Source organism: Devosia honganensis (assembly GCF_042648785.1).
Taxonomy (GTDB): Bacteria; Pseudomonadota; Alphaproteobacteria; order Rhizobiales; family Devosiaceae; genus Devosia; species Devosia honganensis.
Window position 1 is genome coordinate 112,290 of record NZ_JBHRYD010000005.1, and the last position, 57,671, is coordinate 169,960.

At 66.7% G+C, this 57,671-nt stretch carries 48 protein-coding genes (2 of these 48 cut by a window edge); 30 read left to right on the forward strand and 18 right to left on the reverse strand.

Annotation, left to right across the window (positions count from 1 at the left end; translation table 11 throughout):
* The 8 genes from ccmI to ACFOOL_RS07540 all read left to right on the forward strand — a co-directional run.
* Positions 1-138: the final stretch of a c-type cytochrome biogenesis protein CcmI gene (ccmI, locus tag ACFOOL_RS07505; RefSeq protein WP_380096325.1), read on the forward strand. It extends 972 nt beyond the left edge of the window; 138 of the gene's 1,110 nt are visible here — the last part of the coding sequence; its start codon lies beyond the left edge, outside the window; the stop codon is at positions 136-138.
* Between the two features lie 29 nt (positions 139-167).
* Positions 168-620 (forward strand): cytochrome c maturation protein CcmE, encoded by a 453-nt coding sequence (gene ccmE, locus ACFOOL_RS07510; protein ID WP_380096594.1) that lies wholly within the window; start codon positions 168-170, stop codon positions 618-620.
* The gene (locus ACFOOL_RS07515; protein WP_380096326.1) at positions 617-2,590 is read left to right on the forward strand and encodes a heme lyase CcmF/NrfE family subunit; all 1,974 of its coding nucleotides are present in this window, start codon (positions 617-619) and stop codon (positions 2,588-2,590) included. Before ccmE ends, ACFOOL_RS07515 begins: the two co-directional genes overlap by 4 nt.
* The gene (locus ACFOOL_RS07520; RefSeq protein ID WP_380096327.1) at positions 2,590-3,051 is read left to right on the forward strand and encodes a cytochrome c-type biogenesis protein; all 462 of its coding nucleotides are present in this window, start codon (positions 2,590-2,592) and stop codon (positions 3,049-3,051) included. The genes ACFOOL_RS07515 and ACFOOL_RS07520 overlap by 1 nt, the downstream gene beginning before the upstream one ends.
* Before the next feature lie 124 nt (positions 3,052-3,175).
* The gene (locus ACFOOL_RS07525; RefSeq protein WP_380096328.1) at positions 3,176-4,705 is read left to right on the forward strand and encodes a Do family serine endopeptidase; all 1,530 of its coding nucleotides are present in this window, start codon (positions 3,176-3,178) and stop codon (positions 4,703-4,705) included.
* 58 nt (positions 4,706-4,763) lie between these two features.
* The gene (locus ACFOOL_RS07530) at positions 4,764-5,435 is read left to right on the forward strand and encodes a response regulator transcription factor (protein ID WP_380096329.1); all 672 of its coding nucleotides are present in this window, start codon (positions 4,764-4,766) and stop codon (positions 5,433-5,435) included.
* A gap of 3 nt (positions 5,436-5,438) precedes the next feature.
* A complete protein-coding gene (locus ACFOOL_RS07535; protein ID WP_380096330.1) occupies positions 5,439-6,854 on the forward strand; it encodes a sensor histidine kinase in 1,416 nt (471 codons plus the stop codon).
* Positions 6,855-7,143: 289 nt separating this feature from the next.
* Entirely contained in the window at positions 7,144-10,023 is a 2,880-nt protein-coding gene (locus ACFOOL_RS07540) for a bifunctional [glutamine synthetase] adenylyltransferase/[glutamine synthetase]-adenylyl-L-tyrosine phosphorylase (RefSeq protein WP_380096331.1), read from the forward strand.
* A 3-nt stretch (positions 10,024-10,026) separates the two neighbouring features.
* On the opposite strand, the gene ACFOOL_RS07545 is transcribed toward ACFOOL_RS07540, so the two are convergent.
* Positions 10,027-11,424 carry a sensor histidine kinase gene (locus tag ACFOOL_RS07545; RefSeq protein WP_380096332.1) on the reverse strand — a complete coding sequence of 466 codons (1,398 nt, stop codon included), beginning with the start codon at positions 11,422-11,424 and terminating at the stop codon, positions 10,027-10,029.
* A gap of 183 nt (positions 11,425-11,607) precedes the next feature.
* Complete coding sequence (gene pepN, locus ACFOOL_RS07550; RefSeq protein WP_380096333.1) at positions 11,608-14,244, reverse strand: aminopeptidase N; 2,637 nt, start codon at positions 14,242-14,244, stop codon at positions 11,608-11,610.
* A 383-nt stretch (positions 14,245-14,627) separates the two neighbouring features.
* On the opposite strand from pepN, the gene ACFOOL_RS07555 reads away from it, so the two are divergent.
* A complete protein-coding gene (locus ACFOOL_RS07555; protein ID WP_380096334.1) occupies positions 14,628-16,478 on the forward strand; it encodes an ABC transporter ATP-binding protein in 1,851 nt (616 codons plus the stop codon).
* A gap of 239 nt (positions 16,479-16,717) precedes the next feature.
* Here ACFOOL_RS07555 and ACFOOL_RS07560 read toward each other — a convergent pair whose 3' ends face one another.
* Positions 16,718-18,664: a putative bifunctional diguanylate cyclase/phosphodiesterase gene (locus ACFOOL_RS07560; protein WP_380096335.1), complete on the reverse strand. Its 1,947-nt coding sequence runs from the start codon at positions 18,662-18,664 to the stop codon at positions 16,718-16,720.
* A 229-nt stretch (positions 18,665-18,893) separates the two neighbouring features.
* On the opposite strand from ACFOOL_RS07560, the gene ACFOOL_RS07565 reads away from it, so the two are divergent.
* Positions 18,894-21,368, forward strand: coding sequence for a beta-mannosidase (locus tag ACFOOL_RS07565; RefSeq protein ID WP_380096336.1), 2,475 nt, complete (start codon positions 18,894-18,896; stop codon positions 21,366-21,368).
* Between the two features lie 99 nt (positions 21,369-21,467).
* Entirely contained in the window at positions 21,468-22,382 is a 915-nt protein-coding gene (locus ACFOOL_RS07570) for a DMT family transporter (RefSeq protein ID WP_380096337.1), read from the forward strand.
* 51 nt (positions 22,383-22,433) lie between these two features.
* Here ACFOOL_RS07570 and ACFOOL_RS07575 read toward each other — a convergent pair whose 3' ends face one another.
* From ACFOOL_RS07575 to ACFOOL_RS07590, 4 genes are all read right to left on the reverse strand, one after another.
* Positions 22,434-23,726 (reverse strand): NAD(P)/FAD-dependent oxidoreductase, encoded by a 1,293-nt coding sequence (locus ACFOOL_RS07575; protein WP_380096338.1) that lies wholly within the window; start codon positions 23,724-23,726, stop codon positions 22,434-22,436.
* A gap of 40 nt (positions 23,727-23,766) precedes the next feature.
* A complete protein-coding gene (locus ACFOOL_RS07580) occupies positions 23,767-25,131 on the reverse strand; it encodes an FGGY-family carbohydrate kinase (RefSeq protein ID WP_380096595.1) in 1,365 nt (454 codons plus the stop codon).
* 83 nt (positions 25,132-25,214) lie between these two features.
* Positions 25,215-25,664: a universal stress protein gene (locus tag ACFOOL_RS07585; RefSeq protein WP_380096339.1), complete on the reverse strand. Its 450-nt coding sequence runs from the start codon at positions 25,662-25,664 to the stop codon at positions 25,215-25,217.
* A 142-nt stretch (positions 25,665-25,806) separates the two neighbouring features.
* Positions 25,807-26,715 carry a LysR family transcriptional regulator gene (locus tag ACFOOL_RS07590; RefSeq protein ID WP_380096340.1) on the reverse strand — a complete coding sequence of 303 codons (909 nt, stop codon included), beginning with the start codon at positions 26,713-26,715 and terminating at the stop codon, positions 25,807-25,809.
* Between the two features lie 104 nt (positions 26,716-26,819).
* Between ACFOOL_RS07590 and ACFOOL_RS07595 the strand changes: the two genes are divergently transcribed.
* The 6 genes from ACFOOL_RS07595 to ACFOOL_RS07620 all read left to right on the forward strand — a co-directional run bounded on the left by ACFOOL_RS07595 (position 26,820) and on the right by ACFOOL_RS07620 (position 33,064).
* Complete coding sequence (locus tag ACFOOL_RS07595) at positions 26,820-27,881, forward strand: alkene reductase (protein ID WP_380096341.1); 1,062 nt, start codon at positions 26,820-26,822, stop codon at positions 27,879-27,881.
* Between the two features lie 169 nt (positions 27,882-28,050).
* Positions 28,051-29,127, forward strand: coding sequence for an ABC transporter substrate-binding protein (locus ACFOOL_RS07600; RefSeq protein ID WP_380096342.1), 1,077 nt, complete (start codon positions 28,051-28,053; stop codon positions 29,125-29,127).
* A gap of 67 nt (positions 29,128-29,194) precedes the next feature.
* Entirely contained in the window at positions 29,195-29,992 is a 798-nt protein-coding gene (locus ACFOOL_RS07605) for an ATP-binding cassette domain-containing protein (protein ID WP_380096343.1), read from the forward strand.
* Positions 29,982-31,232, forward strand: a complete 1,251-nt coding sequence (locus ACFOOL_RS07610) for a sugar ABC transporter permease (RefSeq protein WP_380096344.1) — start codon at positions 29,982-29,984, stop codon at positions 31,230-31,232. Before ACFOOL_RS07605 ends, ACFOOL_RS07610 begins: the two co-directional genes overlap by 11 nt.
* Positions 31,233-31,244: 12 nt before the next feature.
* Entirely contained in the window at positions 31,245-32,066 is an 822-nt protein-coding gene (locus ACFOOL_RS07615) for a TIM barrel protein (protein ID WP_380096345.1), read from the forward strand.
* A 134-nt stretch (positions 32,067-32,200) separates the two neighbouring features.
* Entirely contained in the window at positions 32,201-33,064 is an 864-nt protein-coding gene (locus ACFOOL_RS07620; protein WP_380096346.1) for a MurR/RpiR family transcriptional regulator, read from the forward strand.
* Between the two features lie 27 nt (positions 33,065-33,091).
* Here the strand turns inward: ACFOOL_RS07620 and ACFOOL_RS07625 are convergent, their stop codons facing one another.
* Genes ACFOOL_RS07625 through iolD form a run of 3 tightly spaced genes read right to left on the reverse strand, consistent with a single transcriptional unit; the run spans position 33,092 to position 36,665 of the window.
* Positions 33,092-33,907, reverse strand: coding sequence for an SDR family oxidoreductase (locus ACFOOL_RS07625; protein ID WP_380096347.1), 816 nt, complete (start codon positions 33,905-33,907; stop codon positions 33,092-33,094).
* A gap of 3 nt (positions 33,908-33,910) precedes the next feature.
* Positions 33,911-34,810, reverse strand: coding sequence for a myo-inosose-2 dehydratase (iolE, locus tag ACFOOL_RS07630; protein WP_380096348.1), 900 nt, complete (start codon positions 34,808-34,810; stop codon positions 33,911-33,913).
* 4 nt (positions 34,811-34,814) lie between these two features.
* Positions 34,815-36,665 carry a 3D-(3,5/4)-trihydroxycyclohexane-1,2-dione acylhydrolase (decyclizing) gene (gene iolD / locus ACFOOL_RS07635; RefSeq protein ID WP_380096349.1) on the reverse strand — a complete coding sequence of 617 codons (1,851 nt, stop codon included), beginning with the start codon at positions 36,663-36,665 and terminating at the stop codon, positions 34,815-34,817.
* 175 nt (positions 36,666-36,840) lie between these two features.
* On the opposite strand from iolD, the gene ACFOOL_RS07640 reads away from it, so the two are divergent.
* From ACFOOL_RS07640 to dusA, 5 genes are all read left to right on the forward strand, one after another.
* Positions 36,841-38,277 carry an NAD-dependent succinate-semialdehyde dehydrogenase gene (locus ACFOOL_RS07640; protein ID WP_380096350.1) on the forward strand — a complete coding sequence of 479 codons (1,437 nt, stop codon included), beginning with the start codon at positions 36,841-36,843 and terminating at the stop codon, positions 38,275-38,277.
* 8 nt (positions 38,278-38,285) lie between these two features.
* The gene (locus tag ACFOOL_RS07645) at positions 38,286-39,101 is read left to right on the forward strand and encodes an HpcH/HpaI aldolase family protein (protein ID WP_380096351.1); all 816 of its coding nucleotides are present in this window, start codon (positions 38,286-38,288) and stop codon (positions 39,099-39,101) included.
* The gene (locus tag ACFOOL_RS07650) at positions 39,101-40,069 is read left to right on the forward strand and encodes a hydroxyacid dehydrogenase (protein ID WP_380096352.1); all 969 of its coding nucleotides are present in this window, start codon (positions 39,101-39,103) and stop codon (positions 40,067-40,069) included. Before ACFOOL_RS07645 ends, ACFOOL_RS07650 begins: the two co-directional genes overlap by 1 nt.
* On the forward strand, positions 40,056-41,183 hold the full coding sequence (locus ACFOOL_RS07655) for a Gfo/Idh/MocA family protein (protein WP_380096353.1): 1,128 nt from the start codon (positions 40,056-40,058) through the stop codon (positions 41,181-41,183). Before ACFOOL_RS07650 ends, ACFOOL_RS07655 begins: the two co-directional genes overlap by 14 nt.
* Before the next feature lie 187 nt (positions 41,184-41,370).
* Positions 41,371-42,360 (forward strand): tRNA dihydrouridine(20/20a) synthase DusA, encoded by a 990-nt coding sequence (dusA, locus tag ACFOOL_RS07660; protein ID WP_380096354.1) that lies wholly within the window; start codon positions 41,371-41,373, stop codon positions 42,358-42,360.
* 120 nt (positions 42,361-42,480) lie between these two features.
* On the opposite strand, the gene ACFOOL_RS07665 is transcribed toward dusA, so the two are convergent.
* Positions 42,481-43,167, reverse strand: coding sequence for a retropepsin-like aspartic protease family protein (locus ACFOOL_RS07665; protein ID WP_380096355.1), 687 nt, complete (start codon positions 43,165-43,167; stop codon positions 42,481-42,483).
* 71 nt (positions 43,168-43,238) lie between these two features.
* On the reverse strand, positions 43,239-44,063 hold the full coding sequence (locus tag ACFOOL_RS07670; RefSeq protein WP_380096356.1) for an adenosylcobinamide-GDP ribazoletransferase: 825 nt from the start codon (positions 44,061-44,063) through the stop codon (positions 43,239-43,241).
* Positions 44,064-44,129: 66 nt separating this feature from the next.
* On the opposite strand from ACFOOL_RS07670, the gene cobT reads away from it, so the two are divergent.
* Positions 44,130-45,149: a nicotinate-nucleotide--dimethylbenzimidazole phosphoribosyltransferase gene (gene cobT / locus ACFOOL_RS07675; RefSeq protein WP_380096357.1), complete on the forward strand. Its 1,020-nt coding sequence runs from the start codon at positions 44,130-44,132 to the stop codon at positions 45,147-45,149.
* Between the two features lie 81 nt (positions 45,150-45,230).
* Here the strand turns inward: cobT and ACFOOL_RS07680 are convergent, their stop codons facing one another.
* Both ACFOOL_RS07680 and ACFOOL_RS07685 read right to left on the reverse strand, forming a co-directional pair.
* Positions 45,231-45,866: a DUF6683 family protein gene (locus ACFOOL_RS07680; protein WP_380096358.1), complete on the reverse strand. Its 636-nt coding sequence runs from the start codon at positions 45,864-45,866 to the stop codon at positions 45,231-45,233.
* An 80-nt stretch (positions 45,867-45,946) separates the two neighbouring features.
* Entirely contained in the window at positions 45,947-47,473 is a 1,527-nt protein-coding gene (locus ACFOOL_RS07685) for a sensor histidine kinase (protein ID WP_380096359.1), read from the reverse strand.
* A 297-nt stretch (positions 47,474-47,770) separates the two neighbouring features.
* On the opposite strand from ACFOOL_RS07685, the gene ACFOOL_RS07690 reads away from it, so the two are divergent.
* Together ACFOOL_RS07690 and ACFOOL_RS07695 are read left to right on the forward strand one after the other, a co-directional pair.
* The gene (locus ACFOOL_RS07690) at positions 47,771-48,250 is read left to right on the forward strand and encodes an Lrp/AsnC family transcriptional regulator (RefSeq protein WP_380096596.1); all 480 of its coding nucleotides are present in this window, start codon (positions 47,771-47,773) and stop codon (positions 48,248-48,250) included.
* Entirely contained in the window at positions 48,247-48,654 is a 408-nt protein-coding gene (locus ACFOOL_RS07695; protein WP_380096360.1) for a VOC family protein, read from the forward strand. The genes ACFOOL_RS07690 and ACFOOL_RS07695 overlap by 4 nt, the downstream gene beginning before the upstream one ends.
* Before the next feature lie 88 nt (positions 48,655-48,742).
* Here ACFOOL_RS07695 and ACFOOL_RS07700 read toward each other — a convergent pair whose 3' ends face one another.
* The 4 genes from ACFOOL_RS07700 to ACFOOL_RS07715 all read right to left on the reverse strand — a co-directional run bounded on the left by ACFOOL_RS07700 (position 48,743) and on the right by ACFOOL_RS07715 (position 51,212).
* A complete protein-coding gene (locus tag ACFOOL_RS07700; RefSeq protein ID WP_380096361.1) occupies positions 48,743-49,153 on the reverse strand; it encodes a DUF2442 domain-containing protein in 411 nt (136 codons plus the stop codon).
* Positions 49,146-49,364, reverse strand: a complete 219-nt coding sequence (locus ACFOOL_RS07705) for a DUF4160 domain-containing protein (protein ID WP_380096597.1) — start codon at positions 49,362-49,364, stop codon at positions 49,146-49,148. Before ACFOOL_RS07705 ends, ACFOOL_RS07700 begins: the two co-directional genes overlap by 8 nt.
* Before the next feature lie 43 nt (positions 49,365-49,407).
* Positions 49,408-50,421 (reverse strand): GTP 3',8-cyclase MoaA, encoded by a 1,014-nt coding sequence (gene moaA, locus ACFOOL_RS07710; RefSeq protein WP_380096362.1) that lies wholly within the window; start codon positions 50,419-50,421, stop codon positions 49,408-49,410.
* 200 nt (positions 50,422-50,621) lie between these two features.
* Entirely contained in the window at positions 50,622-51,212 is a 591-nt protein-coding gene (locus tag ACFOOL_RS07715; protein ID WP_380096363.1) for a L,D-transpeptidase, read from the reverse strand.
* Positions 51,213-51,465: 253 nt separating this feature from the next.
* On the opposite strand from ACFOOL_RS07715, the gene rpiA reads away from it, so the two are divergent.
* The 5 genes from rpiA to ACFOOL_RS07740 form a co-directional block, all read left to right on the forward strand.
* On the forward strand, positions 51,466-52,164 hold the full coding sequence (gene rpiA / locus ACFOOL_RS07720) for a ribose-5-phosphate isomerase RpiA (protein WP_380096364.1): 699 nt from the start codon (positions 51,466-51,468) through the stop codon (positions 52,162-52,164).
* Between the two features lie 32 nt (positions 52,165-52,196).
* Positions 52,197-52,712: a DUF2059 domain-containing protein gene (locus tag ACFOOL_RS07725; protein ID WP_380096365.1), complete on the forward strand. Its 516-nt coding sequence runs from the start codon at positions 52,197-52,199 to the stop codon at positions 52,710-52,712.
* 125 nt (positions 52,713-52,837) lie between these two features.
* Complete coding sequence (gor, locus tag ACFOOL_RS07730) at positions 52,838-54,211, forward strand: glutathione-disulfide reductase (protein ID WP_380096366.1); 1,374 nt, start codon at positions 52,838-52,840, stop codon at positions 54,209-54,211.
* Positions 54,212-54,291: 80 nt separating this feature from the next.
* A complete protein-coding gene (locus ACFOOL_RS07735; protein ID WP_380096367.1) occupies positions 54,292-55,668 on the forward strand; it encodes a class II 3-deoxy-7-phosphoheptulonate synthase in 1,377 nt (458 codons plus the stop codon).
* A 108-nt stretch (positions 55,669-55,776) separates the two neighbouring features.
* Positions 55,777-57,671, forward strand: the 5' portion of a protein-coding gene (locus tag ACFOOL_RS07740; RefSeq protein WP_380096368.1) for a PAS domain-containing sensor histidine kinase. The gene runs 34 nt beyond the window's last position; 1,895 of the gene's 1,929 nt are visible here — the first part of the coding sequence; it begins with the start codon at positions 55,777-55,779; its stop codon lies off the right edge, out of view.

Below are 57,671 nucleotides of genomic sequence, written 5' to 3' on the forward strand. Positions count from 1 at the left end.
CTGGTGCTGGGGGATCGCCAGAGCGCCCAGGCGGCTTATGATGACGCCGTCGCCGCCTATCCCGCTGCCTTCGACCGCGGCGAACTCGATACGCTCGCGCTGGGCGCGGGCCTGACGCTGAATGGAGATGCACAGTGACCATGCCGGCTTCCGCCCGCCGCAAGGGCATGACCCGCAAGCAGAAGCGCCTCGCCGTGATCGCCGGCCTGGCGGTGGTGCTGGCCATTGCGGCCGGATTGGTGCTGACGGCGCTGCGCGACCAGATCGTATTCTTCTATTCGCCCACCGACATGGTGGAGCGCGCCGTGGCGCCCGGCCATCCGGTGCGGCTCGGCGGGCTGGTCAAGGACGATAGCTGGACCCGGGAGGGCCAGGAGAACCGCTTCGTCGTCACCGATGGCGGCATGGACGTACAGGCCCGCTATATCGGCATCCTGCCGGACCTGTTCCGCGAGGGCCAGGGCGTGGTGGCCGAGGGGAGCCTGGGGCCGGACGGCATTTTCGAGGCCACCAACGTGCTGGCCAAGCATGACGAGAACTATGTGCCCCGGGAGGTGGTCGAGGCGCTCAAGGCCCAGGGCGAATGGCGTCCCGAGGGCGGAGGCGCGCCCGCCTCATGAGCATCGAGCTTGGCCATTTCGCACTGATCCTCGCCTTCGCCATCGCCGCGGTCTCGGCGGCCGGCGGGCTGGCCCTGTGGCGGCGCGGCGACCGGCTGGCGATGGTGATGAGCCAGGCGGCGGTGCTGCAATTCGTCCTCGTGGCGGTGGCGTTCCTGGCGCTGGTGCAGGCCTTCGTGGTGTCGGATTTCTCCCTGGCGCTGGCGGCCAATAACTCCCATTCGCTCAAGCCGCTGATCTTCAAGATTTCCGGCGTCTGGGGGAACCACGAGGGCTCGATGCTCCTGTGGATCTTCATCCTGGTGCTGTTCGGGGCGCTGGTGGGCGCCTTCGGCCGGCGCCTGCCCTCGGACCTGCTCAACCTGGTGCTGGGCACGCAGAGCCTGCTCACCGCCGCCTTCGCCGGCTTCACGCTCTTCACCTCCAACCCCTTCGCGCGGCTGGCCCAGCCGCCGCTGGAGGGGGCCGACCTCAACCCGGTATTGCAGGATATCGGGCTCGCCCTGCATCCGCCGCTGCTCTATGCCGGCTATGTCGGGTTTTCGATCTGCTTTTCCTTCGCCATCGCTGCGCTGGTCTCGGGGCGCATCGACCAGAGCTGGGCGCGCTGGGTGCGGCCCTGGACCATGCTGAGCTGGACCTTCCTCACCCTGGGCATCGCCATGGGCTCCTACTGGGCCTATTACGAGCTGGGCTGGGGCGGCTGGTGGTTCTGGGACCCGGTGGAAAATGCCAGCTTCATGCCCTGGCTTTCCGGCACGGCGCTGCTGCATTCGGCGCTGGTGATGGAAAAGCGCAATGCGCTCAAGATCTGGACGGTGTTCCTGTCCATCATCACCTTTTCGCTGTCGCTGCTGGGCACCTTCCTCGTCCGCTCGGGCGTGCTGACCTCGGTGCATACCTTCGCCAGCGACCCCACGCGCGGGCTGGTGATCCTCTCCATGCTCGCCGTCCTGATCGGCGGCGCTTTCCTGCTCTTCGCCATCCGCTCCCCCTCCCTGCGCCAGGGCGGGCTCTTCGCCCCGATCAGCCGCGAGGGGGCGCTGATCCTCAACAATCTCTTTCTCGCCACGGCGGTGGGCGCTATTCTGGTGGGCACGCTCTACCCGTTGCTGCTCGACGCGTTCACCGGCACCTCGATTTCGGTGGGCGCACCGTTTTTCGACTTCACCTTCGGGGCGCTGATGGCGCCGCTGCTGCTGGTGCTGCCCTTCGGTCCGCTCCTGCCCTGGAAGCGCGCGGACCTGGTCGCCGCCGGACAGCGGCTGATCGGGGTGGCGGCGCTCTCCATCTTCCTCACCATCCTCATTTCCGCCCTGGGGGGCGTCTCGATCTCGCTGGTGCCGCTGGGGCTGCTGCTCGGCTTCTGGGTCAGCTTCGGCTCCATCGCCGAACTGGTCGAACGCAGCCGGCTGGGGCGCATCCCGCTGGGGGACAGCCTGCGCCGGCTCAAAGGCCTGCCGCGCAGCATCTGGTCGACCGCCATCGGCCATCTGGGGCTGGGGCTGACGGTGCTGGGCATCGTCACCGTCACCGCCTGGGAGACCGAGCTGGTCACCACGCTCAACCCGGGCGAGACGGCGGAGCTGTCGGGCTATGTCATCGCCTTCGACAGTTTCGAGCAGGTGCCGGGGCCGAACTACCTGGCCGATACCGGCTTCTTCACCGTGACGGCGCCGGGCGGCGGCACGGCGCGCCTCGAGGCCGAGCGCCGCACCTATGTCGCGAGCGGCATGCCGACCACCGAGGCGGCGATCCGCACCTATGGCCTGTCCCAGCTCTATCTCCAGCTCGGCGAGCCGCTGGACGACACCCATGTGGTGCGCGTCTGGCACAAGCCCTATATCCTGCTGATCTGGATCGGCACGCTGGTGATGGCGGGGGCGGGGATATTGTCGCTGACCGACCGGCGGCTGCGCGTGGGCGTGCCGCAACGGGCGCGCCGGGCGGCGCTGGGGGAGGCGCGGTGATGCTGCGTACGCTGCTGGTCTGCCTGCTGCTGGCGCTGCCCGCCACGGCCGCGGCGGTGGGGCCCGACGAAATCCTCTCCGATCCGGCGCTCGAGACGCGCGCCCGCTCCATCTCGGCGGGGCTGCGCTGCCTCGTCTGCCAGAACCAGTCCATCGACGACAGCGACGCGGACCTGGCGCGCGATCTGCGCCTGCTGGTGCGCGAGCGGCTGCTGGCCGGCGACAGCGATGCCCAGGTCGAGCAATATGTCGTCGACCGCTATGGCGAATACGTGCTGCTCAATCCGCGCTTCGGCGCCCATACCCTATTGCTGTGGGTGGCGGCGCCGGCGCTGCTGGGGCTGGGGCTGATCGCCCTGCTGGTGGCACGGGGGCGGACGAAACCGGCAGGGCCGGCGGAACTGACGCCGGAGGAGGAAGCGGCGCTGGCCGAACTCGCCCGCGACACCGATCCGCAATAGTCCCGCCGCAATCCGGCCTGCTACATTGCCAAAGCTTAATGTGGACGCAACTTCATAGAAAGGCGCGCCGTTCCATATCTATGTCCACGAGCTGTTGAGAGCTTAACCAAGGAGATAGGTTCCCATGCGTTCGACTGTACTTTCGCGCACCCGTCGCTGGCTGGGCGCTTCGGCTCTCGCCCTTTTGGTCGGCGTGGGCGGCGTTTCCACCGCATTCGTCCTCACCGGACAGGCGGCCAATGCGCAGATTCACAATGCCGCACAGATCGTCGTGCCGCAAACCTCGGTCCAGCAGGGCTTTGCCGACCTGGTCGATGCCGTCAAGCCGGCGGTGGTTTCGATCCTGGTCGAGGCTGAGGCCCCCGGCCGCAACACCGTGCAGCGCGGCGGCCGCAATTTCGACTTCGAGTTCAACTTCCCCGACCTGCCCGAAGGCCATCCCTTCCGCGACTTCTTCGACCAGTTCAACGGTCCCGGAGGCCAGGGCGGCAGGGGCGGCGAGGCCCGTCCGCGCCAGTTCCTGGCGGCCGGCTCCGGCTTCATCATCTCCGAGGACGGCTATGTGGTCACCAATAACCACGTGGTCGAAGACGCCACCAAGGTGACGGTGATCTCCGAGGACGGCAGCGAGCAGGTTGCCGAGATCGTCGGCACCGACGAGCGCACCGACCTGGCCGTGCTCAAGATCGAAGGGGAGAACCTGCCCTTCGTGACCTTCGAGGACGAGCCCAGCCGCGTGGGCGACTGGGTGGTCGCGGTGGGCAATCCCTTCGGGCTGGGCGGCACCGTGACCGTGGGCGTCATCTCGGGCGCCGGCCGCGATATCGGCGGCTCCAGCTATGGCGACTTCCTGCAGATCGACGCGGCGGTGAACACCGGCAATTCCGGCGGCCCGGCCTTCAACACCAATGGCCAGGTGGTCGGCGTCAACACCGCCATCTATTCGCCCAATGGCGGCAATGTCGGCATCGCCTTCGCCATCCCGGCCCATACCGTCAAGCAGATCGTGGGCCAGCTCATCGAAAAGGGTTCGGTCACCCGGGGTTATCTGGGCGTCTCGATCCAGGATGTGAGCAAGGACATCGCCGACAGCGTCGGCCTGCCCGCGGCCCGCGGCGCCATCGTGCGCGAGCCCACCGAGGACGGCCCGGCGGGCGCCGCCGGCGTCAGGTCCGGCGACATCATCCTCAAGGTCGATGGCGACGAGATCAGCGATGCGCTCGATCTGAGCCGTACCATCGCCGGCAAGGCCCCCGATTCGACCGTCGAGCTGACCCTCTGGCGCGACGGCGCGGAAACCACCCTGTCGGTGACGCTCCAGCAGTTGTCCGAGGAAGCGGCGGCCACGCCCGATACGCCAACCCCGCCTCAGGCCCTGCCGGAAGCCGCGACCAGCCTCGGGCTGACCCTGGTGCCCAATGGCGACGGCTCGGGCGGCCTCCTGATCCAGAGCGTCGATCCCGACAGCGCTGCGGCGCAGCGGGGCCTGGCCACCGGCGACGTGATCCTCGAGGTCGACAACCAGCAGGTATCGGCCGCCGGCGATTTCGACCAGGCCATCGCCGCCGTGAAGGACCGGGGCCTCAATACCGTGCTGCTCAAGGTGGCGCGGAACGGGGAAGCCCGCTTCGTCGGCCTGCCGATCGCCGAATAGACCATGACGGTCCCGGGGAACAGCCCCGGGACCGTTCGCCAAGGCGGAGCCTGCGGATTTGAAGATTTTGCTGATCGAGGACGACCGCGAGGCGGCCAGCTATCTGATGCAGGCGCTCGATGAGGCGGGCCACGTCACCCATCACGCCGCCGATGGCGAGACCGGCTATGCCATGGCCTCGGGCATGGAGTACGACGTGCTGATCGTCGACCGCATGCTGCCGCGCCGGGACGGTCTCAGCATCGTTGAAAGCCTGCGCGCCGAGGGCAACAAGACCCCGGTGCTGATCCTGTCCGCCCTGGGCGAGGTGGACGACCGCGTGACCGGCCTTCGGGCCGGCGGCGACGATTATCTCACCAAGCCCTATGCCTTCACCGAATTGCTGGCGCGGGTGGAAGTGCTGGCCCGGCGCTCGAGCCCGGCGGAAGCGGCCACCTTCTATTCGGTGGGCGGGCTGACGCTCGACCGGCTGAGCCGCAAGGTGGAACGCGACGGCGAGACCGTGCTGTTGCAGCCGCGGGAATTCCGCCTGCTCGAATATCTGATGAAGAACGCCGGCAAGGTGGTGACCCGCACCATGCTGCTGGAAAATGTCTGGGACTATCATTTCGATCCGCAGACCAATGTGATCGACGTGCACATGTCGCGCCTCCGGTCCAAGATCGACAAGGGCCACGACGTGCCGCTGCTGCATACGGTGCGCGGGGCCGGCTACATGATCCGGGAGTAGCAGGTGAGCCGTCTCGCCCAGGTCTGGCGAACCTCCACCGTCCGCCTCACCGCGACCTTCATCGCCATCTTCGTGGTCTTCGCCATCCTGCTCATGGCCTTTATCGGCTGGCAGTCGAGCGTGCAGATCCAGCGCCAGCAGACCGACGACATCGACCGCGAAATCCGCCTGTTCCAGCGCATCGAGGCCAATCAGGGCATCCGCTCGCTGGCCTTCGCCGTGAACCGGTTCTCGAGCCAGCCGGGCCCGGGCATCTATTTCCTCGGCGACGCCGCCGGCCAATACCTGCTGGGCAACGTGCCCGACATGCCGGCCGAAGTGCTGATCGCTCCCGGCGTCTACAGCTTCGACTACGACCGCACCGACCTCAGCGAGGAAATCGGGGCGCTGCTCGATCCCGGCGCGCCCCGCCGCTCCGGGGTGGCGCTGGTCCGCTCGGTGGAACTGGGCAACGGCATGCGGCTGGTGGTCGGCCGCGACGTGGTCGAGCGGCGCGGCTATTCGGCCATCATCCTGCAAAGTTTCCTCGTCGGCGTGGTCGGCATCATCCTGTTTTCGGTGATCGCCGGCGGCATCACCGCGCGGCGGGTGCTGCGGCGCATCGACACGATCCGCGACACCTCCACCAAGATCATGTCGGGCAATCTGTCCGAACGCGTGCCGCTGACGCGGCGCAATGACGAATTCGACGGCCTCGCCACCAATCTCAACGCCATGCTCGACCGCATCGAGCAATTGCTGCAGGGGCTCAAGGAAGTCACCGACAATGTCGCGCACGACCTCAAGACGCCGCTCACCCGGCTGCGCAACCAGGCCGAGGCGGCGCTGCGCGACAATGCCAGCGAGGAAACGCGGCAGCAGGCGCTGGAAACGGTGATCGCTGAAAGCGACCGGCTGATCCGCACCTTCAACGCCCTGCTGATGATCGCCCGCGCCGAGGCCGGTGCCCCCTCCGGAACGCTTTCCGCGGTCGATGTCGGCGCCATCGTGTCGGACGTGGTCGAGCTCTACGGGCCCGTGGCCGAGGATGCCGGCATCGAGGTCGTGAGCGATATCGAGGAGAATATCCTGCTCAAGGCCAATCGCGAGCTGATCGGCCAGGCCATGGTCAATCTGCTGGAAAACGCGGTGAAATATGCCCGGCCCGAGGATGGCAGCCCCGGGCGCATCGCCATCGGCCTGCATCGCCATGGCGGCATGGCGCGCATCGAGGTCGCCGACAATGGCCCCGGCATTCCCCAGGCCGACCGCAACCGGGTGCTGGAACGCTTCGTGCGGCTGGAAAAGAGCCGCTCCGAGCCGGGTTCCGGCCTGGGCCTGGCGCTGGTCAATGCGGTGGCGCGCCTGCATGACGGCAGCTTCCGCATCGAGGATGCCGCGCCCGGCGTCCGCGCCGTGCTGGAGCTGCCGGCGGGATAGGCGGTCATCCGCTTCACCCTCCACCCCACTATGTCATTCCCGCGAACGCGGGAATCTCCATTTCCCGACCCCTCATAAACCTCCTGAGCATCCTCCCCCATCGTCACCACCGGACTTGTTCCGGTGGCTTACACGAACCGCCGCAAGCTGGATTGCCGGGATAAACCGGCAATGACGAAGGACGGAGAGGCTTGGACGAGAAGGAGGAAGTCGTGAACCCCCGCCACCCCAGCCGGCCGCGCCCGCCAAGTGCCTTGCCGCCTTTTGCGCCGCGCGTTATCCCTCGACGATGAACCCCGCCCTCTCGCCGCTGCCGCCGGTCGCCCATCCCGCATTCGACGCCCTGCTGGCCGGTTTGCCGGCGCCTGTTGCGGCGCCCTTGCGGATCGCCGCGCCGCTTTTGGGCACGCTGCTGGAATCGGCGCCCTACCTGCTCGATCTGGCGCGGGAGCATGCCGATTGGCTGGCCGGCGTGTTGGAAGGGGATGCGGAGGCTGCTTTCGCCGCCCTGCTGGCGGACGTCGCCGCCGCCGGCCGCGGCGCCGACGAAACCGAACTCGCGCGTGTGCTGCGCATGGCCAAGGGCCGCACCGCATTATTGGCCGCCATTGCCGAAACCGGAGGCGCCTGGACCACGGCGCGGGCGACCGAGGCCCTGTCGGACCTGGCCGATGCGGCGCTCGAAGCCGCGCTCGACCTGCTGATGCGGCTGGCGGCCGCAAGGGGAAAGCTGGCCATTGCGCCCGAGAAGGCATGCGCCGCCAATTCCGGACTCACCCTTTTCGCGCTGGGCAAGCATGGCGGGCGCGAGCTCAATTATTCCTCCGACATCGACATCGTCGCCTTCTTCGACCCGCGCAAGGGCGTGCTGGCCGACCCGGACGAGGCGACACGCATCTATGCGCGCATGGTGCAGAAGCTGGTGGGGCTGATGGAGGACCGGCAGGCCGGGGGCTATGTGTTCCGCACCGATCTGCGGCTGCGGCCCGATCCGGGCTCCACCCCGGTCGCCATCTCGTTCGATGCGGCGCTGGCCTATTACGAGGTGCGCGGGCAGAACTGGGAGCGCGCCGCCTGGATCAAGGCCCGGCCCTGTGCCGGCGACAAGGCGGCGGGCGAGGGCTTTCTGCGCGAGCTGGCGCCCTATATCTGGCGCAAGCATCTCGACTTCGCCACCATCGCCGATATCCAGGCGATGAAGCGGCAGATCAATATTTCCAAGAAGGTCGGGGACATCCGCGTCGAGGGGCACAATGTCAAGCTCGGGCGCGGCGGCATCCGCGAGATCGAGTTCTTCGCCCAGACCCAGCAATTGATCGCCGGCGGCCGCGACCAGAGCCTGCGCGTGCGCCCCACCGCGAAGGCCCTGGCGGCGCTGGCGGCGGCGAGCTGGATCGGTGCGGACACCGCCGCGGAACTGACCGAAACCTATTGGTATCTGCGCGCGGTCGAGAACCGGCTGCAAATGCTGAAGGACGAGCAGACCCACATCATGCCCGAGACGCCCGCCGGCGTGGCGGCGATCGGAAGGCTGATGGGGGAGGCCGATCCCGCCGCCTTCGAAAGCGCCTATCGCGCCGCCCTCGAGCGCGTCTCGCGCTACTATGCCGAGCTCTTCACCGAGGGCGAGACGCTGGGCTCGGGCGAAGGCAATCTGGTCTTCACTGGCAGTGACGACGATCCCGAAACTCTCGAAACCCTCGCCAGCATGGGCTTTGCCGATGCGCACAAGGTCGTCGAAACCGTGCGCAAATGGCATTATGGCAGCTATCCCTCGACGCGGACGGCGGCGGCGCGCGCCCATCTGACCGAATTGCTGCCCTCGCTGCTGGCCACCATCGGCCGCGCCGGCAATGCCGATGCGGCGCTGGCGCGCATGGATGATTTCCTTTCGCGCCTGCCGGCCGGGGTGCAGTTTTTCGCCCTGCTGCGCAATCACGAGCAATTGCGCACCCTGCTGGTGCAGTTCATGGCCTCGGCGCCGCGCATGGCCGAGGCGGTGATCCACCGCGCCCATGTCATGGACGGGCTGATCGATCCGGCCTTCGCCACCGAAATCACCCATCGTGCGGTGCTGGTGGCCAAGACCGATGCCTTCCTCGCCGACGCCCGCTCCTATGAGGACCTGATCGACCGCGCCCGCATCATCGGCCAGGAACAGAAATTCATGATCGCGGCGGGCCTGCTGTCGGGCACGGTCGGCGCGGCCGGGGCAGGGGAGCAGTTCACCGCGCTGGCCGAAACCCTGCTGCACCGGCTGTTCAACAAGGTGCGGGACGAATTCGCCGTCCGCCACGGCCGCATCCCCGGGGCCGAAATGGCGCTGCTCGCCTTCGGCAAGATGGCGGGGCGGGAGATGACCTTCACCTCCGATCTCGACTTCATCCTGCTCTATGAGGGGCCGGACACCGAATCCGATGGCGCCCGGCCACTGGCGAGCTCGCATTATTTCACCCGGCTGACCCAGCGGCTCGTCGCGGCCATCTCGGCGCCCACGGCGGAAGGCGTGCTCTACGAGGCCGACATGCGCCTGCGGCCCTCGGGCAATGCCGGGCCGCTGGCGACCAGCCTTGCCGGCTTTCACGCCTATCACAAGGACAATGCCTGGACCTGGGAGCACCTGGCGCTGAGCCGCGCCCGCGTCGTGGCGGCGACCGGCGATCTTGCCGGCAAGGTGGATGCGGAAATCGCCGCGATCATGCAGCGGCCCCGCGACGCCACGAAAACCGTCGAGGACGTCGTTGCCATGCGGGCGCTGATGGCGCGCGAGCGCAAGCCGCGCCACGCTTTCGACCTCAAGCTGGCCGATGGAGGCCTGGTCGATCTCGAATTCATCGCCCAGTCGGCGCAACTGGTGGCGGGAAACACCATCGGCCTGCCGCAGGCCCCGACGGCGAGGGTGCTGGCGCGGCTGGCGGAAACCGGTCTCGTCCCCGCCGGCCACCGCCTCGCCGAGATCCACGGGCTTTATTCGACTATCGTGCAGGTGATGAGCTCGGCCCTGGTGAACCCCTTCCGGGAGGAAGCATGGACGCCGGCCTTCAAGGACCTTCTGGCGCAATTGTCGAACTATCCCGATTTCGGGCGGCTCGAGCTGGATGTCGCCGACATGCAGCGCGAGGTCTCGTCGGCAGCCGCACTCTGGTACGAAAAGGCGGCGGTGCTGTAACCGTCAGGCAGCCGCCAGCTCGGCGGCGGCCGGCTCGATCGGCAGCGAGATGGCCACGGTGGTGCCCAGCGAGGGCGCGGAATCGATGGCGATATGCCCGCCGCTCAACTCGGCGATGGCGCGGGCGATGGAAATCCCCAGGCCCGGCCCGACGCCGTCGCGGGTGAAGGTGGCGTCGCCCAGCGCGAAAGGCTGGCTGAGCCCGGCCAGGCGCTCCTCGCTCATGCCGATGCCGGTGTCGCTGATCTCGACCACCACCCCGTCCTCGGCCGCATAGGTGGCGAGGGTGACGCTGCCGCCCGAACGGGTGAAGCGCACCGCATTGTCCATGATATTGCCGATCATGCGCGTCAGCCCCAGCCGGTCGCCGCGCAGCACCGCGCCCGAGGCGGGGCCCACCGTCAGCCGGACGCCGGCGCGCTGCATCTGCCCGCGAAAACGCTTGATCACCGTGTCGAGCACCTCATCGAGCAGCACGATGTCCTGGCGCAGCGCCTTCTGTCCGTTTTCGAGCTCGGCCAGGTCCAGAATGGCGGCGAAGGAGGCCAGCAGGTGCTCGCCCGAGGTCTTGATGGTCTCCACATATTCCGCATAGCGCTGGTCGCCCATGGGGCCATAGGTCTCGTGCTGCATCAGTTCGGCAAAGCCGATGATGTGGTTGAGCGGGGTGCGAATGTCGTGGCTGAGATGGGCGAGGAAATTGGTCTTGGCGCGGCTGGCGGCCTCCGCCTTCAGCTTTTCCTCGTGATAGCGGCGGGCGAGCAGGCGCTGCTCCTGGCGGATTGCCCCGAGCATGGCGTCGGCGCGCTTGCGTTCGGTGATGTCGGTCACCAGCGTCACGAAATTGCCCTCGCCCAGCGGTCGTTCCTCGATGAGCAGGCAGGTGCCGTCGGGGCGGGAGAGTTCGAGCAGGCGGCTGCGCTCGTCCTCGCATAGCAGCCGCATCTCCCCGCCCGACACCAGCCGGCCGATGGCCTCGCGATAGTCCGGGTCGGCCCCGCCGGCTCCCAGGCTGCGGCGGTAATTCTCGTTGCATACGATAAGCCGCCCGGAGCGGGTCCAGCAGGCCAGTCCCATGGGGATGGCAGAGGCAAGCTGCCGGTAGTCGTCGCGCCTGCCGGACGCGGGCGGGCGCTGGCGGGTGGCCAGCACGATCAGCGCGCAGGCCAGCACCAGCGCCGCGGCGCCGCGGCCGGCCAGCCCGAAAAAACTGTCCCATCGGGAATATTCGGAAATTTCCAGCAGCTCGAAAGTACGGCTGGCGTCGTAGGCGACGAACAGGGCCGCGCCGAGGATGGCGATGGCGGCGATGGCGAGGCCGGAGGAAAGCTGTTCCCGATATTTCCCCATGCCGACGCGGAATCCGAACGCGCCGGCGCCGGACGCCTCCGACGATCGCATGAAATTCTCCATTCTTTTGAGGGGCTTAGCGCCCAAGACCGACTTGCCCTTAACAAGGTATGAATCAGGGATTCGTGCTTGTCCAGAGCCCCTTCGGGGGCGCTTCCGGGCGGGCGGCGAAAAGCGGAGTCGATTGAATCACTTAGCGGTGAAGAAAAATTCTTCCAATTTCGGCGTGTCGTATCACCCCGCCAGCAGCCGGTCGAGAATGTCGGCGACGTTGCGGCTGAGCCCCTCCCGATCCCGGAGCGCCGCCAGCGCTTCGCGCCCCTTGTCGCGCCGCGCCGGCTCCAGAATGGGCAGGATGCGGAAGCCGGTGAGGATGCGCGAGGCCACCTGCGGGTTGACCCTGTCGATCTCCGCCACCGCCTCGGTGATGAAGCGGAAGCCGGCGCCGTCCTTGCGGGCGAACTGCACCATATTGCTCATCACGAACGGGCCCAGCAGCGAGCGCAGCCGGTTGGGATTGGTGCGGGGGAAATCCGGGGCGGCGAGAATGGCGCGCATGCGCTCGACGACCCGATCGTCCGGCGCCTGGGCCGAGGCGGTGAGCCATTTGTCGAAGACCAGCGGATCGCCGGCGTGGATGGTGCGGAAATCTCCCAGGATCGCCTGGGCGTCGCCGGTCCAGTAATGGGCGGCGATGGCCATGGCCGCGTAGCGGTCGGTCATGTTGGCGGCGCCGGTATATTGCGCCGTGGCCAGCGGCGCGCCCCGGTCCGAGCCGGCGACGAGCAGGCCGAGCAGCCCGTTGCGCAGCGAACGGCGCCCGGCCTGGCCGGCGTCGGGGCTGTAGGGCTCGCTGGAGGAGAGGGCGCGGTATTTCGCTTCCAGCCGTTCCGCTACCGGCCCCACCATGGCCGTCATCAGCCTCTTGCGGGCGGCGGCCACGGCATCGGGATCGACATCATGCCCGATATGGCGGGCCACCACGGTTGCGGCCGGGATGGCGATGGCCTGCGCCTTGAAGGCGGGGTCGAGCCCGGGATCGTCCAGCGTGTCGAGCAAGGCCTGGCGCAGTGCATCGATATCCGTTCCCGACCAGTCCTTGCCCCTTGCCGCATCGGCGATCAGCGCCGTCGAGGCGGTCTGCAGGGCATCCCAGCGGTTGAACGGATCGCTGTCGTGCCGGGCGAGGAACAGCAATTGCTCCTGGCCGAGATTGGAGGTGACCTTGACCGGGGCGGAAAAGCCCCGGAACAGCGAGGGCACCGGTCGGCTGGCGATGCCGGTGAAGGTCAGGGTCACGCTGGCGCGGTCGAACAGGATGAGATCGTCCCGAACCTCGCCGCCGCTCACCCCGGTCCAGCCCATGGGGCTGCCATTGGGGCCGATGAGGCCGAAGCGCACCGGGATCAGCAGGGGCTGCTTTTCCGCCTGGCCGGGGGTGGGATCGACCTTCTGGGCGAGGGTGAGCGTATAGGTCTGGCTGGCCGCGTCATAGCTGTCGGTGACATCGACCTGCGGCGTGCCCGCCTGGGTGTACCAGATGCCGAATTGCGCGAGGTCGACGCCGTTGGCGTCCTCGAACACCTTGAGGAAGGCCTCGATGGTGGTCGCCTCGCCGTCATGGCGCTCGAAATAGAGATCCATGCCCTTGCGGAAGCCGGCCTCGCCCAGCAGCGTCGCCAGCATGCGCACCACTTCGGCGCCCTTCTCGTACACCGTCGTCGTATAGAAGTTGTTGATCTCGCGATAATTGTCCGGGCGCGGCGGATGGGCCAGCGGGCCGCCATCCTCGGGGAACTGGTTGGTGCGCAGGTTCTGCACGTCATGGATGCGCTGCACCGGGCGGCTGCGCTCGTCCGAGGTGAATTCCTGGTCGCGATAGACCGTCAGCCCTTCCTTGAGGCAGAGCTGGAACCAGTCGCGGCAGGTGATGCGGTTGCCGGTCCAGTTGTGGAAATATTCATGGGCGATGACCCGCTCGATGCCATGATAATTGGCGTCGGTGGCGGTTTCGGGCTTCGCGAACACCAGCCGGTCGTTGAAGATGTTGAGGCCCTTGTTCTCCATGGCGCCGAAATTGAAGTCGGAAACGGCGACGATGTTGAACACGTCCAGATCGTATTCGCGGCCGAAGCGGCGCTCGTCCCAGGCCATGGAGCGCTTGAGGCTGTCCATGGCGTAGTGGCACTCGTCTTCCTTGCCATGGGCGCAATAGATGGCCAGGGCGATCTCGCGGCCGCTCATCGTGGTGAAGCTGTCGGTGATCGAGCCCAGGTCGCCGGCCACCAGCGCGAAGAGATAGGCGGGCTTGGGAAAGGGGTCCTCCCAGACGGCGTAATGCATGTCCTCGCCGGCATCGCCCTGCTCGAGCAGATTGCCATTGGCCAGCAATATCGGGGCGAGGCTGCGCGGGGCGGTCATGCGCACCTTGAAGGGGGCGAGAATGTCGGGCCGGTCGAGATAATAGGTGATGCGGCGGAAGCCTTCCGGCTCGCACTGGGTGCACCAGGTGCCGCCGGAGCGGTAGAGCCCCATCAGCCTGGTATTGGCCTCGGGCTTCAGCGTCACCTCGGTCTCGAGCACGAAACGGCGCGGCGGCGGCTCCACCAGCGTCAACCCGTTGGCGTCGCTCGTATAGGCCGACAGCACCATCGGCGCGCCGTCCATGGCGATGGAATCGAGCTTGAGCTCGTCCCCGTCCAGCACCAGCGGCGTGCCCGGCTCCGTGCCGGGGCGGGGCTCGATGGTCAGTTGCGCGCGCACGCGCGTGGCCTCCTCGCGGATCCGGAAATCGAGGTCTGCTGACACGATCCGGTATGGGGTGGGAGCATAGTCCTTGAGATAGATGGTGTGCTCGCTCTCGGTGCGCATGACCCGGTCCCGTTATTTCGTTTCGCCAACCGGCGGCCCGTTCCGGTCCGCCGCGCCTCCGCGGGAAGAAGCAGGAGGAAAAGAAGTTTCTCCGCCTGTGTCTGCCCGGTTACAGCCGATTCGTCGTACTGATGTATTCTATGCGGCTCCAGGCTGCATAGCGTGACTCTTCGCCGCCAATTGAGACGGCAATGGGGAAGGCTCGTAAAGTGGCTTTTTGCACGTGCTCCTCTGTGCCGGTTTCGGGCGACATGAGCGCGGTTCCGAAATTTTCGCGCGGGTTCCGCCGCCGGCCGTGAAACGCCATGGCCTCGACTGCAGTTGAGGCGGCATGGAAGTGGCCGCGGTGCGGGAGCCCGGCAAGGATGAAATGGTGTTGAGCAATGTTGCGCTGGTTTGAACGGCGACTGAATCCCTATCCGCTCGAAGAGCCGGTGGAGCCGCCCAAGGGGCTGTTGGCCTTCTGCCTCCACTATAGCCATGGCGCCAAGAAATGGCTGGCGCTGATGGCCGTCGCCGCCGCGGCGGTGGCCATCGGCGAAATCGTCGTCTTCGGCTTCATCGGCGACGTGGTGAACTGGCTGGCCGGCGCCGATCCCGAGACTTTCCTCGAAACCGACGGCTGGAAGCTGGCCGGCATGGCGGCGATGATCGTGGTGATCCTGCCCACCTTCATGCTGGTCTCGACGGTGACCATGCACCAGACGCTGCTGGGCAATTTCCCCCAGCGCATCCGCTGGATGAGCCATCGCTATCTCATCCGTCAGTCGATGAGCTATTTCCAGGACGAGTTCGCCGGCCGCATCGGCGCCAAGCTGATGCAGACGGCGCTGGCCGTGCGCGAAGTGGTGATGAAGCTGCTCGACATGCTGGTCTATGTCGTCGTCTATTTCACCGGCGCGGTGGTGCTGGCGGCATCGGCGGACTGGCGCCTGGCCATCCCGTTCCTGGTCTGGCTCTGCTTCTACGTGGCGATGATGGTCTATTTCATCCCGCGCCTGGGCCATATCTCCGAGGCGCAGGCCGACGCCCGCTCGTTGATGACCGGGCGGATCGTCGACAGCTATACCAATATCGCCACGGTCAAGCTGTTCAGCCATTCCAACCGCGAGGAAACCTACGCCAAGGAGGCGATGGACGAGTTCCTCGACACGGTCTATCGGCAGATGCGCCTGTTCACCGTGCTCAACCTGTTGGTGAACTGGTCCAATTCCCTGCTGCTGGCGGCGGTCGGGGCCACGGGCATTTGGCTGTGGATGCAGGGCGCCATGACGCCCGGGGCGCTGGCGGTGTCGCTGGGCCTGGTCATGCGCTTCCAGGGCATGAGCCAGTGGGTGATGTGGGAAATGTCGGCCCTGTTCGAGAATATCGGCGTGGTGCGCGACGGCATTGCCTCGATCTCGCTGCCGCGGGTCGTGGCCGACAAGCCGGGCGCCCAGCCCATCGGCAAGGTCGCGGGCGATATCCGCTTCGAGAACATCTCGTTCCACTACGGCAAGAGCAAGGGCGTCATCGAGGGGCTGAACCTGCATATCCGCCCGGGCGAGAAGATCGGCCTCGTGGGCCGCTCGGGCGCCGGTAAATCCACCATCGTCAACCTGCTGCTGCGCTTCTACGACCGGCAGGACGGGCGCATCCTGATCGACGGCCACGACATCGCCGAGGTGACCCAGGACAGCCTGCGCGCCAATATCGGCGTCGTCACCCAGGATACCTCGCTGCTGCATCGCTCGGTGCGGGAGAACATCCTTTACGGCCGGCCCGACGCCACCGAGGAGATGATGATCGCCGCCGCCGAGCGGGCCGAGGCCGCCGATTTCATCCCCAGCCTCACCGATCCCAAGGCCCGGCGGGGCTATGACGCTCATGTGGGCGAGCGCGGCGTGAAGCTCTCGGGCGGGCAGCGCCAGCGCATCGCCATTGCCCGGGTGCTGCTCAAGAATGCGCCGATCCTGGTGCTGGACGAAGCCACCTCGGCGCTGGATTCCGAGGTGGAGGCGGCCATTCAGGGGCAGTTGCAGCACCTGATGCAGGGCAAGACGGTAATCGCCATCGCCCATCGCCTCTCCACCATCGCCATGATGGACAGGCTGGTGGTGCTGGACAAGGGCCGGATCATCGAGCAGGGCACCCACGCCCAGCTCGTCGACAGCGGCGGCGTCTACAGCCAGCTCTGGCATCGCCAATCCGGCGGCTTCATCGAGGTCGACGAACCGGAGGAAGCGGCGCAGTAAGGGAGGGCCGGCCCCCTTGCCCCCGGCGGAGGGCAAGGCAATCGCATATGGATAAATCCGCGATGCGGGCCCCTTCGCCTCCCTCCCCCTCAAGGGGGAGGGATCGAGGGTGGGGGTTTGGGATTATCCGGGAGTCCGCTTGCTTCATCGAGAATATCGATGGAGCGGAACCCCCACCCCTAACCCCTCCCCTCAAGGGGGAGGGGAACGCAACAGCTTCGGCAAAGGCCGTGGACCGCCTAGCCCCTCGACACCGCGCGGGTTTCGAGCTGCCGCAGGGAGCGTTCGCGGGAGAGATATTCGCCGACCTCTTCGGGCCGCATGGGGCGGCCGAACAGATAGCCCTGCATGACGTGGCCGCCCAGCGCCACCAGTGCCTCGAGCTGCTCCTCGGTCTCGATGCCCTCGAAGACGCAGGAGATGCCCAGGTTGCGGCTCAGGTCGATCATGGTCTTGACGATGGCACGGCTGGCCGGGTCGCTGGTGACCTCGACCACGAAGCTGCGGTCGATCTTGATGCGGTGCAGCGGCAGCTTCTGCACGTGGGTGAGGCTGGAATGGCCGGTGCCGAAATCGTCGAGCGCGATGCGGGCGCCCAGCCCCAGCAGCGCCAGCAGCGACTGGTTGGCCTGCTTGAGATCGCGCATCACCGCGGTTTCGGTGATCTCGAAATCGATCCGGCAGGGCGAGCCGTGGGCGGCCACCAGGGCCACGATCTGCTCGATGGCCGTGCTCGAGCCGATATCGTGGGCCGAAAGGTTGACGGAGAGCCGCAGCGAGCGGGGCAGGTGGGCGCTGGCCGCCAGCGCCTTGCGCAGCACCGCCCTGGTGATCCTGCCGATCTGCCCGCTGCGTTCGGCCAGCGGAATGAACTGGGCCGGCGAGATTTCCCCCAGGACCGGGCTGCGCCAGCGCGCCAGGGCCTCGAAGCCTGTGGTCGCGCCCAGCGAAATATCGAATTGCGGCTGCAAAAGGACGTAGATTTCCTCATCGAGATCCGCCGTGTGCAGCAGATGCTCCATGCGGCGGGCCTGGTCGATCTCGCGCCAGTGGCGTTCGGCGAACACCACCGCCGCGCCGCGCGCCTCGCGCTTGGCGATGGAGGCGGCATTGTCGGCGCGCTCGAACAGTTCGTGCGGCGTATCGCCGGGCCGCGAGGCCGCCAATCCCACCGAAGCGGAGAGACGCACCACGCCCTCGGGCAGTTCGAACGTCTCGCGCATGGCCTCGCAGAATTTTTCCCCGTGCCGGGCGAGCGTCTCGTCATCGACCGGGCCGGGCAGAACCAGCCCAAAACTGTTGCCGCCCATGCGCGCGACGAAAATATCGGGCTGGCACAGCGCATCGAGCCGGCGGGCCACCTCGATCAGCACCCGATCGCCCGCCAGTTGCCCGAAAATCTCGTTGACCGACTTGAACCGGTCGAGGTCCAGCCGGGCGGCCGCGACCGACTGGCCCGCGTCCTCCGCCTGCCGCAGCGCCAGCGTCAGCCGCCGCTCGAAGCTGCGCCGGTTGGGCAGGTTGGTCAGGCTGTCGATATTGGCGAGGCGGTAGTTTTCGTCGAACAGGCGCTGCGTCTCCGCCTGGCGTCGTGCCATGTCGCTGCGCGAGGCCACCAGCGCGGCGAAATCCCGGTTATTGGCGAGCAGGATGACCAGGAGCCCCGCGATCACCAGCACCATGTTGACCGCGATGGCGATCAGCGTCTGCTCGCCCCAGGCGAGGAAAAACACGAAGAACGGCACCAGGGCGCACAATCCCACCGCCAGCGCGGCGGCGCGCACATGCATGAGGCAGAACATGCAGCCAATGGTGGTGATGCCGAGGAAAAAGGCGATCTGCGAGCGCAGATAGGCGTCGCCATAAGGGAACAGGGAAAAGCTCCAGGCGACGAAGCCCAGCGCCATGGCCGCCGCGATCCACACCATGGCACCAAGGCCCCGGCGGGCCTGCTCCACCGTGATCGGCGAATCCTGGCTGCGCCACCATTGCACCGCCCGGATGATGCACAGCGCCGTGAGCGCCGCTGGGATGTGGACGGCAAGCGCCGTCGGCGCCACCTCGAAATGCGTCCAGGCCACGATCAGCGTGTTGCACATCAGCATGGCGTAGAGCAGCGGCACCTGCCGGCTCACCGCCCGCCATTGCGCCAGGACCAGCTCGGGGGTGTCCGGCGGGAACGACAATCTGTTACCAATGTGCCGGAACACGGACATGCGGGCGGGCCTTTCAATACCGGCACTATCGGTAAAATTACTAAGTTATTCGTAAAACGTTTGCCGCCGTCCCGGGGGCCTGCGACCGGCAGCGGGGATTATCCGAAAACCGCGATTTCACTTTTCGGCCCGATGTTCTAGAAACTGGCTCTGAAATCGATTGCACCGGAGTTTTCCGGGCCGGCTCCGGAGGAACGCCATGCACGCCGACGTCCATAACACCGCCCTTGATCTGGGCGGCACCTTCGCCCTCGTCGCGCCGGCACGGAATATCGCCACGACCATTGTCCTGCCGGGCGACGTCCATGCGGCGCTGCTGGCGGCCGATCTGATTCCTGATCCCTATTTCGGCGAAAACGAGAAACGGGTGATGTGGGTCAACCAAACCGCCTGGTCCATGGAACGCGTCTTCACCGCTGCGCCCGCCGATCTGGACGGCTATCTCACCCTGACGCTGTCGGACGTGGACTGCATCGCCACGATTCTGCTCAATGGCGAGGAAGTGGCGCGCACCGACAACAGTTTCCTGCGCCACGATATCGACGTGACCGGCAAGGTGCGGGCGGGCGAGAACACGCTGCGCATCGACTTCGCCGTCGCCGCCGACGTGGCGAGACAAAGGGCCGAGGCGCATCCCTTTCCCATCCCCTTCACCTACAACTATCTCACCAACGGACTGAAGGGCATCCATATGAACTTCATCCGCAAGCCGGCCTGCCATGCCGGCTGGGACTGGGGCATCCGCCTCATGCCCATCGGGGTTTATGGCACGATGAGCCTGCGCAAATCCCGCCTCGCCCGGCAGGAGAGCGTCGAGGTCGATCAGCGCCACGGGAAGAATTCCGTCGAACTGTCGATCAGGACACGGCTTTTCGCCTTTGCCCATGGCGTGGTCGAGCTCGCGCATGAAATCGACGGACAGGTGATCGCCGACAAGGTGAGCGTGCAGCCGGGAGAGAATGTGGTCACCCATAAGGTCACCATCGGCGATCCGCGCCTCTGGTGGCCGGCGGGGCAGGGGGAGCAGACGCTCTATACGCTCCGGACCGATCTCGAAGGCGAGGTCACCACCCGCCGGATCGGGCTGAGAAAACTCGAATGGGTGATCGAGAAGGACGAGATCGACCACACGTTCAAATGCCGCGTCAACGGCCGCGACGTCACCATGATGGGCGCCAACTGGATTCCGGCCGATGCCATCCCCTCGCGCATCACCCCGGCGGTAGTCCGCGACCTGCTCGAAAGCGCCAGGGCCGCCAATATGAACATGCTGCGCATCTGGGGCGGCGGGCAATACGAGGCCGACTGGTTCTACGATCTTTGCGACGAGCTGGGCCTGCTCATCTGGCACGACTTCATGTTCTCCTGCATGAGCTATCCGTCCAACCGCGAATTCCTCGCTTCGGTCGAAACCGAGATCACCCAGCAGGTGCGCCGCCTCAGCCACCATGCCTCCATCGCGCTGTGGTGCGGCGACAACGAGGTGATCGGCTCGCTCGACTGGTATCCGGAAACGCGCGCCGACAAGGAGCGCTATATCGCCAATTACGACCGGCTCAATTCCCTGCTGCACCGGATCGTCGAGGACGAGGACCCGGGACGCCGTTTCTGGCCGTCCTCGCCCTCGCTGGGCTATATGGACTTCTCCGATGGCTGGCATTCGGATACGCGCGGCGACCTGCATTACTGGGACGTCTGGCATTCGGCCAAGAGCTTCGACGCCTATCGGACGGTCAATCCGCGCTTCGCCTCCGAATTCGGCTTCCAGTCCTTCCCCTCGATGAACGTCATCGAGAGCTTCGCCGAGGCGAAGGACCGCAATCCGTCCTCCCCGGTGATGGAAAACCACCAGCGCAACGAGGGCGGCAATGCCCGCATCATCGAGACGATGACGCGCTATTTCCGCTTCCCCCGCGATTTCGACCAGATGGTGTTTTTGAGCCAGGTCCAGCAGGGCCTCGCCATCAAGACCGCCATCGAATACTGGCGCTCCACCAAGCCGCGCTGCATGGGCACGCTCTATTGGCAGCTCAACGACGTCTGGCCGGTCGCGAGCTGGTCGAGCCTCGACCATGGCGGCCAGTGGAAGCTGCTTCACCATATGGCTCGGCGCTTCTACCTGCCGGTCAATGTCGTGGCCGTGCCCGGCGCCGATGGCGCCGAAATAGTGCTCAAGGCCATCAACGATACTGCCCGGCCGATCTCCATCGCGCTCGAGGTCATGGCGGCAAAGGTCGGCGGAGACAGCCGGGTGCTGTTTTCGGGCCACGGCGCCGTGGGCCCGGACGGGGCGGTGGCAATCGTCGTGCTGGCGGCCACGGATCTGGCCGAGGACGAGTTCCTGTTTTTCACCTGGAGCGACGAAACCGGCAGGGTTCTGGGCGAGAACGATTATTTCCCCAGGCCCTACAAGGCCTATGAACTGGAGCAGCCCACCATCAGCGCCAAGCTCGCGGACCGCGAGGGCAGGGCGGTGCTGACGCTGGAAACCGACAAGCCCGCCTTCTTCGTCACCGCCAGCGTCGATGTGCCGGGTTATTTCTCCGACAATGCCCTGACGCTGTTGCCGGGACGCAGGGCGGAGCTCGGGTTCCATCCGCGTCATGGGGCGGCGGCAAGCGCGGCGGAGTTGCAGGATTCGCTCCGGGTGCGGCATTTGGCGGAGACCTTCTGAAGCCGCGAGGTCCTACCATACAAGATTAGGTTGACTTGGCCCTCGGCTTCCACCAGCCTTGGTCATGGCCGCCATCCCCGGCGGCTTTCGAGTTCTCGCATGTCTTCTTCCTTCGCTCCGCCCGCCGAGCATCGCCTTCTGGGCATTGCCCTGGCGCTGGCTGCCTATCTGATGTTCGCCGGTATCGATTCCTCGGCGAAATGGTTGGGACTTGTGGGTATTTCCGCCGTCCAGATCGTATTCATCCGCTATGCGATCCACCTAGCTATGGTGGCCGCCATCCATCTGCCCCGGTACGGGAGAAATCTGGTGCGCACCGGCAGCATGAAGCTGCAATTGCTGCGGGCGGCGACGCTGCTGGGCTCGACCGTGGGCAATTTCCTCGCGCTGCAATATCTGCCCCTGACGGTGACCGGAGCCATCGCCTTCACCGTGCCGCTGATGATCTGCGCGCTGTCCGTGCCGATGCTGGGCGAAACGGTCGGCTGGCGCCGCTGGAGTGCGATCGGCATCGGCTTTCTGGGCGTGCTGGTCATCGTCCGGCCCGGCACCGATGCCTTCCATCCGGCCGCGCTGCTGAGCCTGGGCGCCGCGCTCAGCACCGCCTTTTACATGCTGTTCACGCGCCGCGTGTCCGGGCTCGACAGCGCCGCCACCAGCCAGTTCTACGTCGCCGTTTTCGCCACTGTCAGCCTGCTGCCGCTGGTGTCGTTCCACTGGTCGTGGCCGACGACGCCGGACGGCTGGTTCGCCTTCTTCGCCGTGGGCATTTTCGGCTTCGCCGGCCACCAGCTCATCACCATGGCGGCGGGGCTGGCGCCGGCATCGGTGCTGGCGCCCTTCGCCTATTTCCAGATCATCTTCCTGTCCGCGGCGAGCTGGCTGGTGTTCAACCAGCCGCCCGATATCTGGCTCTATCTCGGTGCGCCCATCGTCATCGGCAGCGGCCTTTATATCTGGCTGCGCGAACGCAGCCTGTCCAAGCCGGTCACCGGGGTAGCGACGGAGCATTAGAGGCTTGCAGGTTCTGTCGGAAGCGGCGACCAGCGCCCCCGCCGGGCGGCTTCAATCCTCGTCCACTTCCTCGAGCGGCTTGTCGCTGGTGGCGTCGCCATGGGTGATGAGCCGGGCGCTGCGCTGGCCGGTGAGATAGATCCACAGCCAGCTCAGGGTGATGAAGATGCGCGTGCGGGTTTCGACCAGGAAGTAGATATGGGCGAAGCCCCACACCCACCAGGCGAGCCAGCCATGCAGCTTCACCCGGCCGAAATCGATGACCGCCGAGCGCTTGCCGATGGTGGCGAGATCGCCGGCATGGGCATAATGGAAGGGCAGGGCCCCGGTGTCGCCGGCGAGGCGCCGCCGGATGACGCGGGCGACGTGCTTGCCCTGCTGCTTGGCGGCGGGGGCGACGCCCGGAACCGGCCGGCCATCGTCATCGACGATGCTGGCGGCGTCGCCGATGACGTGGATTTCCGGATGGCCCGGAACCGAAAGGTCGGGCGCCACGCGGATGCGTCCGGCCCGGTCCCCCTCGACGCCCAGCCAGCGGGCGACCGGCGAGGCGGCGACCCCGGCGGCCCAGATGATGGTGCTCGTGCCCAGCCGCTTGTCGCCGAAGCCGACCCCGTCCGCATCGATGGCGGTGACCTTCTGGTCGAGCTCGACTTCGACGCCCATCTCGCGCAGCGAATGCAGCGTATAGGCCGATAGTGCCGGATCGAAATTGAGCAGCACCCGGTCGGCGCCCTCGATCAGCACCACCCGCAGATCCTCGGGCGCCAGCGTGTGGAACTGGCCCTTGAGGCTGGCCCGGCCCAATTCGACGATGGCGCCGGCCATCTCGACCCCGGTGGGGCCGGCCCCGATGATGGCGAAGGTCAGCAGCGACCGGCGCCGCGCCGGATCGGACTCGCGCTCGGCCGCCTCCAGCGCCAGCAGCAGCTTGCGGCGGATGGCGATGGCGTCTTCCAGGGTCTTGAGCCCCGGGGCATAGGCCTCCCATTCGTCATGGCCGAAATAGGCGTGCTGGGCCCCTGTGGCGAGGATGAGGCTGTCATAGGGTTCGCGGCTGCCATCCTCGAGCAGCACCGCGCGCGATCCGGTGTCGATGCCGGTGACGGTGGCCATCAGCACGCGGGCATTGGCCTGGCGGCGCAAGAGGTGACGGATGGGCCAGGCGATCTCGGAGGGGCTGAGGGCGGCCGTCGCCACCTGATAGAGCAGCGGCTGGAACAGGTGATGATTGCGCCGGTCGATCACCACCACCTCGGCGTCGGACCCGGCCAGCGCCTTGGCGGCGGCGAGGCCGCCAAAGCCGCCTCCCACGATGACGACACGGTGCCGGTGCTGTGCCATGGCGGCCTCCTTGCGGCGCCGGGCCGCGGGCGGTGAGGATCTAGCCGCTCACCCGCCGGCGCCAGGCTTCAACATAGGCGTCGAATCCCGCGGCTTGCAGGGGTGAAATCGCATGGCTGCCCTCGGTTTCGGGCAGGGTTCCGCCGAACAACAGGCTGGCGCCCAGACTGGTTCCGGTGCTGTCGCCCGAAGCATGGACCGGCACGCCCGCGAGCCGCGCCAGCGCCGCCCCGAAAAGCCGGTTGCGCGCCAGTGGCCCCTCCAACGTGATGCTGCGCCCCAGCCCGCACAGATCGAGGCAGGCGCGGGCCATCAGCGCCAGATAGAGCGAGGCGGCGGCGGTGCGCCGGCCGGGGGTGAGCGTGTCCGGATCGACGGTCCATCCTCCCGGCCGCGCGCCAAAGGGACCGACGCCGGGCACGAAGCTGGGCAGCGCCTGTATGTCGCCCTCGAGCACCGCGGCGACGTCCGCCGCCGCGGGCTCGGCGATTTCGGGCACCAGCAGGTCGAACTCCCGCCCGCCCATGAAGCGGGCGGTGGGCACGGGGCGGCCATGGGCATCGACATTGGCGAGGCTGTCGCGAGCGGGGTCGAGCGCTCCGACCGCCCCGCCCACCGTCATCAGGATCGACCAGGTGCCGGCGGAAACGATGGTGAAGGGCGTTTCGTGCCGGCCCAGATGCGGCAGCAGCGAGGCGTTGGAATCGTGAATGCCGCAAGTGACCGGGGTGGAGGGGGCAAGCCCCGTTCGCGCCGCCAGTTCCGGACGGAGCGGGCCGAGGATCGACATGGCGGGACGGATGGGCGGGAACAGCGCCCGCCAGCTCATGGCCTCGACCAGGCTGGAGAAATCGCCGCGCGCCGGCGCCCACAGATCGGTGTGGCATCCCAGCGAGGTGACTTCGCTGGCCAGCACGCCGGTCAGCCGCCAGGCCCAGTATTGCGCATAGGGCACGATGGCCTCGACGCGGTCGAATGCCTCGGGAAAGGTCCGCGCCTGCCAGAAGATCTGCGCTCCCAGATTGAGCCCGTTGGGCAGGCGCGGCGACAGGCTCTCGGCAAAGCCGGGGCGCACCTCGGCATAGGCGCCGGCAGTGCTTTCCGGGCCGTCGAATTCATAGTCGAGCACCGGCAGGGCGAGGCCGTCCCCCGCCAGCAGCGCCCCGGTGGCGCCGTGGGTGGTGATGGAAATGCCGTCCACGCCATGCCGGGCGCCCAGTTCCTCGAGGCTTTCGAGGATGAAGCCCCAGAGCCCGTCCACATCGGCATGGGGATAGGGCCCGTCGCCGCGCACCGCATTGGGGATGGAGCGCGCATCGACCTGCCCCCGGCTTTCGGCGTCGATCAGCACCACCTTGGCATTGGTCTTGCCGATGTCGATGACGGCGATGCGGCGGGGCGGAATCTGGGTCATGGCGGGCCCGGTGGAATGGCTTTCCCGGGCCTTTAGCCCATTTCACCCCACCGCGCCACCGCTGACATGTCAGCCTATTTGACGATCAGCACCGGCAGCTCGGTATGGGCCAGCACCTCGGCGGCCTGGCTGCCCAGCAGCAGCCGCCCCAGGCCCCGCCGGCCATGCGAGCCCATGACCACCAGGTCGGCCTTGCGCTCGCGCGCCGCGTGCAGGATGCCCTCGGCTGCCGGGCTGTTGCTGATATACATGCCGTCGATTTCCGCGCCCTCCGCCTTGGCGACCGCATGCGCCTCCGTCAGGATCGCCTTGGCGGATTCGGCCTTGGCCTTGTCGAGATCGGCGATGATGGAGCTGGTGTCCACCATCATCATCTCGGCCCCCGGCGCCAGGATGACGGACGGCTCGGTGACGGTCACCGCGATGACCTTGCCGCCGGTCTTGGCGGCGATGCCCAGGGCATGCCGGAGCGCCTTGGTGCTCAGTTCCGAGCCGTCGATGCCGCAGATAATATTGGAATACATGGCGAACTCCTTTTCCCCTGGAACCGATCCAGACCTATCCCGATATGGCGGACCCCGCTTTGATCCAGATCAGCCTGGATCATCGTAGCCTGTCCGCGGCGGAAAAAACCACCCGCCCGTGAGCCATGCCGGCGATGGCGGCTCAAAGGGCCCCCTCCTGCGCCCGGCGGACCAGTGCGTCCACCACCACGCGCACCCGGGGAAGCATCTGCCGGACCATGGGCCAGAGGGCGTGGTAGGGGGTGCTGGCCCGGCAGGCTTCGTCCATCACCCGCACCAGGGCGCCCGCGCGGATATGAGGCAGCAGCAGCGATTCGGGCATTTGGCACAGCCCGAAGCCGGCAACGGCCATGGCGATCACCGCGTCGCCATCGGTGCACAGATGTGTGGCCGCCGGCGCGATCTCGACGATCCGTCCGCCTTCGTCCGCGAGGCGCCAGCGTCCCGGCGCGCCTGCCCGGCCGCCGGCAATGGTCGCGTGCCGCGCCAGCTCGCCGATGGTCCGCGGCTCGCCTGCTGCCGCCAGATAGGCGGGGGCGGCGCAGATGACGAGGCGCTGCTCGCCCAGCTTGCGCGCGGCCAGATCGGCCCGATCGGGCAGGGGGCCGAAGCGGATGCACAGATCCACCCCCGCCTCGACGGGATCGATCACCTGATCGGAAAAGCTCGCCGCCAGCCGCAACTCCGGATGGGCCTTGAGGATATCGAGCAGCACCGGCAGGGCCACCTGCCGGCCGAAAGTGGCGGGCATGTCGATGCGCAACACGCCCCGCAGCGTGGTGGCGCGCGACCGGGCGACGTCCTCGGCCTCCCTGATCTGCTCGAGCGCCGCCTCGGTCTGGCGGAAGAAGGCGCTGCCCTCCGGGGTCGGGGCCAGGCTGCGCGTGGTCCGGTGCAGCAGCCGCACCCCCAGCCGCGCCTCCAACTGGGCCACCGATTTGGCGACCGCCGACCGCGTCATGCCCAGCTCGGCCGCCGCCCGCGCGAAAGACCCGGTCTTCACCGCCCGGATGAAGATTTCGATGCCTGCCAGACTGTTGCTCGGAGCCATGATCGCCGTCCCATTGACGAATTTGAGTTTACGATCCGGCGACTGAACATGCAATTGTCGCATGAACCCCGGTGCGCCATATGGGAGACAACCAAGGAGTTTACATGTCGCCCCTGTTCGAACCGCTCAAGCTCGGCGCCCTCGATCTGCCGAACCGTATCGTCATGGCGCCGCTGACCCGCAAGCGCGCCGGTTCCGAGCGCGTCCCCAATGCGATGATGGCGCAATATTACCGGCAGCGGGCCGGCGCCGGGCTGATCCTGAGCGAGGCGACCTCGGTGTCGCCGCAGGGCGTGGGCTATTGGGGCACGCCGGGCATCTGGAACGATGCGCAGGCCGAGGGCTGGAAACTGGTGACGCGGGCGGTCCACGAGGCCGGCGGCCGCATCTTCCTGCAGCTCTGGCATGTCGGCCGCATCTCCGATCCGGAACTGCTCGATGGCCGCCTGCCCGTCGCGCCCAGCGCCATCGCCGCCGCCGGCCATGTCTCGGCGCTGCGTCCCAAGCGTCCGCATCCGGTGCCGAGGGCACTCGAAACCGAGGAGATCCCCGGCATCGTCGAGGATTTTCGCCGCGGCGCCGAACGCGCCAGGGCGGCCGGCTTCGACGGCGTCGAACTGCACGCGGCCAATGGCTATCTGATCGACCAGTTCCTCCAGGACAAGACCAACAGGCGCACCGACCGCTATGGCGGATCGGTGGCAAATCGCGCCCGCTTCCTCCTGGAGATTCTCGATGCCGTCATCGGCGTCTGGGGCGCGGACCGCGTCGGCGTGCATCTGCGCCCGCGCGGCGAGGAGCACGATATGGGCGACAGCAATCCCGCCGCCATTTTCGGCTACGTCGCCGACGAACTGGCAAAGCGCGGCATCGCCTTCGTCTTCGTCCGCGAGATCGAGGCGGAGGACAGCCTGCTGGGCGACATCAAGCAGCGGTTCGGCGGCCCGGTCATCGCCAATGAACTCATGTCGAAGGAAGACGGCGAGCGCCTGATCGAGGCGGGCATGGCCGACGCCCTCGCCTATGGCCGCGACTATATCGCCACGCCCGACCTCGCCGAAAGACTGCAACGCGGCCTGCCCTTCAACACGCCCGACAAGAGCACCTTCTACGGCGACGGTCCCCGCGGCTACACCGACTACCCAAGGCTGTGCCCCATGCGGTAGGGCGGCGGTGCAATGATTATTGCGTATCCTTTCATCCGCCAAGAAGCATTGGCTGTCTGTTGACACATGGAATTTTGCGAGATAGCGTCGGTTGCAATTAATGTTGCAATCCGAATGGACCTGCGGGTCCGTCGGTGGATGCAAGGGTGGAATCCATGGGAGGACAAAAATGGATCGACTGCTGACGGCTATTCTGGCGACGACAACGCTGGCCGGCGCCTTTACGGGGACGGCGCTGGCTCAGGACACGGAAAAAGTGTTCTTCCTGTTGCCCAATACGACGACGATCCGCTTCGAGAGCCGCGACGCTCCGTTCTTCATCGAGGCGATGCGCGAAAAGGCGCCGAACGCCGAGGTGATCGTCTATAACGGCGAGGGCGACCCGGCTCGCCAGCAGCGCCTGATGGAAGACGCCATCGCGCAGGGCGCGGACGTGATCCTTCTGACCTCGACCGACGCCAACCTTGCCGCCGGCAGCCTGCAGACGGCCGAGGCCGCCGGCGTTCCGGTGGTGCTCTATGATCATGACGCGGTTGGCGGCAAGGCGGAAGCCCATGTCGTTTTCGACTCGCTTTCGGTTGGCCAGGCACAGGGGCAGCGGGCGGCGGAACTCATTTCCGCCATGGAGAAAACGCCGGTCAAGGTTGCGCGCGTCAAGGGCAATCAGGGCGAGTACGGGACCGGACAATACGAAAAGGGCCAGGACGAATTCCTCCAGCCGCTGATCGAGTCCGGCAAGGTGGAAGTGGTCTGCGAGCAATATACGCAGAACTGGGACCCCGTGCAGGCACAGGCCTTCGCCGAGGACTGCCTGACCCGCAACAATGGCGATGTCGACGTGTTCCTGGGCATGAACGATGGCACCACCGGCGGCTCGGTGGCGGCGCTGATCACCCAGGGCTACCAGCCTGGCGAGAAGCTGGTGACCGGCGGCCAGGATGCCACGGTCGAGGCGTTGCGCTACATCGCCCAGGGCTGGCAGGACAATTCCGTGCTCAAGGACCTCAAGGTGGAGGCGACCTACGCCGCCGATGTCGTGGCCTCGATCCTGGCGGGCAACGGCGTGCCGCAGGACCTGGTCAACGGCGTGGTCAACAATGACTACATGGACGTTCCCGCAGTCTTTCTGCCGGTCTCGAACATCACCCTCGACAACCTCGGCGACGTGGTGACGGCAGGGGTCTGGACCTGGGCCGAAATCTGCCAGGGCATCGAGAGCACCGAGGTCTGCCAGCAGAACCTCTAAGGGCCTGGAACGGCTTTTTGCGGGGGCGGATCAAGGCCGCCCCCGATCGCTCCTGGAGGAGGATGAAATGTCTCACCCGACGGCCGCAGCGGCGGCACCGGCTGGAAAGCCGCTGATCTCGATGCGCGATATCCGTAAGTCCTACGGGTCGGTGCATGCCCTGCAAGGCGCGTCGGTGGATGTGCATGCCGGCGAGGTGGTGGCATTGGTCGGCGACAACGGCGCCGGCAAGTCGACGCTGGTCAAGGTGATGGCCGGGGTCATCGGCTATGATGCCGGCGAGTATCTGCTCGAGGGTCAGCCGGCCAATATCAGGACGCCGGCCGATGCCACGGCGCGCGGCATCCAGACCGTCTATCAGGATCTGGCGCTGTGCAACAATCTCGATGCCGTGCAGAACCTGTTCCTCGGGCGGGAGCCCACCGGGCCGCTCTGGTTCGGGCGCCGCATCCGACGCGCCGAATGCGAGGTGCGGGCGCGGGAAGTATTGACCCGCATGCGGCTGGGGAACATGTCGCTGACGCGCCCGGTGGGTGCCATGTCCGGCGGGCAGCGCCAGAACATCGCCATCGCCCGCTCGATCCTGTGGACGCCCAAGGTCGTTATCTTCGACGAGCCCACCGCGGCGCTCAGCCATTCCGCAGCCGCGCAGGTCGCGGATCTGATTAGGAGCCTGGCCGATGAGGGCCTGGGCGTCGTCGTGGTCAGCCACGACATTCACCACTTCGTCGTCAATTCGACCGACCGCATCGAAGTCATGCGCCTCGGGGCCAATGTCGCGCGCTTCAACTCGAAGGACGTGACTGGCGAGCAGGTCGTCAATGCCATGGTTGGCGGCAATGAAGGAGCTAACCTTGCTGTCTAGTTCGATCACTCAGCCGCCGCCATCCGCCGGAGCAGGGAGCGACGAGGTGGCGCCCGCCGCCTCCGCCGTGCAAAAGCGCACCTTCGGGGAACTCCTCACCAGCGACCTGCGGGCGCTGCCCGTCGTTATCGGGCTGGTGGCCCTCTGGATCTTCTTCATCTTCCAGAGCGACGTTTTCCTCACGCCGCGCAATCTCTCCAATCTCCTGGTGCAAAGCACGGTGGTCGGGGTCATGGCGCTCGGGCTCATGTTCGTGCTGCTGGTCAAGGAAATCGACCTTTCCGTGGCCGCCATCAATGGCGTGACCGCGGTGCTGATGGCCAAGCTCGTCGTCGAATTCGGCGCGCCGCCCTGGCTCGCCATCGCCTTTGCCATCGTGGCTGGTGCCGTCATCGGCAGCCTGTCGGCACGGTGGGTGACGTTTATCGGCGTTCCTTCTTTCGTGGTGACGCTGGGCCTGGGGTTGGGACTCAATGGCATCCAGCTCATCCTGCTGCCCGCTACCGCGCGCTACGGGCTCATGGGCACCGGTGTTGAAGCCATCGCGCTGGCCAAGGTCGATGGCCTCGCCGCCTGGGGAGTGTTGGTGGCCGGTATCGTGCTCTATGGAACGCTGCTGGCGTCGGGCCTCGCCCGTCGCCGGCGCGCCGGGTTGCCGGTTTCGCTGCTGGGCGGTTTTGCGCTGCCGTTGGGGGTGAGCGCGCTATTGGGCGCTGCCGTCGTGGCGATGCTCAATGCCCACCAGGGCATTCCGGTGGTGACGCTGATTTTCGCGGCATTGCTCGGCCTGGGAGGCTACGTGCTCAAGGAAACCCGGTTTGGCCTCCACCTTTATGCGGTGGGCAACAACGAGGAAGCCGCTCGGCGCTCGGGCATAAAGGTGGCATACGTGAAAATGGCCGCCTTCGCCATTGCCGGGGGCGTTTCGGCGCTGGCGGGGGTGATCGCGGCTTCGCGCAGCCTCGGGGTCGGCGTCTTTTCCGGCGGCGGCGTCGGCGGCGGCACGCTGCTGCTCGAATCGATCGCGGCGGCGGTGATCGGCGGAGTCAGCCTGTTCGGCGGGCGTGGCTCCATCCACGCGGCGCTGCTGGGATGTCTGGTGATCGGTTCGGTGCAGAACGGGCTCAACCTGATGGGTGTCGACAATGAGGTGCGCCTCATCGTGACGGGGCTGCTGCTGGTGCTTGCCGTATCCATCGACAAGCTGATCGAAAAATTCACCGGCCAGCAGAGCTTCTAGGAAGGATCGCTTGTGAGCGGGATTCGCTTTGCCCTCAATCGCACCGTCGCACCCGGCAGGACGCTGCGTGATTTCCTCGCCCTGGCCGCGCAGGCGGGAGTAGATGCGGTGGAGATCCGCAACGACATCGCCGGCCGCGAGTTCGCGGACGGTACGCCCGCCGAAGTGGTGCGCGACGAAATCGCCGCGGCGGGGCTCGGCGTCGCCTCGATCAACGCGCTGCAACGGTCCAACGACTGGACCGGCGAGCGCTACGCCGAAATCCGTGACCTTGCCGCCTATGCGGCGGCGCTCGGGGCGCCGGGGATCGTCCTTTGCCCGGTGGTGCAGGCCGATCACGGCTGGAGCGAGACGGAGCTGGCGGCCAATTTGCGCCTGGCGCTTCGGATGATGCGGCCGATCCTGCTCGACCATGGCTTGAAGGGCTATCTCGAGCCGCTGGGCATGCGCGACAGCACCCTCAGGCGCCAGCGCGATGCCGTGGCTTCCATCGACGATGTCGATGGCTGGGATGCGTTTGCGCTGTGCCACGACACCTTCCAGTTCTACCGATGCGGCGACGACAGGATGTTTGCCGAGCATATCGGCCTCGTGCACGTCTCCGGCATTGCCCGCACCGACCTGCCCCCGGCCGAATTGAGCGAACCGGATCGTGGTTTCGTCTTTGCGACCGATCGGGCGGACAATATCGCGCAGTTGCGCCAGCTTCGTTCCGCCGGCTATGCCGGAACGGTTTCCTTCGAGCCGTTCGATCCGGCAACCCAGGAGGATCCCGAAATCGCCCGCCGCCTGGCCGAAAGCCTCGATTTCGTCCGCTCGGCGCTCGCGGCGTGAAGAGACCGGGGACAAGGTCGCGGGCGCCTTTCACATGATCGGCTAGCTGCTACACTGGAGATGACCGCCCGCAAGGCGTATTTCCGGCCGGCGCACCGCCGCAACACCTGGACCATGGCATGCATGCAAATGGCTTGAAGGCACCCCAGGATTACGAGGAGCTGATCCGCGTCATCCACGAGCGTTACGAGGAGATGAGCAAGTCTTATCAGAAGATCGCGCTCTATCTGACGCAGAACCCCAACGATGTGGCGGTGCATTCGGTCAACGCCCTCGCCGAGCGCTGCGGTATCCATGCATCGAGCTTCGTGCGCTTCGCGCAGGCGCTGGGCTATGAGGGATTCAAGGAACTTCAGGGCCTGTTCCAGAGGCGCTTGTCCACGGCGGCGCCGGGGTTCGAGGCGCGGGTCAAGGCGCTCGAGGAGGAGCTCGGCTCACGCGCCGACCGCAGCGAATACGGTTTTCTGCGCGATCTCGTCGTGCGGGACATCGCCTCGCTCCAGGCCATGCTCGAGCAGATCGACCCCGAACACCTGGCCAAGGCGGTCGGCCTGCTCGAAGCGGCCGAAACGATCTTTCTCATCGGCCAGTTGCGCTCGGCGCCGGTGGTCGATCTGCTGCGCTACGTGCTCACCATGCTGGGCAAGCGCTGTGTGCTGCTCGATCCCAGTGGCGGGCTGGCCACGCATATGGCGCGGGCCATGCAGCGGAACGACGTGCTGGTTGCCGTGTCGTTCCGGTTCTACGCCACCGAAGTGGTCAATATCGTCGAGGAGGTCGCGGCGCGGGGGCACAACATCATCGCCATTTCCGACAGCACGCTGTCGCCGGTGGCCAAGGGCGCCGCGGTACTGTTTGCCGTGCCCGAGCACGAATACAGCTTCTCGCGCTCGCTGGCGGCGCCGATGTGCCTCGCCCAATCGCTGACCGTCGCCCTGGCTGCCCGCTTGCAGAACAATGTCGAGGAGCCGCGCATCCCGACCGTGACCGGCCAATAGACGGCCGGCTTCCCGCTCGGGCGAGGCTCAAACGGTGAGGGCGGCGTCGGGGACGGGCATGCTGCCGGCGGCCGCGCCCCACACGGTCTGGTCGAAATTGACCACCGCGCCGGTCATCAGCCCGGCATCGTCGGAGACGAGGAAGTTGACGGCGCGGGCCGCTTCGTCCGGGTCGACCAGGCGTCCGAAGGGCAGGGCGGCGGCCGCCTTGCTCTCCCAGTCGGGATCGCCACTGGCGGCAAGCTGGATTTCCCGCTCATGGTCCGAGGCCATCCAGCCCACATTGAGCTGGTTGACGCGGATACGGTTCTTCATCACCGAAAAGGCGGTGTTGCGGGTCAGCGTCGACAGCGCCCCCTTCGAGGCGCAATAGGCGTTGATGAAGGGCTGGCCGGCGAGTTCCGAGATCGAGCCGATATTGACGATGGCGCCCTCGACCCCATCGCGGATCATGCGCCGGATCGTTTCCTGCATCAGGAAATAGGGGCCGCGCACATTGGTGGCGAACAAAGCGTCGAACAGTTCCGGCGTGGTGTCCAGGATCGTGCCCCGGTCGGTCAGCGCCCCGGCATTGACGAGGACGTGGATGGGCCCGAAGCGTCGTTCGGCCTCGGCGATCGCATGGCGGCACGCCGCGACGCTGGCCAGGTCCGCGGCGACGAAATGCACCGGCACCCCGGTCGCGGCCCTGATGGTCTCGGCCATGGCCTCGCCCCTGGCGATATTGCGGCCAGTGATCACCAGTCCTGCGGCGCCGGCGGCGGCCAGGCGCCGGGCAATGGCGGCCCCCAGCCCCTGCGTCGCGCCGCTGACCACGCAGATTTTTCCGTCCATGCGATTCATGGCTCAGGCCTCCACCGTGTAGCCGGCGGCGGCCATGACGCGCAAAAGCTCGGTATGGCCGATTTTGGCCATCTCGAGCGGCGGGTTCTTTGCTGGGTCCTGCTCCGCCTCCACCACGAACCAGCCCTCATAGCCATGATCGGCCAGACGCTTGACGATGGCCTCGAAATCCAGGGAGCCATCGCCGGGCACGGTGAAGGCGCCCTTGATCACCGCGTCGAGGAAACTTTCCCGGCGACGGTCGAGCCCGTCGATCACCGCCTGGCGCACGTCTTTGGTGTGCACGTGGGAAATGCGGGCGTGGTGCTTGTCGATGACCGCCAGCACGTCGCCGCCGGCGAAGGCCATGTGCCCGGCATCGTAAAGCAGGGGCAGCGCCGCCCCGGAATGCCGCATCAGCAGGTCGAGTTCGGCTTCGGTCTCGATGACCGCCGCCATGTGATGGTGATAGGCGATGGGCATGCCTTCATCCGCGCACCATTCGGCGAACGCCGTCATCTTGTGACCGTAGGTTCGGATTTCACTCTCGGTGAGGCGGCGCTTGCCGGCCAGCGGCGCGGTGCGGTCGCCCTGGATCGAGCCGGCGATTTCCCCATAGACGATGCAGGGCGCCCCAACGGCCTTGAAGAGGGCTATCTGTTCGGCGATGCGGTCTTTTTCCGCCTCGATGTCGCCGTCGAGCAGCAGGCCGGAGAACCAGCCGCCGCACACCTGCATGCCCTGGCGCTCGAGTACGGGCCGAAGCTCGGCGGCGTTCATCGGAAAGCGCCGGCCGGTCTCCATGCCGGTGAAGCCGGCTTCGCGCGCTTGCGCGAGGCATGTTTCGAGGGAAACGTCGTCGCTGAGTTCGGGCAGGTCGTCGTTCCACCAGGCGATCGGTGCGATGCCGAGTCGGGCTTTCATTGATTTAAACTCCGACGCGCTGCTTGCTGCGGATGCGTTCCTGGTCGGCGCGCGCCGCCTGTACGTTTTCGCGGGAGGAGACTTCGGGCACCCCCACATCCCAGTCGGCGTCGCCCGGCATCCACTCGAAGGCGTCCGTTACGATGGTGAGCACGGTGGTGCGGTCGGTGCTCTGGGCCCATGTCATGGCCTGTTCGAGATCGGCGAGGGTCTCGCAGCGCCGGGCCAGCGCTCCCATGGATTCGGCGTGCTTGGCAAAATCGACCGCGAAAGGTTCCTTGACCCGGCAATCCTTGAGCAGATTGTTGAAGCCGGGAATCCCCTTGGCGTTTTGCAGGCGGTTGATGACCGCGTAGCCGCCATTGTCGCAGACGATGACGATCATCTTGTGTCCCGAAAGCACCGAGGAATAGATGTCCGAGTTCATCATCATATAGGTGCCGTCGCCGAGCATGACGATCGGCGTGCCGTTGCCTGTCCGCGCCATGGCCGCGCCCCAGCCGGCCGCCAGTTCATAGCCCATGCACGAATAGCCGAATTCGCAGTCGAAGGTGCCGGGGGCCTTGACCCGCCAGCCCTTGACCACCTCGCCCGGCACGCCGCCGGCGGCCGCGATCAGCCGGTCGCTGTCGCCGGCGCCGCGATGCACGGCAGCGACCACCTGCGCATAGGTGGGCACCAGCGCGTTGGTCGGGGCCTGATGCGTCTCGAGCAGGGCGTTCCACTCGCCAAACAGGTGCCTGGCATTGGCCATCCACGCAGCCGGCGCCTGCCAGTTGCCCATGGCGCCGTGCAACTCCTCCACGGTTTCACGCGCGTCCCCGACCACGGCAAGGGCGCGGTGCTTGGTGGCATCCCAGCGCGCCGTGTTGATCGAGATGAATTTTGCCGCATGGCTGAAGACCGTCCACGAGCCGGTGGTGAAATCCATGAGACGCGTGCCGATGGCGAGGATGACGTCGGCTTCCGCCGCCAGCGCATTGGCCGAAGTGGAGCCCAATATGCCGATGGGACCGGCATGCACGGGATGATCGTGGGTGAGGGCGCCCTTGCCGGCGATGGTTTCAACCACCGGAATGCCACGCGCGGCCGCGAAGGCGGCAACCGTATCCTCGGCCAGCGAATAGGCAACGCCGCCGCCGGCGATGATAAGCGGCTTCTTGGCGGTACGCAGCAACTCGACCGCTTCGGCCAGTCTTTCGCGGTCGGGGCGGGGGCGCGGCACGCTCCATACCGTCGGCTCGAAAAATGCCTCGGGATAGTCGAAGGCCATCTCCTGGGTGTCCTGGCAAAGGCCGATAAAGGCGGGGCCGCAATCGGCCGGGTCGAGCATTGCCGCCACCGCCTGCGGCAGCGAACTGACGATCTGGCCGGGCAGGGTGATGCGGTCCCAATAGCGGGTGACCGCCTTGAAGCTGTCGTTGACGGTGATGGTGGGGTCGCCGAAATGCTCCACCTGCTGCATGACCGGGTCGGGCTGGCGATTGGCGAAGCTGTCGCCGGAGATCAGCAGCACGGGCAGCCGGTTGGTGTGCGCCACGCCCGCCGCCGTCACCATATTGGTGGCGCCGGGGCCGATGGAGGAGGCCGCCACCATGATCTGGCGGCGCTTTTTTGCCTTGGCGAAACCGATGGCCGCAAGCGCCATGGATTGTTCGTTCTGGCCGCGCCAGGTGGGCAACTGATCCTGCACGGCTTCGAGCGCTTCGGAAAGACAGGTGACGTTGCCGTGCCCGAAAATGGCGAAGACGCCCGCAAATAGCGGCACCCGCTCGCCCTCGATCTCGGTGAACTGGTTGCATAGATAACGCACGAGCGCCTGTGCCATCGTAAGGCGGATGGTGGACCGGGCCATGTTGCGGCTCCTCCCTTTCGAGCTGTTTCGTCATGCTTACAAAATGAGCATTGACAAATCAAGCATTCTGCAATGAACATTGCAAAGATGCTGAGAATTGTTGCCTGCGGACGTCTAGGAACCCGCCCGCGCATCCGCGGGCGGGTCGTTGAAGTCAGCGAGATTGGATGAACCTATGTACCAGCCCTATGGACTTTTCATCGATGGAGCGTGGCGCCCCGCCTCGGATGCGGCGAGGGCGCCGGTTTTCAGCCCGGTGAGCGAGAAGGCGCTGGGCGAGGCACCGGTCGCCACGCTCGCCGATACCGAGGAGGCGCTGGAAAGCGCGGCGCGGGGGCTGGCCGCCTGGCGCGCCAGGAGCGCCTTCGAGCGGGCCGACGCCCTGCACCGTATCGCCGACGAGATGCTGCGGCGGCAAGACGAGGCGGCGCGCATGATCTCGGCCGAGACCGGCAAGCCGCTGGCGCAGTCGGGGCGCGAATGGAGCCTCTCGGTCGACCAGTTTCGCTGGTTCGCCGAGGAGGCAAGGCGGATTTACGGCCGCATCGTTGAATCGCGCGTTCCCGGCGGGCGTTTCGAAGTGCTGCGCGAACCGGTCGGCATCGCCGCCGCGTTCACCGCCTGGAATTTTCCGGCGGCCCTGATTGCCCGCAAGGTGGCGCCGGCGTTGGCGGCCGGCTGCTCGATCATCGTGCGGCCCTCGAGCCAGACCCCCGGCACCGCCATGGTGATGGTGGACTGCCTGCGCGCCGGCGACCTGCCGGCCGGCGTCGTCAATCTGGTGATCGGGCCGACGGCGACGACCTATGCACCGCTCATGGCGTCGCCGGCGGTGCGCAAGGTATCGCTGACCGGCTCGACCCGGGTCGGCCAGCAAATGCTCCGCGATGCCGCCGACACCATTAAGAAGGTCTCGATGGAACTCGGTGGCAACGCGCCGCTGATCGTCTTCGACGACGCCGATCTCGAAAGCGCTCTCGACGTCGCCGTGCCGACGAAATTCGCCAATGCCGGCCAGGTCTGCGTCACGCCCGATCGCTTCTTCGTGCATGAGCGCCTGCACGACGATTTCGTCGCGGGTTTCGTGGCGCGCGCCAGCGCCCTGACGCTGGGAGATGGGCTCGATCCCGGCGTCCAGATGGGGCCGCTGATCAATCGCCGCCGGCTGGAGGAAATCGAGGCCATCGTGGCCGATGCGGAGCGGGCGGGCGCGAAAATCGCAGCCGGCGGCCGCCGAGCGGCGCAGTTCAATGCCGGCCATTTCTACGAGCCTACCGTGCTGACGGAAGTTGAGGACGGGATGAAGGTGTTTGCCGAAGAAAACTTCGGCCCGATCGCGGCGATCAGCCGGTTTTCGTCCGAGGACGAGGTGCTGGAGCGGGCCAATGCCTCGGATATGGGCCTGTCGGCCTATGCCTTCACCCGCAGCCCGGAGCGGGCGCGCCGTGTTGTCGCCGGCCTGAAATCGGGCATGGTAGGCATCAACAGCTTTGCCCTGGCGGCCTCCGAGGCGCCGTTCGGCGGCACCAACCATTCCGGCATGGGACGCGAGGGCGGTATCGAGGGGATCAGCGACTATCTCGATACCAAGCTCGCCCAGATCGTTTTTTGAGGGCAGTGATGAACAAGAATACGCTCAAGCAATTGTGGGCGGAGGGCCGGCCCACGATCAATGGCTGGCTGTCGATCGCCAATGCCTTCACCGCCGAGATCATGGCGGCGCAAGGCTATGACAGCATCTGCATCGATCTGCAGCACGGCGCGCTTGACTACCAGGCGGCGCTGAGCATGCTTCAGGCCATGCGCGCCTCGGGCGTGGTGCCGCTGGTGCGCGTGCCGTGGCTGGAGCCCGGCATCATCATGAAGGCGCTGGACGCCGGCGCCTATGGCATCATCTGCCCGATGGTCAGCACCCCCGAACAGGCGGCCGAATTCGTCAGCTATGCCCGCTACGCCCCGCTGGGCAGCCGCAGCGTCGGGCCGACCCGTGCCAACTTCTCGGCCGGCGCCAATTACGTGGCCGAGGCGAACGGCGAAATCCTGGCCTTCGCCATGATCGAGACCGCCGAGGCCATGCGCAATCTGGACGCTATCGCCGCGACGCCCGGGCTCGACGGCCTCTATGTGGGGCCCGCCGACCTCACCCTGAGCCTCTCCCAGGGGCGGCTGGCGCCGGGCTTCGACCGCGAGGAGCCGGAGATGATCGAGGCGCTGCAGCGGATCGTGGCGGCATGCCGGCAGGCCGGCATCCGGGCGGCGCTGCATTGCGGCAGTGCGGATTATGCCGCCAGGGCCGCCGGCTGGGGATTCGACATGACCACGGTGTCGAACGACGTCCGGCTGCTCGCGGGTGCCGCCGAAGCCAGCGTCAAGCGCTATCGTGCGCTCACGGGGGCGGGCGCTGCGCCGGCGCCGGTGCCGAAGGGGGGCTATTGATGCCCCATGTTCTGGTGGCTGGAAAGCTGCATCCCTCCGGTCTTGCCCTGCTGCAATCGGCGGCGGACGTCACTTTCGACTATGTCGAGGAGGTTTCCGAGCCGAGCTATGCCGGGCTGATCGGACGGGCGGACGGGCTGGTGCTCCGGACGCAGCCGCTCTCGGCCGCAACCGTGGCGCAGGCTCCCAGGCTCCGCATCGTTTCGCGCCACGGCGTCGGCTACGACGCCGTGCATCTGCCCTCGCTCAACGCGCGTGGCATAGCGCTGGCCGTAGTGGGCGACGTCAATTCGGTGTCGGTGGCGGAACATTCGATGATGCTGCTGCTGGCGCTGGCCAAGCGCACGGTGCGGGCCCACGACGCCGTGAGCGGCGGCGGCTGGGGGTGGCGCAACCGGCTCGAAGCGGTGGAACTGGCGGGCAAGCGGCTGCTGATCCTCGGCTATGGCCGCATCGGCCGCCATCTGGCCCGCATGGCCAGCGGCTTCGACATGGAAATCCGCGCCTATGATCCCTATCTGGCCGCCGCCGGTTGGCCCGACGGGCCTGCGGCGCCCGTTGGGGACTTGAACGCCGGGCTGGCCTGGGCCGATGCCGTTTCCATCAATGCGCCCAAGAATGAGCGCCCGCTGATCGGTGCCGCCGAGCTGGCGGCGATGAAGCCCGGCGCGATGCTGGTCAACACGGCGCGTGGCGGGATAGTGGACGAGGCGGCCCTCGTCGCCGCGTTGCGATCGGGCCGGCTGGCCGGCGCCGGCCTCGATGTGTTCGAGGACGAGCCGCCCCCTTCGGACAGCCCGCTGCTGGGACTCGAACAGGTCATTCTTTCTCCCCATATCGCTGGCCTCACGGCAGAGTGCGGCGAGCGCATGGCGATCTCTTCAGTACGAAACGTTCTCGATTTCTTCGCCGGCGCCATCGATCCGGCGCTCGTGGTCAATGGAGGCCACCTCAATGGCAACAAATAAGCCAAAGCTCCGCGTCGGCCTCATCGGCACCGGCTTCATGGGCAAGACCCATGTATTCGGCTTCGCGGCCGCCCAGCGCGTCTTCGACCTGCCCTTCGAGATCGAATTGCACTCCGTTGCGGATCGCACCGACGAGCTGGCGGCCGAGGCTGCGCGCCTGCTGGGCTTTGCGCGTGCGAGCGGCGACTGGCGCAGCCTCGTCGCCGATCCGGAAATCGATGTGATCGACATCACCGCGCCCAACGCCTTCCACAAGGAGATGGCGCTGGCCGCCATCGCGGCGGGAAAACACGTCTATTGCGAAAAGCCGCTCGCGCCCTTGCCGGCGGACGCGCGGGAGATGGCGGAGGCCGCCGCCGCCAGCGGCGTCAGGACCCAGGTGGGGTTCAACTATCTGTGCAATCCCATGCTCGCCCTGGCCCGGGACATGATCGCCGGCGGGGAACTGGGGGAGATTCGCAGCTATCGTGGCATTCATGCCGAGGATTACATGGTCGATGCGGCGGCACCGTTCACCTTCCGCCACGATCCGGCGGGAGGTGGGGCGCTGGCCGATCTGGGCAGCCACGCGCTGGCGACGGCGGAGTTCCTGCTCGGCCCCATCGTGCGGGTGATGGGAGATGCCGTCACCGTCATCGACAGCCGGCCCGATGGCAAGGGCGGCAGGCGGGCGGTCGAGGTCGATGATGTGAGCCGGGCCTTCCTGCGTTTTGCCAGTGGCGCCACCGGCAGCATCGAGGCGAGCTGGATCGCGACCGGCCGCAAGATGCAGCACGATTTCGAGGTCTATGGCAGCAAGGGCGCGCTGCTGTTCTCGCAGGAACGTTTCAACGAGCTGCATTTCTACAGCAGCGCCGATCCGGCCGGGCGCCAGGGCTTCCGGCGCATCGAGGCCGGTCCCGACCACGCCCCCTATGGCCTGTTCTGCGTCGCCCCCGGCCATCAGCTCGGCTTCAATGATCTCAAGGCCATCGAAATCGCGCGTTACGTCGAAGCCATCGCGGGAATGCATCCCGAACCGTTCGGCTTTTCGGCCGGCCTGCGGATACAGGAACTCGTCAGCGCCGTTGCGAAATCCGCGCTTCAGGCCAGTTGGATCGATGTCGGACGATAAAAGGGTCGGCAGACCGGCCGAAGCCGGTCTAAACGGGCTGGAGCGCCGATTGCGCCTGCGGACTTCATCTCGTCGATATGCAGGGCTATAAGACCCGCAAGACTGTTTTCCCCGCAACTCTTGCCCGGCCAGATATAGGAACGGCGAGCCGTTCACGATTGACGCTTTGAAAAATAGCCAAGAAATCATGATGAATCAGGCGCGCCGCTTCTCCGTGGCGCCGATGATCGACTGGACCGACCGGCATTGCCGTACATTGCATCGCCTGCTGACGCGGCGGGCGTTGCTGTTCACCGAGATGATCACCACCGGGGCGATCATCCATGGCGGTGCGGAGCGCCATCTGGCTTTCGGCGGGCATGAGCATCCCGTGGCGCTGCAATTGGGCGGGTCCGATCCGGCCGAGCTGACCGTGGCGATCCGGCTGGCCGAGCCCTATTCCTACGACGAATTCAACCTCAATGTCGGCTGTCCCTCGGACCGGGTGCAGTCGGGGCGCTTCGGGGCCTGCCTCATGGCCGAGCCGGAGCTGGTGGCGGACTGCGTCCGCGCCATGCGCGACGCCACCGACCGGCCGGTGACGGTCAAGTGCCGCATCGGCATCGATGATCAGGACACCGAGGAAAGCCTCGACCGCTTCGCCGACGCCGTGGCCGAGGCCGGCATCGCGGCGCTCTATGTGCACGCCCGCAAGGCCTGGCTCCAGGGGCTGAGCCCCAAGGAGAACCGCACCATCCCGCCGCTCGACTATCCGCGCGTCTATCGCCTGCGCCAGCGCCTGGCGCCGCTGCCGGTGATGCTCAATGGCGGCATCGAGACGCTGGAACAGGCCGAGGCCCATCTGGAGCGCATGGACGGGGTGATGCTGGGCCGGGCCGCCTATAACAATCCCATGCTGCTGGGCGAGGTGGACCGCCGCATTTTCGGCGACGGACGCGACGCACCCGATCTTGCCGCCGTGATGGCGGCCATGGCCGACTATGCCGAGGCGGAGCTCGCCCGGGGCGTGCGCCTCAATGCCATCGCCCGCCACATGCTGGGCCTCGCCAATGGCCGGCCGGGCGCGCGGCAGTTCCGGCAGATCCTGAGCGTCGACGCCTGCCGCCCTGGGGCCGGGCCGGAAGTGTTCGCGCGGGCGCTGGCGGCGGTCGGCGAGCGGGAATTGCTGGCAGGCTAGGGCGTTTTCGGTATCCGCCGACGCGGATTTCCACCGATCCGCAGCCGTCCGCGATATCTCCCCCATCGTCACCGCCGGACTTGTTCCGGTGATCCATGCGAGATCGACCTCGATGCGTGGTCAATCCACCAGTTCCAGCGAATTCTGCGTGACGCTGTAGCGGCTGAGGGTCTCGAGGAAGGTCATGCCCAAAAGGCTGGTTTCCAGCGCTCCCGCTTCGGTGACGAAGGCGGTGACGTTGCGCCGGACGATGCCGCCCACTTCGAGGCTGTCCAGCCGCGTCCGCGCCGCCATGCCCTGGCCGTTGGCGGTCGAGACCGGCACGGTGTAGCGCAGGCCCTCGACATGGATGCCGGCTTCCGCCGCGTCGGCCACGGTCAGCACCACGGCGCTGGCGCCGGTGTCGAAGATCATCGGCGTGGTATGGCCGTTAATGGTGGCATTGACCTCGAAATGACCGCTCATGCCCCGGCGGAAGGTGGCGGTGCCGTTGGCGGTGTCCACCAGCGCCACGCCGGGCTGCAACTCGCCGGCCACCCGGCCCGCAATGCCCAGCAATTCGTCGCGATAGGCATAGGTGAGCATGGCGACGGCGAAAATGCCGATCCAGAGCACCAGCCCGCCCACCAACTCGGAAGCACGGTGGCGCCGGGCGAATAGCCCGCCGGCGAAGACGATGAGAATGATCACCAGCGGCACCAATTGCGCCGTCTGCTGCTGCGTGAGGCCCACGAGGCTCCCGGCATCGGCGCTGATCATCAGCGCGATGCCGATGGCGATGACGAGGGCGAGGCCGATGAAGATCATGGTCTAAAAACTTTCCTGCGGCCGCGTCCCGGTCCCCCGATTAAGGCGGCGGAGGCGGCAATTTCAAGGCGTCAGGCGAAGATGAGCAGAACCGTCAGCGCCGCGATCTCCCCCAGGCTCGCCGCCGCGCCGACCAGATCGCCGGTCTGCCCGCCCACCAGGCGCCGGCACAGCGCGCTCCAGCCCCAGGCGACGAGGCCGACGGCAATCGCGGCGCCGATGACGCCGGCGATCCCCGCCGCCGGCGCGCCGACGATGAAGACCAGCAGCGCGGCCAGCGCGGCGCCGATGGCGAAACGCGGCACGGGCAGGGCGCCCGCCGTTGCCGCCACGCCGTCGCGCCGGGCCGGCGGCAGCGCCACTGCGAGCCAGAGCGCGCCGGAGCGCCCGGCGATATTGGCGGCCAGCCAGATGGCGGCGGCGGCGAGCGGAGCGGTGGCCGCCACGCTGCCCAGCGCCGTCACCCGCAGCAGCAGGAACAGGCCCAGCGCCGTAACGCCATAGGTGCCGTGGCGGCTGTCCTTGAGAATCTCGAGCCGCCGCTCCGGCGTCGCGCCCCCGAAAAGCCCGTCGGCGGCGTCGGCCAGCGCATCCTCCATCATGCCCCCGCCCACCAGCGCCATGGCGGCGACCGCCAGCGCGGCGGCGAAATAGGGCGGCAGGCCCAGCCAGGCGCCGCCCGTCAGCAGCAGCGCCGGAACGACGCCCATGACGGCGGAGGCCAGCGGCAGGGCCATGGCGATTCGCCCCAGATCCGGCTTTTCATGCGGCGCCCCGCCGGTGGGCAGGCGCGAGAAGAAACGCAGCGCCATGACCAGGTCGTCCTTGAGGCCGAGCCCGTGCCGGGGCGGCTGGGCGGTCCCGGCCTGCGGGCCGATCTCGTCTTCCGGCGTCAATTGCAATTCGCTCCATATTGGGCAACAAGGTCGCGCCCCTTCCTATCATAGCATGCTGGAGCTTCCATGCCCGCACTCAGCCCCGCCTTTGCCGATATCGTCGATCTGCTGGTGGCCGTCCCGGAGGGGGACGAGGCCGCCGTCGCCGCCGTGCGCCAGCGCGACGCGCACCTGACCAAGCCTGCCGGCTCGCTGGGGCGGCTGGAGGAACTGGTGGAATTCCTCGCCCGCTGGCAGCATCGTCCGGAGCCGCGTCTCGACAATCCCATGGTGACGATCTTCGCCGGCAATCACGGCGTCACCGACCAGGGCATTTCCGCCTATCCGCGCGCGGTGACGGCCCAGATGGTGGCCAATTTCACCGATGGCGGCGCCGCCATTTCCCAGATCTGCGCCCTGCACGAGCTCAATCTGCGGGTGTTCGAGCTGGCGCTGGAATTGCCCACCGGCGACATCACGCTCGAGCCGGCGCTCGACGACCAGATGTGCGCCGCCACCATCGCCTATGGCATGGAGGCGGTGGCCGGCAAGCCGGACCTGGTATGCATCGGTGAAATGGGCATCGGCAACACCACCGTGGCCGCCGCCATCTATGCCGCCCTCTATGGCGGCAAGGGTGCCGACTGGGCCGGGCGCGGCACCGGTCTCGACGATGCCGGGCTCAGGCGCAAGGGCGACGCGGTGGACCGGGCGCTGGCCCGCCATCACGGCGAATTGGATCATCCCCTCGCCATTCTTGCCCGGCTCGGCGGCCGCGAGATCGCCGCCATGCTGGGCGCGCTGGTCGCCGCGCGCCACCAGAAGATTCCCGTCATCGTCGATGGTTATGTGGCGACGGCCGCTGCCGCCATCGCCCATGCGGTCAACCCGGCCTCGATCAACCATTGCCTTTTCGCCCATGTCTCGGCCGAGGGCGACCACGCCCGGGTCTTGGAGCGCATGGGACAGTCCGGCCTGCTCGATCTGGGCATGCGCCTGGGCGAGGGCACCGGCGCGGCCCTGGCGGCGGTGCTCGCCAAGACGGCGCTGCACCTCCACCGCAACATGGCCACCTTCGAAAGCGCCTCGATCAGCGGCAAGGAGTGAGCCCTTTGCCCCTCTCCTCCACATTTCCCCCACCGTCATTGCCGGGCGCGTCCCGGCAATCCACCTTCCGCCCCGGCCCGATCACCGCTGCTTGGGCATGAAGCCGTCCGGGCCCGGCTCCACCGCCAGCAGGTCGACGCCCATATTCTGGCGGAAACGCATCACCGCGGCGGCGGCGAGGCGGCTGAGGGCCGGGACATCCTTGCGGGCCACCGCCTCGTTGAGCGCGGCGTGTTCGAGCAGGAAGTCGAGAATGTGGTTTTCCGCCATGATCTGGCGCTGCTGGTCGTTGAGCGTGCGGAAATTCTGGTCGCCTTCCATGGCCTGCTGCAATTGCCGCCGGATCGGGGCATTGTCGATCCGGGCGGAATAGGCGCCATTGGCGGTGACCCAGTTGAGCACCCAATAGGCGGTGAGCGCATCCACGACATTGTTGGTGGTGAGCCCGTCACCCTCCACCAGCTCCTGCCAGATTTCGACCGGCGGCTTTTCGGCGAAGGCCTCTACCAGCCCGTCGCGCAGTTCGGCGCCGGCCGACCAGCGGATGCGGGTGAGGAATTCGCGCTGCAGCCGCGCCGACAGGGAAGGGGAGGGGCGATAGGAAGTGTCGAAATCCGCCGCGCCGGCTTCGGGGGCGGGAACGGAAACTTCATGCTGGCCGGCCGCCGGACCGGGCGACAGGGCCAGGGCCAGCATCAGGGCGGATAATCGTCGCATCGATCGGGGCTCCTTCGCCGTCATCCTATAACCCATGTCCGCCGAAAAATGGCACCGGTCCTGGGACGAAGATGGTGAGCTCAGCCGGCCACCGAATAGATTTCGAGCCGGTTGCGCCGCTCGACCACCGGGGCCAGCGCATCCATCACCCGGGCGCGCGGGAAGGTGGCGATGACTTCGGTGCCGAAGCGCAGCTTGGAGAACAGGTCGAACCGGCCCTGGTGCAGATCCATGATCTTCTGCACGATGGGCAGGCCGAGGCCCGCGCCCTGTTCGGCGGTTTTCTGCGCCAGCGAGCCCTGGCCGAAGGAGGACAGCACCGTGGCGATCTCGGTATCGGGAATGCCCGGTCCGTTGTCCTTGACCGAGATGAGCTGGCCGCCATCGCCGCTGCGCTTCACCGCGAGCGCCACCTTGCCCTGCTGGGGCGTGAACTTGATGGCATTGGACACCAGGTTCAGCACCACCTGGCGGATGGCGCGCTCGTCGCCCCACAGCTTGGGCAGGTTGTCCTCGGCGGTAAAGATCAGCTCGATGCCCTTGGCCTTGGCGCGCAGCTCCATCATGCGGCGGCAATCGGCGGCGATGTCGACCAGCGACACCGCTTCCTCGTTGAGCTCGTATTTGCCCGCCTCGATGCGGCTGAGGTCGAGCAGTTCGTTGATGAGATTGAGCAGGTGCTGGCCGCTGGCATGGATGTCGCCGGCATATTCCTTGTATTGGGGCACCTGGTGCGGCCCCAGCAGCTCGGATTTGAGCACCTCGGAAAAGCCGATGATGGCGTTGAGCGGGGTGCGCAGTTCGTGGCTCATGGTGGCGAGGAACTGGCTTTTGGCGATATTGGCCTGCTCGGCATGGCGGCGGGCCTCGTCGGACATGTTGCGGGCCTCTTCCAGCTCGTAGATCAGCGTGTCCTTCTCGGCCTGGTGCGAAATGGTCTCCAGTTCGGCGCCGTGGAGCTGGCGGGCGAGGAACAGGAAGAAGATCTCGCCGCAGACGGCGACGGCGGCGAGCGTGTAGTTGAGCGTTCCGCCCAGCGCGATCAGGCTGATCGTCACCGTGATCGTCACCGGCAGCGTACTCATCAGCGTGGCGGGAGGCAGCGTGTGGGTGGCCACGGCGTTGCTGGCGATGCCCACCAGCACCATGGCGAACATCACCGGGGTGAGGTCGGCCGGATCTGCGACGAGCGAGAACAGCGCCAGCAGCGACAGCGCCAGCCCGCCCACCGTCTCGACCGCGACGAAGCTGGTGGTCCAGCGCGCCGCGTTGAACTTGGCCGGATCGGCATGGCGGAACCGCCGCGCCGTCAGCACCACGACCAAGAGGCTGGCAATCACCAGCCCGGCCCAGAGCGCGGCGATGGCCACCGGCACCCAGAAGCTGGCGACGATGGCGAGAATGCCGACGATGGCCGCCATGGGCAGGGCCGCCCCGACGCGCGCATCGGCATAGTCGTGCAGCAATTCGAAGTCGAAATCGGCGCGGGTGCCGGAGCTCGAGGTCAGGCGCTGGCGCGCTTCGAGCACGGTCTTTTGCGCCGCGCGCTTGCCGTCATGTCCGGCAAGCGCTCGGACATCGGCGTCACTGACCCGCTGGGACGGCATGGAACTCTTACTCGTTACTCAATGATGCGAAAGAAAAACGCATTCGCTACGCTCATGCACCGACCATAGGTGGCGCGTAGTTAACGGAGGGTGAAATCCCCCGGTCCGGATTCGCCCGTCCCGGGGCGCCGGGGCTGGCCGTTGCAGGAGCGCATGGTTAATATGGCCTTGCCGCGGCGCCGACATTGTCTTGCGCAATTTTATTGCGGCTTTTGGCCCGATATGCAACTTATCCTGCCGTCTCTGCGGAAAAACAGGGCCGAACTTAAAATCTGATTTCACGAGGGCGCAATGGCACTGGACAAGATCGATCGAAAAATTCTGACGCTTCTGCAAAAGGATGCAACGATGCCGGTGGCCGAGATCGGCCGCAAGGTGGGCCTGTCGACCACGCCGTGCTGGCGCCGCATCCAGAAGATGGAAGAGGATGGAGTCATCCAGCGCCGCGTCGCGGTGCTCGATCCGGCCAAGGTCAATGTGGGGGTCACCGTCTTCGTCTCGGTCAAGACCAATGAGCACAATGACGGATGGATGCGCAAATTCGCCGGGGTCATCGACGAGTTCCACGAAGTGGTGGAATTTTACCGCATGAGCGGCGACGTGGACTATCTGATGCGCGTCGTGGTGCCCGACATCGCCGCCTATGATGCCTTCTACAAGCGGCTGATCAGCCGCATCAACCTCACCGATGTCAGCTCGGCCTTCGCCATGGGCCAGATCAAATACACCACCGCCCTGCCGCTCGACTTCGCCATCGTCGTGGACGACGACAAATGAGCGGTCTGGTCGGCTTCGAACATGTCGGCATGACCGCGTCCGACATGGACCGTACCGTCGCCTTCTACTGCGATCTGCTCGGCCTGAAGCTGGTGCTGCGCAAGAGCGTGGAGGCGGGCGAGCTGGCTTTTCTCGACGCCGGCGGCGGCATGCTGGAAGTGCTGGCCCCCGCGACGGGCGCGGCGCGCTGCCGCGACGTGCCCGTTAGCGAGGCGGGCCTGCGCCATCTGACGCTGGCCTATGCCGATGTCGATGCCGCCATTGCCCGGCTCGAGGCGGCAGGCGTCGAGATCGCCGAACGTCCGCGCGCCGCCCATAACCCCGAAATGGTCCGCCGCGTCGCCTTCATCCGCGACCCCGACGGCATATTGGTGGAACTGATCGAGCGCACCCCGGGTCGTTAGGACTTGAATTCACGAGCCTTTTACCCCTCGCCCCTTGCGGGAGAGAGACTGAGTGATCTGCGTCCAGCAGGTTATGGCGACAATAGGATCAGGACGACTTGCGCGGGCGGCCGCCACGCAGCCCGTTGCGGCGGGCCGCCGCTGTTTTTTCCGGCGACCGCGACTGACCGCCCTTGCGCTGCGCTTCCATGAAGCTGGCGGTGCCGAAAACGCCCTGCATCAGGCTGGCAATGGTGAAATCAATATCCAGACTGGGCCAATGCAGCCCGGTTTCCCCCAGCAATTCCACCTGTGCGAGGTCGTGAGGATCGGCTTTCGCCAGGCCTTGCAGGGCCGAAGTTGGCACCATGAAGCTCGCGCCGCTTTCGAACTCGACGACGATGCGACCCGGTTTCGCCTCATAACGAACGGAAACGGGGATCGGCCGGTCCAGCCGTTCGGCGTTTCCACGCGCGACCGCTGCCTGGTATTGCTTGTCGTCGAAATCAATCTCACCCATGGATTTCTGTCCAGCGCTGCAAGAAATAGCTTCGGTATTCTGTTGCCGTCGCCAGGGCGCGGGCAACGTCCCGCTGGCCCATGCCACGCACGGACATGACACGCAGCGTCGTGATGTCGATACGTGCTTCCCCATCTCCATAGACATGAAGGTGAGCCGGTTCGTGGTCGTTCAGGTAGATGACGAACCGCATCCCGTCGGCACGGAACACCGTTACCAAGGAAAATAACCCAAGTAGTTGGGTTTTTCAACCATCACCCCCCCGTCACGCTCATATGCCGCGCCAGGGCCGGCTGCGCGTGCGCGCGGTCGAGGACGAAGTCGTGCCCCTTGGGCTTGATCGCCATGGCATGGTCGAGCGCCGCGTCCAGCGCCGCGGCGCCGCCCTCCCGCCAGGCGTCGCGCAGATTGACCTGGTCGTCCTGCCCGAGGCAGAGGAAAAGCTGTCCGGTGGCGGTGAGGCGGACGCGGTTGCAGCTTTCGCAGAAATTATGGCTCATCGGGGTGATGAAGCCCAGCGTGCCGCCGGTCTCGGCGACATGGACATAGCGCGCCGGGCCGCCGGTGCGCTGGTCGAGGCGGGTGAGCGTATAGCGGCGGGCGAGGCGGTCGTGCAGTTCCCGCAGCGGCAGGTAGCGGTCGACGCGGTCGATGCCGACCTCGCCCAGCGGCATGCCCTCGATCAGCGTCAGCCCCATGGACCGGCCATGGGCCCATGCCATCATCGGCTCGATCTCGTCCTCGTTGATGCCGCGCATCGCCACCATGTTGATCTTGACCGCCAGCCCTGCCGCCTGCGCCGCGGCGATGCCCTCCAGCACGGGGGCGAGCCGGCCCCTTCGGGTGATGGCGCCGAAGCGCTCGGTATCGAGCGTGTCGAGCGAGACGTTGACGCGGCGTATCCCCGCCTCGTGCAGGGCTCCGGCATGGCGGGCCAATTGGCTGCCATTGGTGGTGAGGGTGAGTTCGTCAAGGCCGTGCCCCAGATGCCGGCCGAGGCGCCGCACCAGCTCCATGATATCGCGGCGCACCAGCGGCTCCCCGCCGGTGAGGCGGATCTTCGTGGTGCCCCGGGCGATGAAGGCGTCGGCGATGGCTTCGATTTCCTCGAAGCTCAGGATTTCCTTCTTGGGCAGGAAGGTCATCTCCTCGGCCATGCAGTAGACGCAGCGGAAATCGCAGCGATCCGTCACCGAAATGCGCAGATAGGAGATGCGCCGGCCGAAACGGTCGATAAGGGGACGGGCAGGGGCGGCGGACGGCGTCATGCGGGCAGTCTAAAGCATCGGACCGAAAAGTGCGAAGCGGTTTTCGGACTGATCCGATGCACCCGGTATGCTCCCTTCCCCCTTGAGGGGAGGGGCGGGGGTGGGGGTTCTTCGGTGATCCGCTGGATCACCCCCTTCCCAGCCTTCCCCTCAACGGGGAGGGGGCGCCGGCTGCTGCTGCCGTCAAAACATGAAGGCTTCTAGTGGTTGACCACGATGGTGGCGCCCACCTTGACCCGCTCGTAAAGGTCGATCACGTCGTCATTGGTGAGGCGGATGCAGCCTGAGGACACGGCCTGGCCGATGGTCCAGGGCTCGGAGGTGCCGTGCACGCGATAGAGCGTCGAGCCGATATAGAGGGCGCGGGCGCCCAGCGGATTGTCCGGGCCGCCGGGCATGAAGGCCGGCAGGTCGGGTACGCGCTTGCGCATGGCCGGGGGCGGGGTCCAGCCGGGCCATTCCGCCTTGCGGGTGATGCGGTGGGTGCCGGCCCAGCGGAAGCCGTCGCGGCCCACGCCGATGCCGTATTGCATCGCCTTGCCGCCCTCGAGCACCAGATAGAGCCGGCGCTCGCCGGTCTCGATGACGATGGTGCCGGGCTTGTGCCGGGTTTCGTAGTCGACGATCTTTTTCTTGATCGGGCTGCCACCGCGATAGGTGGCCGATGCGGCGCGATCTTCGAACTGGTTGGTGTCGGGATTGTACCAGCGCGCGGCGCTGGCGGGCGCAATCATGCTGATCGCCAGCAAGATCGAAATGCCCATCGCCAGTACGACTTTTAGAACGTTCATCTTCTCGTTGGCCTCTGCTTGCGACGGCTCCGATTCGGCGCCGTGGCGATTGACGCTACTTACTTTGATTGTGATTTACCGGAAAGGGATTGTCGCCCCGTTTCCGCCACAACAGCGGCATCATCGCCACATTGTGTTGCCGGCTGGTTACAATTCCCCATCCGTTTGCCGACGAAGGATGCAATGCCGACGGCTTGACAGCCCCGGCGGCGCGCTGCCACATCCGCGCCGAACGGCGAAAGGACATAGAGCGATGAGCGAGGCGCTGAAGCGTGAGGCGGCGGCCATGGCCCTGTCGGAGGTGCGCCCGGGCATGCGGCTGGGGCTGGGAACCGGCTCGACGGCGCGGCATTTCGTGCACCTGCTGGGCGAGCGCGTCGCCGCCGGGCTCGAGGTGATCTGCGTGCCCACCTCCGAGGCCACGGCCTCCCAGGCGCGGGATTTGCATATTCCCATCTCCGATCTGGATGCGCTGGACCGGCTCGACCTGACCGTCGACGGCGCCGACGAGATCGATCCGGCGCTCAATCTCATCAAGGGCGGCGGGGGCGCCCTGCTGCGCGAAAAGATCGTTGCGGCCGCCTCCGACGCCATGATCGTCATCGCCGACGGCTCCAAATGCGTCGATACGCTGGGGCGGTTTCCCTTGCCTGTCGAAGTCAACCGTTTCGGGTTGGGCGCGACCCGCCGGGCCATCGCCGCCGTGCTCGCCCGGCATGGTGCCCAGGGCGGGCTGGAGCTGCGCGGCGAAAGCGCCGGCACGCCCTTCGTGACGGATGGGGGACATCTCATTCTGGATGCTTTTTTTGGCCGCATTTCGCAGCCAGAAGCGCTGTCTGACGACCTGCTGGACATTCCGGGCGTGGTCCAGCATGGACTGTTCCTGAAAATGTGCCGCAAGGCTTATGTGGCGACGCCGAATGGCGTAGAGATATTGCAAACGGACAACTGACCAGCGTGGATCGGGACAAGATGGTTTTTGCGATGAACGGAAACTGGATGCGTGGCGCGCGGCTTGCGGCGATCGCCGCCCTGACGGCTGGCATGTTCGGCCTCGCCGCGCCTGCCTTCGCGCAGGAAGTGGCGCCCGAGCAGCTCGCTTTGGCCCGTAAATATATCGACCTCACCGACAATGGCGCGGTCTTCGAGACCACGGTAGTGGAGACCGGGATCGAGACGATGCGCCAGATCGTCACCCAGAATCCGGAGCTCGTCGAGCAGACCAACGAGGTCATCGGCGACGTCATCAAGGAATATAACGGCCGCAAGGGCGAATTGCTCGACCAGTTCGCCCGCATCTACGCCATCCGTTTCTCCATGGAGGAACTGACCGCGATCGTCGAATTCTACGAATCGCCCACCGGCCAGAAGCTGGCCCAGGCCAATTCGGAGCTGAACGTCGATATCCGTCGCGTGCTGCAGGTCTATACCAACAATCTGCGCACCGAATTCTTCGCCAAGGTGCGCGCCGGCCTGCGCGCCAAGGGCGTCGAGATCTGATGCGGGGCCGCGCCCGGCATCCCGGCTGAACGCGCCCCGCCTTGTGCGGGGCGTTTTTTTGTGCGAAGCGCATGCCGATCATCGTCATTCAACGATGAAGCGCGGCTTTTGCATCGGGGAATTCCATGGCTTTCGACTACGACCTCATCGTCATCGGCGCCGGTTCGGGCGGCGTCCGCGCCGGACGCATGGCGGCGACCTATGGCGCCCGGGTCGCCGTGATCGAGGAATTCCGCGTCGGCGGCACCTGCGTCATCCGCGGCTGCGTGCCCAAGAAGCTCTATGTCTATGCCAGCCGTTTCAGCGACCAGTTCGACCTCGCCGAAAGTTTCGGCTGGCAGGTGGATGCCAGTTTCGACTGGCCGCGCCTGGTTGCGGCCAAGGAGAAGGAAATCTCCCGGCTCGAGGCGGCCTATGCCAGCAATCTGGAAAAACCGGGCGCCGAGATCATCCGCGACCGCGCTCTCGTCACCGGCTCCAATTCCGTGAAGCTGGTGTCCGATGGCCGCGAGCTGACGGCGAAATATCTGCTGGTGGCCACCGGCGCGCGGCCCTTCATTCCCGATATTCCGGGCGCCGAATACGGCATCACCTCCAATGAGGCCTTCGACCTGCCGGAGCTGCCCCGCTCCATCCTCATCGAGGGCGGCGGCTATGTGGCGGTGGAATTCGCCACCATCTTCGCCGGGCTGGGGGTGGATACCACCATCGTCTATCGCGGCGACTGCGTCTTGCGCGGCTTCGACGAGGACATGCGGCGCGGGCTCGATGCGGGCCTTGAGGACCGCGGCATCCGCCGCATCTACCAGACCAATGTGACGGCGCTCGCCCGTCCCGCCGACGACGTGCTGGTCACCTTCGGCGACGGCGTCACCGCGCCTTTCGGAGCGGTCATGTTCGCCACCGGCCGCCGCCCCAATACCGAGGGGCTGGGGCTGGAAGCGGCCGGGGTGCGGCTGGACGAGGCCGGCGCCGTCGCCGTCGACCGGTTCTCGCAAAGCTCCGTGCCCTCCATCTATGCGGTGGGCGACGTGACCGGCCGCGCCCAGCTCACCCCCGTCGCCATCCGCGAGGGCTGGTATTTCGCCGAGACCGTCTTCAACGACAACGCGCTGGCGGTCGATCATTCGCTGATCCCCACGGCGGTGTTCGCCGAGCCCGAGATCGGCGTCATCGGCCTCACCGAGACCGAAGCCGCCACCCATGGCGATATCGACGTCTATGTGGCGCGGTTCCGGCCCATGCAGAACACGCTTTCCACCCGCACCGAGCGCATGATCCTCAAGCTCATCACCGAACAGGACGGCGGCAGGGTGCTGGGCGTCCACATCCTGGGCGCGGGCGCCGCCGAGATGATCCAGCTTGTCGGCATCGCCGTGGGCATGGGCGCCACCAAGGCCGATTTCGACCGCACCATCGCGCTGCATCCTTCGGCGGCGGAAGAGCTGGTGACCTTCAAGGCGCCCACCTATGTCTATCGCGACGGACGGCGTGTCTGAGGCTTTGCACTTGGCAGGGTGGCGCGGGCTTGCTAGATCGCCCGCAGGCCCTGAGTGCCCTGGCGTGAGCGAGACCGAAAATGACCACCTGGACCCCCAGCTCCTGGCGTGAAAAGCCGATCCGGCAGGTTCCCGCCTATCCCGATCCGGCGGCCCTGGCCGATGCCGAGCGCCAATTGACGAGCTTTCCGCCGCTGGTCTTCGCCGGCGAGGCGCGCGAGCTCAAGGCGCGCCTGGCGGCGGTGTCCCGGGGCGAGGCCTTCCTGCTCCAGGGCGGCGATTGCGCCGAGAGCTTCGCCGAGCACGGCGCCGACCATATCCGCGACTTCTTCCGCGTCTTCCTGCAGATGGCGGTGGTGCTGACCCACGGCGCCTCCAAGCCCGTGGTCAAGGTGGGGCGCGTGGCGGGCCAGTTCGCCAAGCCGCGTTCCGCCGATACCGAGATCATCGACGGGGTCGAGCTCCCCAGCTATCGCGGCGACATCATCAACGCCATCGACTTCACCGACGCCGCCCGCGCCCCCGATCCGCGCCGCATGCTGCAGGCCTACCGGCAGTCCGCCGCCACCCTCAACCTGCTGCGCGCCTTCTCCATGGGCGGCTATGCCGAGCTGACGCGCATCCACGAATGGACCATGGGCTTCATGAAGGGGTCCAACTGGAACATCCGCTTCGAGGAAGTGGCGCGCAAGATCGACGACGCCATCACCTTCATGTCCGCCCTCGGCATCAATCCCGAAAATACCCCGGCACTCAAGCAGACTAGCTTCTACACCAGCCATGAGGCGCTGCTGCTGGGCTATGAGGAAGCGCTGACCCGCCGCGATTCCATCTCCAACGACTGGTATGCCACCTCCGGCCACATGCTCTGGATCGGCGACCGCACCCGCCATCCCGACGAGGCGCATGTCGAATATTTCGCCGGCGTCCATAATCCCATCGGCGTCAAATGCGGGCCCAGCCTGACCGATGACGACCTGCTGCGCCTGCTCGACCGGCTCAACCCCACCGACGAGGCCGGCCGCATCACCCTGATCGCGCGCTTCGGCGCCGACAAGGTGCACGAGCACCTGCCGCGCCTGGTGGAGACGGTGCAACGGGCCGGCCGCACCGTGGTCTGGTGCTGCGATCCCATGCACGGCAACACAGTCAAGGCCTCCAACGGCTACAAGACCCGCCCCTTCGAGCGCGTGCTCTCGGAAGTGCGCGGCTTCTTCGAGGTGCACCGCGAAATGGGCACCTATGCCGGCGGCGTGCATATCGAGATGACCGGCGACGACGTGACCGAATGCGTGGGCGGGCTCTCGGCGGTGACCGAGACCACCCTGTCGGATCGCTACAACACCTATTGCGATCCGCGCCTCAACGCCAGCCAGGCGCTGGAGCTGGCCTTCCTCGTGGCCGAGGAGATCGATGCCCGCAAGCCGCCGCGCCAGCACCGCGTAGCCGGTGAATAAACGGAGGCCGGCGTGAACCCAAATCGCGGCTGCGCGTTGATTGTCTGGCATGCGGCCTCTACGGTTGGCATTGCCTGCCACATGTCGTTGACGGCCAATGAGTAGGTAATGCCGAAATCCCTGTTCCCCAACGCTTCCCCCGAGACCCGCGACCGGCTGGAACAGGACCCCACACTCAAGCTTTTCAACGACTATGACTGGGCGTCCAATCCGCTCGGTCCCATTCCCACCTGGCCGGACGGGCTCAAGGGCGCCATCCGCGCCATGATGGTGGCGGCGACCCCCATGGCCATGCTGGTCGGGTCTCGGGGCATCCTGATCTACAACGACCACTATGCCAGGTTCGCCGGGCCGCGGCATCCCGGGATCTTTGGCATGCCGGTGCTCGAGGCCTGGCCCGAGATTGCCGAGTTCAACCGCGAGAACATCGAGCGGGGCCTGGCGGGGGGCGGCGCCAGCTATGTCGGGCAAAGGCTGATGCTCAATATTCACGGCGAGCCCGAGCCGGTCTGGCTGGACATGCATTTCAGCCCCATTCTCGACGAGGCCGGGCAGTCCCTGGGCTCCACCTGCGTATTGAACGACGTGACCACGCGCATGCTGGCCGAACAGGCCGTCCTGCGCAGCGAGGAGCGCATGTCGCTGGCCATTGGCGGCACCGATCTGGTGGGGACATGGGATTGGGACATCTCCCATGACCGCATCACCGTCGACAACCAGTTCGCCGCCCTGCACAATCTCGATCTCCTGCGCGCCGGGCTGGGTGTGCCACTCAAGGTTTTCCTGCGCGCCATCCACCCCGAGGACGTGCAGCGCGTGGGCGACGAGTTAGCGGCGGCCCTGCGCGAGGGCTCGCCCTTCAAGTCGGAATACCGGCTGGTGGAGCATGACGGCAGCATCACCTGGGTGGTGGCCTCGGGCCGGCCCCGCCTCGATGGCGAGGGCAATGTCTACCGCTTTCCCGGCGTCGCCATCGACGTCACCGAGCAGCATCGGGTGGCCGAGGCGCTGGCCGAGAGCGAAACCCGCTTCCGCACCCTGGCCGATACCCTGCCGCAAATGATCTGGACCACCGGTCCCGATGGCCGCCACGACTATTTCAACGCCCGCTGGCACGAATTCAGCGGGCTCGAGATTGAGAGCGGCGGCGGCGCTTCCTGGACCGAAATCTTCCACCCGGACGAGCGGATTTACGCCGATGCGCTCTGGCGCGAATCTCTCAAGAGCGGCGAGCCTTTCCAGGCCGAATACCGCCTGCGCCATCAGAGCGGCGAATATCGCTGGGCGCTGTGCCGGGCGCTGCCGGTGCATGACGCGCATGGGCAATTGGTGCGCTGGATCGGCACTTGCACCGACATTCATGAATCGCGCCTCGCCGCCGAGGAGCGCGAACTGGTGGCCCAGGAGTTGAGCCACCGCATCAAGAACATCTTCGCCGTGCTCAACGGCATCATCAGCCTGTCGGCCCGCAGCAGCCCGGAGGCCAAATCCTTCGCCGACCAGTTGCGCCAGCGCATCTTCGCGCTGGGCGAGGCGCATGATTTCGTTCGCCCGCACACCCATCTTGCGGCCGCGTCCGAAAAGCAGGGAAAGCTCTCGGCGCTGATCGAGCGGCTGATGCGGCCCTATAATGGTGCCGAAGGCGGCGCCGCCCGGGTGCTCTTCACCGGCGACGACGCCGAGGTGGACGACGCGGCGGCCACGCCGCTGGCGCTGCTGTTCCACGAGCTGGCGACCAATGCCGCCAAATACGGGGCCCTCTCCTGCGCCGAGGGCGACGTTGTCATCGCCGGCCGCACGCAGGGCGAGGATTACTGCCTCACCTGGCGCGAGAATGGCGGCCCCGCCACAGCCGAGCCCGAGGCCCTGAGCGGCTTCGGCTCGCGGCTGGTGAGCCTTTCCGTCGAGGGCCAGATGCGCGGCACCCTCGCGCGCCGCTGGCGGCCCGAAGGGCTCGAAGTCGAAATCACACTTCCCCGCAACGCCCTCACCCGCTCCGCCCG

Excerpts from the sequence above, each read along its gene's own strand:
- ccmE (WP_380096594.1), top strand. The coding sequence starts at position 168 with ATGACCCGCAAGCAGAAGCGCCTCGCCGTGATCGCCGGCCTGGCGGTG.
- ACFOOL_RS07515 (WP_380096326.1), top strand. The coding sequence starts at position 617 with ATGAGCATCGAGCTTGGCCATTTCGCACTGATCCTCGCCTTCGCCATC.
- ACFOOL_RS07520 (WP_380096327.1), top strand. The coding sequence starts at position 2,590 with ATGCTGCGTACGCTGCTGGTCTGCCTGCTGCTGGCGCTGCCCGCCACG.
- ACFOOL_RS07525 (WP_380096328.1), top strand. The coding sequence starts at position 3,176 with ATGCGTTCGACTGTACTTTCGCGCACCCGTCGCTGGCTGGGCGCTTCG.
- ACFOOL_RS07540 (WP_380096331.1), top strand. The coding sequence starts at position 7,144 with ATGAACCCCGCCCTCTCGCCGCTGCCGCCGGTCGCCCATCCCGCATTC.
- ACFOOL_RS07545 (WP_380096332.1), bottom strand. The coding sequence starts at position 11,424 with ATGCGATCGTCGGAGGCGTCCGGCGCCGGCGCGTTCGGATTCCGCGTC.
- pepN (WP_380096333.1), bottom strand. The coding sequence starts at position 14,244 with ATGCGCACCGAGAGCGAGCACACCATCTATCTCAAGGACTATGCTCCC.
- ACFOOL_RS07555 (WP_380096334.1), top strand. The coding sequence starts at position 14,628 with ATGTTGCGCTGGTTTGAACGGCGACTGAATCCCTATCCGCTCGAAGAG.
- ACFOOL_RS07565 (WP_380096336.1), top strand. The coding sequence starts at position 18,894 with ATGCACGCCGACGTCCATAACACCGCCCTTGATCTGGGCGGCACCTTC.
- ACFOOL_RS07570 (WP_380096337.1), top strand. The coding sequence starts at position 21,468 with ATGTCTTCTTCCTTCGCTCCGCCCGCCGAGCATCGCCTTCTGGGCATT.
- ACFOOL_RS07575 (WP_380096338.1), bottom strand. The coding sequence starts at position 23,726 with ATGGCACAGCACCGGCACCGTGTCGTCATCGTGGGAGGCGGCTTTGGC.
- ACFOOL_RS07585 (WP_380096339.1), bottom strand. The coding sequence starts at position 25,664 with ATGTATTCCAATATTATCTGCGGCATCGACGGCTCGGAACTGAGCACC.
- ACFOOL_RS07590 (WP_380096340.1), bottom strand. The coding sequence starts at position 26,715 with ATGGCTCCGAGCAACAGTCTGGCAGGCATCGAAATCTTCATCCGGGCG.
- ACFOOL_RS07595 (WP_380096341.1), top strand. The coding sequence starts at position 26,820 with ATGTCGCCCCTGTTCGAACCGCTCAAGCTCGGCGCCCTCGATCTGCCG.
- ACFOOL_RS07600 (WP_380096342.1), top strand. The coding sequence starts at position 28,051 with ATGGATCGACTGCTGACGGCTATTCTGGCGACGACAACGCTGGCCGGC.
- ACFOOL_RS07605 (WP_380096343.1), top strand. The coding sequence starts at position 29,195 with ATGTCTCACCCGACGGCCGCAGCGGCGGCACCGGCTGGAAAGCCGCTG.
- ACFOOL_RS07625 (WP_380096347.1), bottom strand. The coding sequence starts at position 33,907 with ATGAATCGCATGGACGGAAAAATCTGCGTGGTCAGCGGCGCGACGCAG.
- iolE (WP_380096348.1), bottom strand. The coding sequence starts at position 34,810 with ATGAAAGCCCGACTCGGCATCGCACCGATCGCCTGGTGGAACGACGAC.
- iolD (WP_380096349.1), bottom strand. The coding sequence starts at position 36,665 with ATGGCCCGGTCCACCATCCGCCTTACGATGGCACAGGCGCTCGTGCGT.
- ACFOOL_RS07640 (WP_380096350.1), top strand. The coding sequence starts at position 36,841 with ATGTACCAGCCCTATGGACTTTTCATCGATGGAGCGTGGCGCCCCGCC.
- ACFOOL_RS07645 (WP_380096351.1), top strand. The coding sequence starts at position 38,286 with ATGAACAAGAATACGCTCAAGCAATTGTGGGCGGAGGGCCGGCCCACG.
- ACFOOL_RS07650 (WP_380096352.1), top strand. The coding sequence starts at position 39,101 with ATGCCCCATGTTCTGGTGGCTGGAAAGCTGCATCCCTCCGGTCTTGCC.
- ACFOOL_RS07655 (WP_380096353.1), top strand. The coding sequence starts at position 40,056 with ATGGCAACAAATAAGCCAAAGCTCCGCGTCGGCCTCATCGGCACCGGC.
- dusA (WP_380096354.1), top strand. The coding sequence starts at position 41,371 with ATGATGAATCAGGCGCGCCGCTTCTCCGTGGCGCCGATGATCGACTGG.
- ACFOOL_RS07665 (WP_380096355.1), bottom strand. The coding sequence starts at position 43,167 with ATGATCTTCATCGGCCTCGCCCTCGTCATCGCCATCGGCATCGCGCTG.
- cobT (WP_380096357.1), top strand. The coding sequence starts at position 44,130 with ATGCCCGCACTCAGCCCCGCCTTTGCCGATATCGTCGATCTGCTGGTG.
- ACFOOL_RS07680 (WP_380096358.1), bottom strand. The coding sequence starts at position 45,866 with ATGCGACGATTATCCGCCCTGATGCTGGCCCTGGCCCTGTCGCCCGGT.
- ACFOOL_RS07685 (WP_380096359.1), bottom strand. The coding sequence starts at position 47,473 with ATGCCGTCCCAGCGGGTCAGTGACGCCGATGTCCGAGCGCTTGCCGGA.
- ACFOOL_RS07695 (WP_380096360.1), top strand. The coding sequence starts at position 48,247 with ATGAGCGGTCTGGTCGGCTTCGAACATGTCGGCATGACCGCGTCCGAC.
- ACFOOL_RS07700 (WP_380096361.1), bottom strand. The coding sequence starts at position 49,153 with ATGGGTGAGATTGATTTCGACGACAAGCAATACCAGGCAGCGGTCGCG.
- moaA (WP_380096362.1), bottom strand. The coding sequence starts at position 50,421 with ATGACGCCGTCCGCCGCCCCTGCCCGTCCCCTTATCGACCGTTTCGGC.
- ACFOOL_RS07715 (WP_380096363.1), bottom strand. The coding sequence starts at position 51,212 with ATGAACGTTCTAAAAGTCGTACTGGCGATGGGCATTTCGATCTTGCTG.
- rpiA (WP_380096364.1), top strand. The coding sequence starts at position 51,466 with ATGAGCGAGGCGCTGAAGCGTGAGGCGGCGGCCATGGCCCTGTCGGAG.
- ACFOOL_RS07725 (WP_380096365.1), top strand. The coding sequence starts at position 52,197 with ATGAACGGAAACTGGATGCGTGGCGCGCGGCTTGCGGCGATCGCCGCC.
- gor (WP_380096366.1), top strand. The coding sequence starts at position 52,838 with ATGGCTTTCGACTACGACCTCATCGTCATCGGCGCCGGTTCGGGCGGC.
- ACFOOL_RS07735 (WP_380096367.1), top strand. The coding sequence starts at position 54,292 with ATGACCACCTGGACCCCCAGCTCCTGGCGTGAAAAGCCGATCCGGCAG.